The sequence below is a fragment of the Emticicia sp. C21 genome, from assembly GCF_003418935.1.
Lineage (GTDB): Bacteria > Bacteroidota > Bacteroidia > Cytophagales > Spirosomataceae > Emticicia.
The window spans coordinates 1-42017 of sequence record NZ_QVMT01000023.1; the positions used below are offsets into that span (position 1 = coordinate 1).

A 42017-nucleotide genomic window follows, 5' to 3' on the forward strand; every position below is an offset into this window, starting at 1 on the left:
ATATTCAGTATTATAACAAAGAAAGAATTAAACTTAATCTAAAAGGAATGAGCCCCATACAATACCGAGCGCATCATTCTAAAACTTAATAATAATTTTGTCCAAAATTTGGGGTGCAGTCCACATGGAGGGAACCTTTTTGAGCGATGGCGTACCCTATTACTTTATAATAGTTAAATTTAAAATTTAAACAAATTCAAAATATCCTTTACTTTGTAGTATAAAAAATCATCTCTAACTATGAAAAAACCAATTAGCATACTCACTACCACATTACTTATGGCACCGTTTTTTTTAATGGCTCAATTGAAGTATCCCACAACCCGAACAGTAGATCAAAAAGACAATTATCATGGCACCAGTGTGGCTGACCCTTATCGTTGGCTGGAAGATGACCGCTCGGCAGAGACAGCCGAATGGGTAAAGCAACAGAATCAAGTAACTTTCAGCTACTTAGATAAAATTCCTTACCGCGAAACACTGAAAAAAAGATTAGAGAAAATCTATAACTATGCTAAATACTCTGCCCCTAGTCGTAAGGGTGAATGGTATTATTTTTATAAAAATGATGGTTTGCAAAATCAGTCAGTATTGTATCGCCAAAAGGGCCTGAACGGCACACCTGAAGTAGTATTAGATCCGAATAAACTATCAAAAGATGCAACTACCCGTCTGGCGCAATTTCAATTGTCGAAAGACGGCAAATATGCGGCCTATGCCTTATCAAAAGGTGGGTCTGACTGGCAGGACATTTTTATCATGGATATGTCGACCAAACAGAACTTGTCAGACAAAATTGAATGGGTGAAAGTTTCGGGTATTGCCTGGCAGGGAGATGGGTTTTATTATAGCCGTTATCCAAAACCGGATGGGAGTGCTTTAGCAGCAAAAAATGAAAACCATCAGGTGTTTTTCCATAAATTAGGCACTTCGCAAGCCACTGATGCCCTTATATTTGAAGACAAAGCAAATCCACAGCGTTTCCATACAGTAGGTACTACCGAAGATGAGCAATTTGCGTTGTTAACTGTAAGCGACCGTGGTAAAGGCAAAGACGGTAATGCTTTATTTTATAAAGAAGCAGGTGCCAAAACATTCAAGCCAGTAGTAGCAGAAGTAACAGATTTCTCATTTGGTGTCATTGAAAACGTAGGCAAAACACTGTTGATACAGACCAATAAAGACGCTAAAAATGAGAAAATAGAGAGTTTTGATACTGCTAATGGTTCATGGAAATCAGTAGTTGCTGAACAACCGGAACCCCTGCAATCTTCAAATGTAGCAGGGGGCAAACTGTTTCTGACTTATCTGAAAGATGTGACTACCCGTGCTTATGTTTATGATGTAAAAGGTAAATTAGAAAATGAAATCAAATTGCCGGATTTAGGCACTGCCTCTGGTTTTGGTGGTAATGCTGATGATAAAGCGGTATTTTATACTTTTACCTCGTTCACTTCTCCGGCTACCATATTTAGCTATGATATAGCCAGTAAACAAAGCACGGTTTTCCGTGCACCGGAAGTTGATTTTAAAGCATCTGACTTTGAAACCAAACAAGTGTTTTATCCGAGTAAAGACGGTACTAAGATTCCGATGTTTATTGTATATAAAAAAGGGATCAATCTGAATGGACAAAACCCTACCTTATTATATGGTTATGGAGGTTTCAATAACAGTCTGAATCCTGTATTCAGTCCGTTATTGATTCCATTTCTGGAGCAAGGTGGGGTTTTTGCTCAAGCTAATTTAAGAGGTGGTAGTGAATATGGCGAGAAATGGCATGAGCAGGGAATGAAGCTAAAAAAACAGAATGTATTTGATGATTTTATTGCTGCAGGAGAATACCTGATAGCGCAGAAATATTGTGATAATGCACACTTAGCTATTCGTGGTGGCTCAAATGGGGGGCTTCTGGTAGGTGCGGTAATGAACCAGAGACCAGAATTAGCCAGAGTAGCAATTCCGCAAGTAGGAGTAATGGACATGCTTCGTTTTCAGAAATTTACTATTGGCTGGAACTGGATTGCTGACTATGGTTCAGCTGATAATGCTGATGAATTTAAAGCTTTATATGCTTATTCGCCATTGCATAATATTAAAGAAGGTGTAGATTATCCTGCTACCCTGATTACTACCGCTGACCATGATGATCGGGTAGTGCCAGCACATTCATTCAAATATGCGGCTATGCTACAAGCAAAAGCCGGAAAAAGCAGCACCAATCCTTTGTTAATCAGAATTGATACTAATTCGGGTCATGGTGCAAGTAATACTGCCAAATATATTGAACAAACCGCCGATATTTATGCCTTTATCTGGTGGAATATGGGCACGGTTCTGAATTTATAAATTCCTGAGAGCCTGAGAAGCATCTTCGCTTTTCAGGCTTTTTTTTACCATCTAAAAGCACCTAGAAACTATCCAGCAATTAATGAAAAAGCAATATCAGCTTTATTTAGCCTTGTTAATGATTGTGACTTGCATTGTGTATAGTAACCACTTTTACAATGTTTTTCATTTTGATGATTTCCACACAGTTGAAAACAACTTATACATTCGCAACCTGAAAAACATACCCTTGTTTTTCAAAGATGCCACCACATTTAGTACTTTACCATCCAATCAGGCTTATCGACCTATAGTTACAACCTCCCTGGCTATTGATTACTGGTTAGGTAATGGCTATAATCTCTTTTATTTCCACCTGCTTACTTTCATCTTTTATCTCATTCAGGGAATATTGATGTTGCTCTTTTTCAGAAAGATTTTTGACATTGCCTATGAGAACCACTGGAACAAGTATATAGCCTTGATAGCTGTTGCCTGGTATTTATTACATCCCGCAATGGCCGAGACTGTGAATTATGTCATTGCCCGTTCAGATACTCAGTCTACTTTTTTTGTCATACTGGCCTTCGTTTTATACACCTATTCAACCTTTTGCCGGAAGACTTTTCTTTATCTGCTTCCGATTGTTCTAGGAACATTAGCCAAGCCTACGGCAGTAATGTTTGCGCCTATCCTATTTTTCTATATCGTGTTTTTTGAGAAAGATATGAGTATTGGTGACTTTTTCAAAGGAAGCTATTTTAAACAGACCATCAATAGCGTTGTGCGGGTATTGCCTGCACTGATAGTCTGTGCTTTGCTTTATTGGTGGGTTGATAGATTTACTCCGAAAACCTGGCTTGCCGGAGGCAATTCACCCTGGTTATACCTGATTACTCAGCCTTTTGTCATTACTTATTATTTCGGCTCACTGTTTTTGCCCATTCATTTAAGCGCAGATACGGACTGGCAATTATTAACTAGCATTCGGGATATCCGGTTTTTTGCAGGTGCATTGTTTATTATCACAATGTTGATTATTGCGGTCTATTTTTCTAAAAAAGCTTCTACCCGGCCTATCAGTTTTGGTATTCTATGGTTCTTTCTGGCTTTAGTGCCATCTTCAAGTATTATCCCTTTAGGAGAAGTAATGAACGACCATCGGATGTTTTTCCCGTTTGTGGGGCTCGTTATGGCTGTGGTTTGGGGCATAGCTTTACTATTGTTGAGATATAAAGTCTTTTATGAAAAATATTCAACAGCTATTTTATCGGTGATAGTGATTATTTTAATAGGATATGGCATTGGAACTTATCAACGGAATGAGGTATGGAAAACAGAAGAGAGTTTATGGTATGATGTAACAGTGAAAAGTCCTAAGAATTATAGGGGATTAATGAACTATGGCCTGGCTAAAATGACCAAAGGGGAATATGCCATTGCCGAAAAATACTTTACTGATGCTTTGGCAGGGCTACCCAATTATGCTACTCTTCACATCAATTTAGCCGTATTGAAAGAAGCAATGGGAGATAAAACAACTGCGGAAAACTATTTTAAAAATGCATTAGCACTTAATAACACCAGCGCAGATTCGTATTTTTTCTATAGCAGATTTTTAGTGAATCAGTTCAGGTACGCTGAGGCTGCTCCGCTTTTAACAAAAGCTATTGAGATTTCACCGGCCTATTTATTGGCCAGAGAGTTGTTAATGAAAGTCTACGATAACCAGGAGGAGTATGACAAATTAGCACAATTAGCTGAAAGTACTTTGCAGATTGCACCTGATAATGCAGAAGCATTAAGGTTTAAGGAGTCTGCCTTGAAGAAGCAAAACAGGTTAAGCTCGGAGTTAGAACAGATAAAAAAGAACCCGAGCCCTGACAAATATATGGTTTTAAGCTTATCTTATTATCAGGCAGGCCAATACCAGAAAAGTATTGATATGGCTTTAGAAGCTATCAAACTGAAAGCAGATTATGCAGAAGCCTATAACAATATTGGCTCGGCATATAATGAGCTTAAACACTATGATAAAGCTATTCCATTTCTGAAAAAAGCTTTGGCTTTAAAACCTGATTTTTCATTAGCTAAAAATAACCTGATATTATCGGAAAATGGGATTAATGCTTTAAGCAACGCGCAAAAATTATCTGATGGACAACCCTCGGCTGAAAACTACCTGAGTTTAAGTCTGGCCTATTTCAATCAGAAAAAATACAAAGCATGTATAGAAGCCTGCAAAAAAGCATTGGCTTTGAAACCTGATTATGATTTGGCTTACAATAATCTATGCGCAGCGTATAATCAACTGGAAGATTGGGACAATGCAATTATTGCCGGAGAAAAAGGCTTGAAAATAAACCCCAATAATGCACTTTTAAAAGGTAATCTGGCAGAAGCCTATAGAAGAAAGAAAAACTGACAAACCGATGAATAACTTGCAATGTATAGTTTGTGGTAATAAACAAGATTTAAAGTTTGAATTACAACATAAAGTTTATCAGTGTGCTTCATGTGATTTATATACCTCTGATGCAACTTTTGATTTGTCTTTTCAATCAAGCCTGGAAGAAGATAGCCGGGAGATAGGATTGAAGAAGTTGAGGCTACAAAACTTTCAATCAATTATAAAGGCATTAGAAGAGAATTACTTTAAGGATAAAAAAAACATCAAAGGCCTTGAAATTGGCAGTGGCAATGGTTGGTGGCTGGAAGTGTGCAGAGATAATAAGATTGATTGCCTAGGTATAGAGCCCGAAAATACCTTTGCCGATTATTACCGGAAAAATGACTTGAATGTGGTAATGGGTTTTTATCCGAATCCAGCAACCGATTTAACAGAAGGATATGATTTTATTATTTTTAATGATGTATTTGAGCATATTTCTGATTTAAAAAGTCTGCTGCTGAGCATAAAAAAAGACCTCAAAAAGGACGGATTGCTGATTATTAATATACCTATGAGCAATGGCTTTTTCTATCGCACGGCTTCAATGCTCTATTATCTCAAAATTAAATCTTTCTTAGACAGGTTATGGCAGTTTAATTTCCATAGTCCGCATATCAATTATTTTAACCCGAAAAACCTGCCTGCATACCTGAATAAATATGATTTCAAACTGCTTCAGAATTTCAGGTTGGAGACTTTGGATTTTTCAAGTATCAGAGAACGGATTCTGGCAGATAATAAAATGAGTAAGGCGAAAGCTTATACAATAAGTAGTCTTTTATTGCTCATAAAACCCATCATTCAAAATTCAAGTGCCGATATAAGAGTATTCTTTTTTCGTCAGTAGTTTATTTTCGGATATAGGCAAAAAACATAGCTATACTTACTTTTATCATGTAATAAATACTTGAAAATGAGCGGATCGAAGATTGTCCTCCCTGTCGTTCTTTCATGATTACTGCTATTTCTTGAATTCGGAGCCTAGCTTTGGCGAAGGCGACCAATGATTCAGGTTCCGGATATTCATCAGGGTAGTTTTCGGCTGCTATACCGATAGCCTTTTTATCAAGCAGACGAAAGCCGGAAGTAATATCCAGAATGCGTTTGCCAGTAAACAGCTGATTAAGTCGATGGAAGTAGGCAATACCACTACGCCTCAAGAAAGAAGACTGAAAACCCTCTTTCAGGATAAATCTGGAGCCTATAGTAACATTTGCCTGTGTTTTTTCATGATGGACTAATAACTTAGGGAGTTCGGTTGGAGGGTGTTGCCCATCTCCATCCATCTGTACTGCTAAATCATAGTTATTGCGGTGGGCATATTTAAAGCCTGTCTGCACAGCGCCACCAATGCCTAAATTTACAGGTAGATTCAACACAACTACATTAAATGAGCGTACAACTGATAAAGTATTATCTGTAGAGCAGTCGTTCACAACTGCAATGGTTAAATTGTAGGGTAGTTTTAAATTCAATAATTCTGTGAGGAGCTTAGCAATAGATGCCTCTTCATTGAAGCAGGGAATAATGATTAATAGTTTTTTTTCATTGAGTGGCATAGTGAACAGAAATTAATAAGCCTTCGGTTGAATAGCCGCGCTTTTCATAAAGCCTTTGAGTAAGCTTTGATATTCTTCAATATGGGTTTGTTTCTGTGATTCTGTCCATTCTAATTGTTTACCCACCAAGTCAGCAACTACTGGTATGGTATCATAGGTTGCCTGCCAGTCGAGCAATTCCATGCGTATGCGTCTGGCAAAAAAATCACGGAGTGTGCAAGCCATTTCTTCTTTTACCGTATAAATTACTTCCGCTTCAATAAAAGGATGTTCCGGATGAAGCCTTTCTATAGAACCTTGCTTTAATACCTCCCTTGCTTGTGTTCCATATTTCTGCAACAGGTGCTGACAAATATCAGCGTCCAACTTGTATTCTTTTTGGATACTCTGCCAATCTTCAAAATGGTAGTTTTCTCCGCCTACCAGATAATGTTGGTCGGTAGTGCAAGGGGTATCAATACCTAATAATTTACAAGCGTCATCAATGGTATCTTTAGCCATTAAACGATAGGTTGTCCATTTACCTCCTAAAAGGCTCAATAAACTAGATCTATCATCATGCTCAACTTCATGGTCTCTTACTAGTTTTTTTGTTGCTTTAGAACCAGATGAAGCAATCAATGGACGCAAACCACCAAAACCTGATTTAATTGTAGAGCGCTCAGGTACTTTTGCCAGATAGGGGCGAAGCGTATCTAATAGAAAATCAATTTCCTGACTTTCCAGAATTGGCTCTTTTTTCAAATCTTTGTATTCGTCGTCTGTAGTTCCTACCATTACTTCTCCCTCAAACGGAATTACAAAAACCACACGGCCATCCTTCGTTTTAGGAATCAACATGGCATCTTTACTTTTAAGCACATCTGCAGGTAACATGATATGTACTCCTTTGCTCGGACGCAGACGTTTTTCTAAAGTCGAATTAGCTAATAGCCGGATGCCATCAGCAAATGGGCCCGTGCAATTAATGAAAAGCTTTGATTTTATTGTGAGTGAGGTATTCCCCAAAAAATCCTTTATATCTGCCGAAATAATCTTACCTGTTGCATCTTTTCCGAAACTTACTACTTTTGCATGATTTACTGTTGCTACACCTTGCTGGTCAGCACTGTGTGCCAGGCCTAAACAGTAACGGGCATCATCTAATTGCCCATCATAATACATTACTGAACTATGTAATTTTTGCGTAAGAGTCGGGATTCGCTCGAAGGTTTCTTTTTTGCTTAGCCATTTGGCTTTAGGCATGGTATCATTCTTGGCAAAGAAACCATAGATGGTAAGTCCGATAGTAAAATACATACCCTCAATCCAACTGAAAACAGGTGTAATGAGAGCCAGAGGATGAGCTAAATGAGGAGCATTTTTAATAACTATATGACGTTCTTCCAGACCATGTCTTACCTGACGTAACTGCCCGAAATCTAAATTCTTAAAAGCTTGTTCTAAATATCTTACACCTCCATGTATGAGCTTGGTAGATTTTGAAGAAGTTTCAGCGGCAAAATCATTTTTTTCAATGAGTGCTACTTTTAAACCGCGTAGAGCCGCATCTAATGCACAACCTGCTCCACTTGCACCGCCGCCTATGATACAAATATCAAATTCTTCATTTCGTATACGCTCGATATTCTTGGTTCGATTCATAATAGGTTTGGTGTGTTGTCTCCTGTACGGATATAAAAACGTTTACTTCTTATTTAAACAAATATCATACTTGTGATACCACCCAGCATAATAATTTTACAGATTCTGCTCAATAGTGTAAAATCTTTCTTTCTGTCTGCCCAATAGAGTTTATTCATCAGCCAGCTAAAGACAATAATCGAGCCACTGAAAATGATTATCAGATATCTGTTATGTAAGCTATAAGCCATAAAAAACAGAATGGATACGAAAATAATAATGAATATATACAATAGGATTTTTGTACGCCTGATACCCCAAATGATTGGGAGTGTACGGCAGCCATAACGGGCATCACCCCTGATGTCTTCCATATCTTTAATGATTTCTCTGATTAATGAGATAGAAAAAGCAAAGAGGGCATAGATATTTACATACATTTCGTTTTTCTTATAATATACTGCCAACACTATCAGAGAAAAAGACGTAAGAAAGGCCACCAGAAAATTACCGATAAATGCCTGTCTTTTAAATCTTTCAGAATAAAACCAAAGTGCAGATACCGCAAAAACATTGATTAGAAAAACTTTTAATCCCAAAAAAAAGCCGATGGCAATACCAATAAAATTCAATATCTGATGAATGAGAATTGCCCATCGACGTTTAATAAGTTTGCCTATAATAACCTCCCGTGGTTTATTGACCATATCGATTTTAATATCGAAATAATCATTGATAATATATCCTGCTGCGGCAATAGATACGGTAGCAAAAACCAACATAAATTGTTTATAGTCAAATATATATAGACGCCACTCTGATTTAGGACCAACCAGAAAAATCCGGGCCATGTATTGGGTCAATACAATAATGAGCAGGTTGTTCACACGAACCAGTCGAAAAAAGGCGCTTATCGTTTTCAGGGATTCTGTAGTGTTCATTTTCTCAAAAATACTAAAATTGTTTGAAAGAATTGGCATCCAATTAAAAAACACAAATTCTTAATGCGTGGATATGAGATTTTTTTCAAAAAAAATTGTTGTACTAGAAACAGGTATTTAAACCGCATCTATGAAAATTGGAATTGTATGTTATCCCACCTTTGGAGGGAGTGGGGTCGTTGCTACTGAACTAGGCAAAGCACTCGCAAAAAATGGTCATGAAGTACACTTTATCACTTATACGCAGCCAGCCAGGCTGGATTTTTTTAATGAAAACATTTTTTACCACGAAGTAAACATTGCCAGTTATCCACTCTTTCAATATCCGCCTTATGAATCTGCTTTAGCAGGAAAAATGGTTGATGTTGTGAAATATGAAGAATTAGATATTCTGCATGTGCACTATGCTATTCCGCACGCTACTTCGGCGTTTTTGGCTAAACAGATATTAAGATGCCAGGGCATCAATGTACCAGTTATTACTACCCTGCATGGAACAGATATTACCATAGTAGGAAAGGATGCAACTCTGTCGCCTGTGGTTACATTCAGCATCAATGAGTCAGATGGGGTAACTACCGTATCTGAAGATTTACGGAGAGAGACCTGTAATACTTTCAGGGTAAGAAAAGATATAGAGGTGATTCCTAACTTTGTTGATTTAGAGCGCTTCAAGAAGCAAAAGAAAGAGCACTTCAAACGTATCATATGTCCGAACGATGAAAAATTGTTAGTGCATACGTCTAACTTCCGTCGTGTAAAGCGTATTGATGATATTATTAAGGTATTTGCTAAACTGAAAACATCTATACCGAGTAAACTTTTATTAGTAGGCGATGGCCCTGAACGTGCAGCTATGGAGCAATTGAGCCGTGATTTAGGTTTGGGTGAAGACGTACGTTTTGTAGGTAAATTAGATGCCATAGAAGAAGTGCTATCGGTAGCAGATTTATTCCTGATGCCATCAGAAAAAGAAAGTTTTGGTTTAGCGGCTTTGGAAGCAATGGCTTGTGAAGTACCGGTTATTTCAACCAATACAGGTGGTTTGCCTGAATTGAATGTACATGGAGTTACAGGCTTTTTGAGTAATGTAGGAGATATCGAGGATATGGTCAAAAACGCGTTGTTTATTCTGCAAGATGAGAATCTGCCTACATTTAAGGCAAATGCTTTGGCTCATGCACAGGAGTTTGATATTTCTAATATAGTGCCTAAGTATGAAGCCTATTATGAAAGGATATTGAAAGAACAGGAAGTTGTTCATTAACATATAAAAAAACTCACATTGATTAATGTGAGTTTTTTTATACTATTTATATTAATCAAAGAGCCGCTACAGTTCTCTCTACAAACTTCGTTAAATCTCCGCCTGATAACATACCCTGTGCCAATAGTGCCAGGTCATACAATTGTTTAGCCAATTGTTTTTGCGCATCAGCGTCAGCCGTTTTAAGGATTTTGTCAATCAAGCTATGGTTAGTGTTTATTACCACGTTGTGTCCCATTGGCATCATACCAAACATATCGTTCTGACCACTTATACGAGACATATCTTTCCAACGACGCATAAACTCGGGCTGAATGATGGTTACAGGCATTTCATCTGTTGGAAGCGATTCCAACTGTACTGTGTTTGTTCCGACTAATCCTTTAAACAATTCTTCTACCTGTTTTTTCTCATCTTCACTCAACACACTTTCCATTGCCAGGCCTTTGTCAATCAATTTCTCGATGCTATCAGAGTCAACGCGTTTAAAAGTTACTTTCTCTAACTTCGATTCTAAAGCATTAATAAAGTGAGCATCTAAAGGCGAATCCATAATAAGCACATCATACCCACGTTTTTTGGCAGAAGTAATAAATGCATCCTGTTGATTCGCATCATTGGCATATAAGAATACCGCTTTATCTTCTTTGTCGCTTTGGTTTACTTGTACTTTCTCACGGTATTCGTCCAATGTAAAGTATTCATTATCTACATTTTTCAATAGAGTAAATTCTTTGGCTCTGTCGTAGAATTTATCATCTGAAACGATACCATATTTTACAAAAACACCTACACTTTCCCATTTCTCTTCAAACCCTTTTCTGTCCTGACGGAATAATTCCTGTAGTTTATCGGCTACTTTCTTAGTAATGTGCGAATTGATTTTCTTTACGTTGCTATCGGCCTGTAAATAACTACGGGACACGTTCAAAGGAATATCCGGTGAGTCGATTACCCCATGTAGCATTTGCAGGAATTCCGGTACAACGTCTTTTACATCATCCGTTATAAATACCTGACGGCTGTATAGTTGTACTTTTTCACGATTTAACTGGAAGTCTTTTTTTACTTTCGGGAAGTATAATACCCCTGTCAGATTAAAAGGATAATCAACATTCAGATGAATCCAGAATAGAGGTTCTTCACTGAATGGATAAAGCTCTTTGTAAAAGTTTTTATAATCTTCTTCTGTGAGTTCAGAAGGCGACTTTGTCCAGATTGGATTCGGATTATTGATTACTTTACCTTCAAATTCTATTTCAACTGGTAAGAATTTGGCATATTTCTCAAGAATCTGCTGAATTCTGAAATTTTCTAAAAACTCTTCTGAATCCGGAGCAATGTGAAGAATAATATCAGTACCGCGTTCTGCTTTTTCTACCTCACTAATTTCAAACTCGGTGCTACCATCACATATCCAACGGGCAGCAGGCTCATCACGGAAAGATTTAGTGATAATTTCTACATTCTGTGCCACCATAAAGGCCGAGTAGAAACCTAAACCAAACTGACCGATAATCTGGTTAGTATCTTGCGTATCTTTGTATTTTTCTAAGAATTCTTTCGCGCCAGAGAAGGCAATCTGATTGATATATTTCTTGATTTCTTCAGCACTCATACCAATCCCTTTATCAGAGATAGTAATTGTTTTTGCTTCTTTATCGACCGAAACTTTTACTGTCAAGTCGCCTAACTCTCCATTAAACTCACCCATAGAAGCTAATTTTTTTAGCTTTTGTGTGGCGTCGACAGCATTAGAAACCAACTCACGCAAGAAAATCTCGTGGTCGGAATAAAGAAACTTTTTAATGATTGGAAAAATGTTTTCGGTGTTAATCGAAATTGTACCTTTTTCAGCTACCATAAGTATATGTATATTTTATATTTTTTTAAAACAATGTTCTGCTTACCTCAATTAGCATTCCAAGAGGGGCAATATGCCTGAAAATCTGACATATTGGCAGAAATGCTTATAAATATAGAACGTATGTTTAAGCCAAAAATGGAAAGTCGATGTTTTTTGACAAAAAATACTTATTTGAGTGAATGCTTTTTTTTCGTATTTTCGTTAAGTCAGGAACGGTGGCATAATTTTGGGTGTTATCGTGTATATCAGAAGTCTATCTAAAGCATAGAGTACATATAAAAAATCAACTATGAATAAGCTTTTCTTTCAGCATATCTTTGATAAACACCAGCATACCGAACCGGTGCCACCTACCAAAGAGATTTCAGCATGGGCTTTGCGTATCGTTCGTTTGCTTTTTCCGGAGCAAACCAAAGAGTATTTTCATTCGGAAGAGGAAATAGAAATTCATTTCAAGAATCTTGAATTAGAATTAAGAAATATTCTGATTTCGACCTATCAATGCAAGGATTGTCAACCTGAAAGAAGAGCGCATGAGTTTTTTGAAAGAATACCTTATATATACGAAACTTTAAAAACGGATATTCAGGCAATTCTGACGGGCGACCCAGCCGCGAAAAGTGAATTTGAAGTTATAAGAGCCTATCCGGGTTTTTATGCTATTTCTTTCTATCGTCTGGCGCATGAGTTACACTTACTGGAAATCCCTTTATTACCTCGAATCCTGACTGAATATGCACATTCAAAAACAGGTATTGATATACATCCGGGTGCGCAGATAGATGAATACTTCTTTATCGACCACGGCACTGGTGTGGTAATTGGTGAAACAAGCATTATTGGCAAACATGTAAAATTGTATCAAGGGGTAACTTTAGGAGCCTTGAGTGTGGATAAATCAATGATGAATATCAAACGCCATCCTACAGTAGAAGACAATGTAGTGATATACTCTGGTGCAACCATTTTAGGTGGCAATACTATTATCGGTCAGCATTCGGTCATAGGTGGTAACGTATGGTTAACGAGGTCAGTGCCTGCTTACTCTACAGTCTATCATAAACCTGAAATTAAGGTAGTAGAGCGTGAGGCTGTTTAATTCATCCCCTTCTTATTAAATCACCAATTTTAAAGAAATAAAATAGTTTAGTTTGGCATGGCAACAATTATTGATCTGGTAGGTAATACCCCATTAGTAGAGTTAAAAAAACTGAATCCGAACCCAAATGTGCGGATTTATGGTAAATTGGAGGGGAATAATCCGGCTGGAAGTGTAAAAGACCGCCCTGCTTTAAATATGATTAGAAGTGCTGTAGAGCGTGGAGATATAAAGCCGGGTATGAAACTCATAGAGGCCACCAGTGGAAACACAGGCATTGCCTTAGCTATGATTGCCCGCTTGTTTGATTTAGAGATAGAATTGGTAATGCCATCTAATTCGACCCGTGAACGTACACTCACCATGGAAGCCTTTGGTGGAACAGTAGTTCTGCTTGAAAACATAGAAAAATGCCGCGACTACGCCGAGGCAAAGGCAGCTACCGGAGAATATTATTTGTTGAATCAGTTCGCTAATCCAGACAATTATCTGGCGCATTATAAAACTACAGGCCCTGAAATCTGGCGGGATACTGAGCAGCAGATTACACATTTTGTGAGTTCTATGGGCACTACAGGTACAATCATGGGTAATTCCATGTATCTGAAAGAAGTAAATCCTGATATTCAGATTGTTGGTTGCCAGCCTACCGAAAACTCTTCAATTCCGGGTATCAGAAGATGGCCTGAAGAATATTTACCAAAGATTTTTGACCCCAAGAGAGTGGATAGAGTAATGGATATTTCAGAAGCAGAAGCGACAGAAATGTCACGACAATTAGCAAAAACAGAGGGTATTTTTGCAGGGATGAGTAGTGGTGGCGCAGCGGCCGCAGCTATAAAACTGGCACAAGAGTTAGAAAGCGGCGTGATTGTATTTATCTGTTGCGATAGGGGAGACCGTTATTTGAGCAGTAATCTGTTTGGTTAATGCTTGTATTATTGTAGTTCAGAAAATAATATAAGATTTTGTATAAAAGCTAAGGGGTGTTTCGACACCCCTTAGCTTTTTCTTATTTACAAGCTACTTTAACCAATGTTTGTCCAATAGTAGCTTTGCCCGGATTTTTCATCACTAGTTTACCATTTTTATCTTCCAATTCACCACTCTTTACCAATAATTTATCACCTTCCAACACAAAAACTTTTTCTTCTAATTGGTTTGAGCCTTCAATCATATATTCATAATCGGCAACTATTTCATTTCCTTTCTTTTCTCCCAGCAACGTTCCTCTTGCCTGATCTTTTTCCCAAGGCAGCCAGTCCATTTTCCCGGTTACTTTATTCCCATCAATCGTAAGTGTGACGGTTGTTAAATCTTTGCCTACTTTTTCTTCAAAACATAGGGTTTCAGTAGCGGGGGCGGTAGCTGTGGCTACTGTGTCAGCATTAGCTGTGGTAGTTTCAGTGGTGGTTGTTTCAGCATTTTTTGATTTACATGCGCCCAAGGCAAAAATAAAACTACAATAGAGAACGATTTTTTTCATAAATATCAGAATGATTAAAAGTGAAGTATTAAGACAAATGTAATGAGAATTTGCCACTTATAAGCGATATAGTCCATTCGTCACGAAAAATACATAAAAAACTATGCCATGCGTCTTCAAAATCAAATGGCTATGTTTAGATAATTGATGACAACTACCGAGCAGAATAACGAAATTCAGCAAACCATCAGCGGCGAAAGACAGCGACTGTTAGGATTTATCCGACAGCGGGTACCCTCTTTGTCTGATGCTGAGGATGTGTTGCAGGAGGTGTTTTATGAACTGGTAGAAATGTATCGGTTAACTAAGCCCATTGATCAAACTGTTGGCTGGCTGTTTACAGTGGCCCGAAATAAAATCAACGACTTTTATCGGAGAAAGAAGACAGATGCTCTGGAAGAAATAATGCAGGGAGTAGGTGAAGATGAAGAAGGATTATCATTATTTGATATGCTCCCTGATTCATCTGCCCAAGACCCAATGTTGCAGGAAACTATTCTGGAGGCTCTTTCCGAAGCTTTAGAGGAATTGCCAAGCCATCAACGCTTTGTCTTTGAAATGCATGAACTGGAAGGTAAGTCATTCAAAGAGATTTCAGCTATGACAGGTGTAAAAGTCAGCGAACTGATTTCGGAGAAACGGCAGGCTGTTTTATTTCTGAGAGATAGACTTCGGTATTTGTATGACGATCTATTTCTGTGAAACAATTAACAATCTAAATATTAATCAATCAACTGTGTTTATTCACCTATTAAATAGATAAAAAAATGAGAATGGTAAAATTTTGGTTTGCTAAAGGTTTTGTTTTCATCTTGGCTTTTGTACTGCTAGGTGGGTTTGTAGTGATGAGTCTCTGGAATTGGCTCATACCAGATATATTTGGATTAGGCGTGATTACTTTCGCTCAGGCTCTGGGTCTTCTGATATTATCGAAAATCCTGTTTGGTGGTTTTCGTGGCGGACACTGGAGTGGCGGCCATTGGGGCGGTGCCCAATTCTGGAAACACAGGATGGCTGAACGCTGGGATAAAATGAACCCGGAAGAACGCAACGAATTCAAACAGAGAATGAGAAATCGTTGGGGGAAATGGGAAGAAAGAAGAGAAGAAAAAGAAGCAGAAGAATAAAAAAATTATTAACAACAGATCAGATGAAGAAGTAGGGAGACAAGTACTATACTTGTCTCCCTTGTTTGCGTTTATACTTTTAAGTAATCTATTATTTGGATAACAAAAAGTTTATCTTTTTGCATTTACACAATATTTCTATAACTTGCTTGACTACTCAATTATACCTAGCACCCTATAGATTATGAACAAAAGATCATTCCTAAAGACTTCTTCGGCTCTAGTAACAGGAACTATGATTTCACAATTAATGGCTTGTAAAGAAAGAGAAGCCCGAACCAACTGGGCCGGTAATCTAACCTATAGTACTGATAATGTATACACTCCCAAAACGGTAGGAGAGGTGCAGGAAATGGTAAAGAAATATGACAAACTTCGTGCGTTAGGCTCTAAGCACTCTTTTAATACCATAGCCGACAGCTTAGATAATCAAATATCTTCGGCGGGGCTGAATAAAATAGTGTCTTTAGATAAAGCAAATAGTACAGTTACGGTAGAAGGGGGGATAAAATATGGGGAATTGTGTAAGTATCTGGACGATAATGGCTTTGCTCTGCATAATCTGGCTTCTTTACCTCATATCTCTATTGCCGGAGCCTGTGCGACTGCTACGCATGGTTCAGGAGTTAAAAATGGCAATCTGGCGACTGCTGTATCTGCTATTGAGTTTGTAGATGCCAGCGGAAATGTCATAAATCTTTCAGAAGCTAAAGAAGGAGATGCTTTTCATGGGGCAGTAGTAAGTTTAGGTGCATTAGGAATTATAACTAAACTTACACTTAAACTACTACCTACCTTTAGCATGAAACAGGTAGTTTATAAGGATTTATCTATGGCTGAGTTGGAAAAGAATTTCGAGGCCATCATGTCAAGCGGTTATAGTGTAAGTTTATTCACCGATTGGAGTAATAAGAATGTGAATGAGGTATGGATAAAAAGTCGTTTTGAGGAAACTGATAATAATACGATTGCTCCCGAATTTTATGGAGCAAAGGCATACGCCAAGAACGTTCACCCGATAGAAGCACTTTCAGCAGAAAATTGTACAGAACAAATGGGAGTAAAAGGCCCCTGGTATGAGCGTATGCCTCACTTCCGTATGGGTTTTACACCAAGTAGTGGCAAAGAATTACAGGCTGAATATTTTGTTCCTTTAGAACATGGCTACAAAGCCATGATGGCCGTTGAAAAATTGCATGAGCAAATAACGCCTCATCTATTTATTACAGAAGTACGCACCATGGCTGCAGATGAATTATGGATGAGTCCGGGCTATAAACAGGCTTGTGCCATTATTCACTTTACCTGGAAACAGGAGAAAGATGCGGTCATGAAATTATTGCCGCTAATTGAGCAGCAATTGGCACCTTTCAATGCCCGTCCGCATTGGGCTAAATTATTTACTATTTCACCACAGGTATTACAATCGCGTATTGAAAAACTGGATGATTTCAAAGAACTGATAAAGCAATATGACCCAAATGGTAAATTCAGAAATGCATTTATCGGAAAGAATCTTTTTGGGAGTTAATAGTCTTTTAATATTAACCACGGGGTTTCACTAAGTTTTGCACGGAGTAACACAGAGTATAGTTCTAAACTTGGTGTTACTCGTGCTTAACTATGAATACTCCGTGGTTAGAAGAACTATAGCGAAACACTTATTATATCAATCGATTCCAGATAAACAATCATCAATTTAAGATTTTCAGAACCCATTTGCTGATAGAGTTTACCAAAATCTCTTATTTGTTTTATATCTCTTTCTTTCTGGAAAAAATCGTTGCTACGTCCAGGTTTGTAGTTGATGATATACACCATGTCGTCTTTGATCACTACACGGTCAGGGCGTTCTATATCTCCGTTAGGCAATAAGATTTCCCTTTCGTTTTCAATAATTAAGTCTTCATCAAATAGCGGTGTTAGCAGAGGTAAATTAATGATTGTCTCAATGGCATCTTTTATTTCTCCCCCTTCTTTTGGATTGATAACTCCCTCAAACTCCAACTCCCTTAAAGCATTGGGTATATCGTTCTGCGTACGGATTTTGGCAAATGCCGCCCGCACTTTGTTGTATTTATCCTTACTTTTTTCTAGGGTTTCTGTATCAAAGATTTTTTCTGATAGTCTTCTCAACCTTAGGCGATCGCTACGATCTTCGCTGATGATTCTTTTTAAATAGATTTTTTCTTCCTCAACAGGCTTGTTAGTTGCTTTTTTGATAAAACTCCCCTTATTAACTTCATATAGGTTCAATTCGGGAGCGAATAACCCCTCCATTGTTAGGAAATCTTTGATTAATTCCCCAACACCCTGCGCTTTATTATAATGGTTTTTCTGCGAAATCACAAACAACTTATCTGCCGCTCGGGTAAAAGCCACATAGACCATATTCAGATTTTCCAGGAAAGTAGCCTGCATTTCTTCATTATATTGCCCAACTAAATCTGTCATGCTCAACCTTTCACTAAACTTAATAGGAGAGGAGAGAAGCCTGGATAATCCGTCTTCTGATTTTGATGAAAGCTCTTCATAATCTAATACTTCTAAATCACTCCACATTTCGGCATAAGCCATGGGCCTTAACGACCAATGTGCATAAGGAATAATCACCACAGGATATTCTAGTCCTTTTGAGCGGTGAATAGTAGTAATTGTAATAGCATCTTGCTCGGCAGGAGATTTGACCGATAGACTTGGGCTATCTTTTTTCTCTTCCCAATAACTCAGAAAATCCTGCAAGTGGTTGCTTTCTTTGAGACTGTAATTGAGTACTACATCTAAAAACCGGAACAGATAGTTTTTCTGGTCGGTGCGGTTGAATAAATCAAACGCATCAATAATTTTCTCGGCTAACTCATAAATGCCTGATTTTATCATGATGATAGGATCGAGGCGATATCCATATCTGGCAAAAATCTGGTAAAATACGAATGGATCGCTAGCTTCTACGGCTTCAGCAATTTCTGTGTTCGCTTGGCTATCAGGTATACAATGAAGAATTGTCTGATAGAATAAATAAGCAGCCTCTGACTTCACCAGGCGATTATCAGGTTGATTAATAATCTGCATAAAAGCCACCAACAATCGCACTGTTGAGGAGTTTTTGAGCAATAAAGAATCCCGGGAAATAATTTGATAGCCTTCATTGGTCAGAAAATTGGCAACTAATGCAGATTCTTTATTCCGACGGCATAGAATAGCTATATCTCCCTGATTATATCCCTCTTCCAACACTTGTTTTATCAATTCAAGTGTACGGTTGAGCATAATGGTATTCTCTTTTTCGTATTCTAAAAACTCCAGTTGGATATGCCCTCCGGTAAGTGACTTAGCAGGTTTTTCTTGTCTGAAATCTTCATAGACATCAGGCAGAAAATGAAACTGGGGAGTGTATATCTGTAAGATGGCATGGAAAAAACGGTTGTTGAAATCAATGATTTCCTGTGCACTCCGATAATTAGTTGTAAGAGATTTGGGCGCCAGATAATGACCAATAGAAATAAACTGGTCTATTTGGTGCATCTGAACCAGAGGATTAGTTGCGAGGGCTCTTACATTGCCTTTAAACAAATGCACGATCAGTTCCATCTTGCCACCTCGCCAGCGATAGATAGCTTGTTTGGCATCACCTACAACCAGATTAAAATTATTGCCGGCCAACGAGTTTTCGATGAGTGGCAGCAGGTTATAAAACTGCATATCAGATGTATCCTGAAACTCATCAATCAGCAAATGCTTATATTTCTCACCAATACGCTCGTAAATAAAAGGTACTGGTTCCGACAAGATAATGTTCAGAATTTTGCGGTTAAATTCGGCAATGAAAACCTGATTTTTTTCTTTTAATACCTCATCAAATTCAGCTTTTATTTTCTTTAATAAAGCGAGTTTTCGCAGGTTAGGCCTGATAAGGTTATAAAGCGTATATTTTTTAAGGTGATTATCCTTAAATTCCTGCATCTCATAAAAAATGCTTCGTAATTCTTCTTTAATGCTATCAATACTTGCCTGAATAGGTGCGGCTGTACCTTTTGCACTATACCATTTGTCTTCTCTGATGGCTGCCCAGTGATAACTGTTGGGTGAAGAGTCTTTTTTATAATAATATTCGCTCTCAAAATCCTCACGCATATTATAAAAATAGGCGCCTATACCTTTGCCTTTCTGGGTAAAGTCGTCAATGATTAATTCTTCTGCTTCAATTAGTTCGGTTGCTTTTTTTGCCAGGCCTGTAATGGTGTCTTCAAACCATTTCAGATAGGTATGAATATTATTGGCTATTTCATTAAAATCTTTATCGCCAAGTCCATCAATTTTGATGAGTAGCGCGTAGTACTGGTCGTTAATGAGGTGATTGCCAAATTTAGCTAATTCTTCGGTTACAAAATTCCAGCTTTGTCCGTCGCCTACTTTTTCTTCGATAAAACTCTCTAAAATGCGTGTTATTTCCTGATACTCTTCGTCTCCTGCTTTCTCAATCAATCGCTCTGCGGCTTCGGTCATGACTCTATCAGTATCCAATACGATTTCGTAGTTGAAGGGCAAGCCCAGCTCCTCAGTAAAAGCATTCACTAATTGATTGACAAAGCTATCAATGGTCTTTACAGCAAAATCAGAATACTCTAAAATGATGTTTTTGAAGATGGTTGCTGCTTTTGTTTGAATAAGCTCTGCCGGTAGACTGGTTTCTTCTACAATCTTCTGAAACAGATCCCATGATTTTGACTTTTCGTTAAAATTGTCAGTATCAGAGATTTCTTTCAACGCTTGTAGGATACGCTCTTTCATTTCATTAGCTGCATCATTCGTAAACGTGATGGCTAGTATCTGCTTGAAATAAAATTGTTTATCGCTATTAAGAAATAATAATTTGAGGTATTCTTTAGTCAAAGTAAAGGTCTTGCCCGACCCCGCAGAAGAACTATATATATTAAAATGAGACATTCAAAAAGTAAAAGTTTAGGGAAATTATTGTTCCCGGGCAGGTTCTACAGATACAGTCATGTTCTGTAGTTCCATGGGCCCGAATTGGGTTGCCAAAGCTACATCGGCGGCATCGCGCCCATAAGCCAGCACTACTCTATTTCCTTTAGGTTCGGTTTGGGTGGCATCAAAAGTATACCATCGTCCGCCCAGATAAGCTTCGAACCAGGCGTGCAAGTCCATTGGTTTAAGTTGATGCAAATAACCCACTACAAAGCGGGCAGGTATAGTCATACTACGGCAAAGAGCAACACCCAGATGTGAAAAATCACGGCAAACACCGATTTTGCTTTGAGCCGTATCTTGAGCCGAAGTGGATGCATTACTATTCCCATATTCATAAATAATGTTTGCATTAATCCATTTTCTAATGGCTTCAACCTGTTCATATCCGGTCTCCACATGTGCTACTATTGAAGAAGCTAAATTTCCCAATTTATCAGACTCGCAGTAACGGCTAGGAAGTAAATAAATTAAAACATCATCAGGTAATTCTTGTACAGGTACAAAATTAGCACTAAAATCTACATCTATCTGGTCAGCTACTTCTACGATTGCCGAAGTTTTGATACTAAAATTTCCTTGTGGTGTAAATACCCGTTGACAAAGATTGCCGTATAAATCGGTGTACTCTGTTACAGGTACGTTTGGTTCTAACAGATATTCTTCTTTCGTTACCCATTGTCCGGCTCCGCTACGAGGACGAAGCATCAGGATAAGTGGTGTACTTTCTTCAATTTTATAATCAAGCTGGCAGCTGATAGCAAGTTTCATGGATTAATTTTATGGTTTAGTGGTTTTCTTTGATTCTTGTATAAAGATAGCAAAAAATACTGTGCCAAGCCTTGAAACTTATGTAATAATGATGTTACAAGTGCTTTTTTATCCAAACCAGCATATCATTAAAAACATTCTGTTTTTCAAATTCATTATGAATTTCATGATAAAGCCCTTTATAGGTTTTAAAAGTAGCATCGCCTGATAGTTGAGAAGCTAATTGTTTACTGGCCTCGTAGCTAGTCAGTTTGTCATCTGTACCGTGCATGATTAAAATGGGAACTGACGTCTGTTTAACATTTTTTAGTAGCCATTCACCCCATTCAATCAGGCCGATTCCTACTATGCCGGAAGCCTGATTATGTACCAAGGGGTCGGCCTTGTATTTTTCAATTACTTCGCGGTCATGTGAAAGATTTTCTAAATCTAATGAATTGGGTTGGGTAAATGAAGGGGCAATTACACGGGCTATTTTGCCAATAGCTAATAATAGTTTAGGCAATTCGAAACCCGGACGAACAGCGGGAGCAGTGGCGATAACGCCGTTAATAGTTGGTTTACGTCTGAATAAATAACTTAAAACCAAATTTCCGCCCATACTATGGCCGTATAAGAAAACGGGTTTGTTCGGAACAGTTTGTTTAGCCAGTTCAAGCAGGCGACTCATTTGTTCCATATAAGCTTCCATCGAATCGGCGTGCCCTCTTTTGCCTGTGGTTTGACCGTGTCCATAAGTGTCAACGGCTATCATAGCTATGCCTTGCGAAAGAAAGAACTCTGCTACGTGTCCATATCTGCCACTATGTTCTCCTAAGCCGTGCACTAAGGCGATAATACCTTTAGCATGATCATGCTCGGGTAACCATTTCTGAAAGAAAATTTTGCGTTGTTTATTATCAGTTTCAAAGAAAGATTCGTGAATCATGGATAGGGGTATTTATCGTGTCAAATGTATTTAAATTCTCTGAATAATGGAAGAATGGATGGAATTTGATTCAATGATTAAAATATCGTTTTCATTTAAAATCTGCTAAGGTTAAGTGTTTGGAAATCAATCAGAAACGATATATTTGTTTTCAAATCTATTCAAACCTTAAACAGCATGAAATACCTTTATTCTATTGTTTTTATCTTTCTGTTACACTATACTACTTTCTCTCAAACCTTAGGAGTAGGAACTCCCGAAAGTCAGGGCATGAGCACCCAAAGATTACAGCGGATTGATAAAGCAGTTAATGATTATATTGATAAATCTTACCTATCGGGGGTAGTAGTATTAGTAGCTCGTAATGGAAAAATAGTGTATCATAAGGGACTGGGATATGATGACATTGAAACCAAAAAGGCGATGGACAAAGATGCAGTTTTTCGTATTGCTTCTCAAACCAAAGCTATTACCAGTGTAGCTGTGATGATGTTGTATGAAGAAGGTAAGTTTTTATTAGATGACCCGATTTCTAAATATATCCCTTCGTTCAGAAATCCAACGGTATTAGATAAGTTCAACCCCAAGGATAGTAGTTATACGACTGTTCCGGCTAAGAGGGAAATTACTATCAGAGATTTGTTGACCCATACTTCTGGTATCAGTTATGCGGGTATTGGTACAAGAGAAGCGATTGCTATCTATGCCAAAAATAATATTCCGGGTGGAGTTGATACACCTTTTTATACACTGGAAGATGCGATTAATAGATTAGCGAAATTACCTTTAATCCATAATCCAGGGGAGAAGTTTACTTATGGATTAAATACTGATGTATTGGGGTATTTTGTCGAAGTAATGTCAGGCATGAGTTTCGATGCGTTTTTGCAGGAGCGCATTTTTAAGCCGATTGGTATGAAAGACACCTATTTTTATCTACCGGAGTCTAAATTTAGCCGATTAGCTGGTTTATATACCGAAGATAAGAACAAAAAAGTAATGAAAGTTACCGGCGACTACGGCAACTACTCTAAGAAAAAAGGTACTTATTTCTCGGGTGGGGGAGGATTGGTTTCGACCGTTACAGACTATGCCATGTTCCTGCAAATGTTGCTCAATGGAGGTAAATACAACGGGCAACAACTATTAAGCCCGGTTATCATAAATATGATGATTCATAACCAGATTGGCGATATTAAATTGGGTAATAAAAAGTTTGGTTTAGGTTTTGCCTTGACAACCGAAGCAGAAGCCGCCAGATTGACGCCTTCAGAAGGAACTTTTGATTGGGGTGGAGCCTATAGCACCGCTTATTGGGCTGACCCAAAAGAGGGGATTATTGGCATGATTATGACCCAGAAAATACCAAACAGCTATGCAGATATTGGAGAAAAATTCAAAGTAATGGTTTATCAGGCTATTACAAAACTTAATTAAAGTCAACTGGAAACGATATATTTGTTTTCAGAAGCGTTCAATAAAACAGTATCTATTCAAACCTTAAATATTATGAAATATTTTTATTCTCTTGTTTTAATCTTATTAGTAAATCATTTCTCTTTTTCTCAAACCCTGGTATCTGCTACCCCTGAAAGTCAGGGTATGAGTACGCAAAGATTGCAGCGGATTGATAAGGTAGTGAACGAGTACGTTGACAAATCATATACTGCGGGCGCAGTTGTTTTAGTTGTTCGTAATGGTAAAATAGTATACCACAAAGGCTTGGGCTATGATGATATATCAATTAAAAAGCCAATGCCGAAAGACATTATTTTTCGTATAGCCTCTCAAAGTAAAGCTATTACAAGCGTTGCTGTAATGATGTTATATGAAGAGGGTAAATTTCTATTGGACGACCCAATTTCTAAATATATTCCCTCATTCAAGAATCCGACGGTATTAGATAAATTCAATGAAAAAGATAGCACTTATACAACGATTCCTGCCAAAAGAGAAATCACGGTCAGAGATTTATTGACACACACTTCGGGTATCAGCTATGCAGGTATTGGTACTAAAGAAGCAGTAGCCATATATGCCAAAAATAAGATTCCAAGTGGTATTGGCACGCCGGATAATACCTTAGCCGATGCTATTAATAGATTAGGGAAAATGCCTTTGGTACACCAGCCAGGTGAAAAATGGACTTATGGTTTAAATACCGATGTGTTAGGTTATTTTGTAGAAGTAATTTCAGGTAAGAGTTTCGATGCCTTTTTGCATGAGCGTGTTTTTAAGCCTATCGGTATGAATGATACTTATTTCTATCTGCCTGAATCTAAATTTAATCGATTAGCTTCTTTAAACACCGAGGATAAAGATAAAAAAGTAATAAAAGTTACTGGTAACCAGGGCAATTATCCTACAAAGAAAGGTACTTACTTTTCGGGTGGGGCTGGGTTGGTTTCAACAGCTACAGATTATGCGATGTTTTTACAGATGTTGCTGAATGGAGGTAAGTACAACGGACAACAATTGTTAAGCCCGGTTACCGTAAATATGATGATACATAACCAGATTGGTGACTTGAGTCTTGGCAATAAAAAGTTTGGTTTAGGCTTTGGATTAACCACCACAGCAGAGGCGGCCAGAATTACACCATCAGAAGGGACTTTTGATTGGGGAGGGTACTATGGAACTACTTATTGGGTTGACCCGAAAGAAGGAATTATCGGTTTAATTATGACTCAGAAAGTGCCAAACAGCTATGGCGATCTGGGTGAAAAATTCAAAGTACTCGTATATCAGGCCGTTACAAAACTCAACTAATTGGATAAATAATATTTGATATTAGAATAGTGATTTTTTGCGTGCCAAAAATCACTATTCTAGAAAAAATACAATTATTTTTGCGAAATCCTTGGTAAATAGAAAGATTTGTATTAGTTTTGCATAAGTTTTAAGAAAGGCACATCCGTATGGGCCTCTGCAGTAATAAAAATTCGACACGAAGAGTTTCTCTTTCTTTCAAATTCCTTTCAGAGCAGGCAACGGGTGGTTCTCATCGTTCGCTTTATTATTTTTTCGGCATTCGGGGCAGTCACGGTTATGCGTGAGAACGGCAGTGTAGGTTCCGATTAACAAATATCTTATCCTTGATGGAAGTAGTAAAATTTTCCGAGCTCCCGCTTTCGGAGTATGTTCTTCGTGCGGTCGAAGAGCTAGGTTTTGAGTATGCAACGCCTATACAATCAGCCGCAATTCCAGTAGTGATGCGTGGTGGCGATGTAATCGGTCAGGCGCAAACAGGAACAGGCAAAACTGCAGCCTTTGGCATCCCGGCCATAGAAGCAGTTGACGAAACAGATAAAAGCACACAGGTGCTAATTATGTGTCCGACCCGCGAGTTGGCACTTCAGGTAAAAGAGCAAATCCAGAAATTAGCCAAGTACAAAAAAGGATTGAACGTAGCAGCCATCTATGGTGGTGAGTCATACGAACGTCAGTTTTTAGCGCTAAAGAAAGGTTCGCAGATTGTAGTGGGTACTCCTGGTCGTATCATGGACCACATGGAGCGCAAAACTTTAGTATTAAGTGACATTAAATTGGCTATCCTTGATGAAGCTGATGAAATGTTGAACATGGGTTTCCGCGAAGATATTGAGAAAATCTTATCTTTTGCTCCTACAGAAAGACAAACATTGTTGTTTTCAGCAACTATGTCGCCTGAGATTCTTTCAATTACCAAACGTTTTCAGAAAAACCCTGAAATCGTAAAAACATTGAAAAAAGAAGTATCAAATGCCAACATTGAGCAGTTTTTCTTTGCTGTACGTAAAGAAGCGAAAATGGAGGTGATGACTCGCTTAATAGATGTACATGATTTGAAATTGATGTTGGTGTTTGCAAACACTAAATCAAAAGTAGATGAAATCGTAAGTGATTTACAAGTTCGTGGCTATGCCGCAGAAGGTCTTCATGGCGATATGCGTCAGCAAGTGCGTACACAGGTAATGAGCAAATTCCGTGCAGGTGTAACCACTATTCTGGTGGCAACTGATGTAGCTGCCCGTGGTATCGACGTATCTGGTGTAGATGCAGTATTTAACTTTGATGTACCACAGGATTTAGAATATTACGTACACCGTATCGGCCGTACAGGTCGTGCAGGTAAAACAGGAAAAGCTTTCATGCTTATCTCTGGTCGTGATAAATACCGTCTGCGTGATATCGAGAACTATACTAAAGTAAAAATTGAACAAGGCAATATCCCTACATTCAATGAATTAGTAAAAACTCGTCACCGTAAATTCTTAGAACAAGTAAGATCGTCACTTCTTTCAGGTGTTGATAATTTCTACGAAGATATTATCGGTGAATTGAGCGAAGAAGGTTATTCTGATGCACAAATCATGGCTGCGCTGATTCAAATGCAGGTAGGCGCTGTGAAGAGCGAATTCTCTGATGCACAACTATCTGATAGCTACCGTGAGCCAAGATCTCAGGATTCAAGATTCGATAGAAGAGATTCAAGAAGCCAATATGGTAGCAGAGATGGTGGCCGTCGTGAGTATGGAAGTGGAAACAGAGACTCACGTGGTAGTAATGACCGTCGTTTCGAACCGAGAGAAAGACGTCAGGAAACTGGCGCCCGTGGCTCAGGAAGAACTGACATGGTACGTTTGTTTATCAGCTTAGGCCGTAAAGACAACGTTGCTCCTAACCATATTGTAGGTGCTATCACTTCAGAAGCCCGCATCGCAGGTCGTGCTATCGGACAAATTGATATTTATGACAAATTCAGTTTTGTAGAAGTACCTCAACAAGATGTGAAACGCGTATTGGATGGTATGCAAGGCAAAACCATCAATGCCCGCGAAGTAAATATGGAAATTGCGAAATAATTTTTCGTATTGAGATAAAATAAAAGCACGAGACTGTAAGGTTTCGTGCTTTTTTATTGAAATAAATCGAGAATCATTCCTCTTCATTCAAAATCCCTTCCCAGATTCTGCCAAAATCAAACTCATCTTTTGGCCACATATCTAAATTTACTTTGGGGGTATCTTTGGTTGTGCCATTTTGTAATACCCGTTTGCTTTGTAGAGTGCCAGTTAATAAGGCTCTTACATCGATATTGGCACGACCATAATGGTTTTTGGTAAATGGATCATCTAATCTTTTTAGAATCTCTTCTTCGTTGAGTTCTAAAGGTTTATTAGAGCCCACCAACATAAAGCCTCCAAATTCGTAAGTATAAGGAAATACACTCAAAAAACTATTCTGGATGCGCTCGGTTGCTCCCCAGGTAATAGCTAAACCGCCATCTTTCAATTTTGATCGTAAGAGTTTAAAGTATTCAACCGAATATAAATTCCCAGAATAAGATGATTTTGGCCGCAAGGCATCAGCCTCAATAATATCGTATTTTTTGTCATTTCTATGTAAAAAATAACGCCCATCCTGCAAAATCAGATTCACTCGTTTATCTGTCATAATATAATGAGCTGAACTATCTCCACTACGCCTCACAAATTCATACACTGCATCAGGCTGATTAACAATTACTTCAAAACAATCCAGATTTTTGGTGACTTCTCTACCTCCGGCATTATACAATGTACTCGCAGACCCTAAGCCGATGATACCAATATCTTCCGGGTTAGGATGTATCAAAGCCGGAATAGCCCCCAGAACAATATGCGTATTATCCTGATTGAAGGGAAACATACTTTGGCCTAAGCCATTGGTATAAACAAACGAGTCTTTGTCAAAAGTTTTAATAAATGAAACAGCTGTTTCATCTTCTCTGATAATGAAATCCTTTTCGCTGGTCATGCCTCCCAGCTTCATCCAGAATTTTTCGTTTGATGGCAACAGAACAACCGCCAGAATAAGCACAGCCGCCATACTGATACGCATAAGCAGAGTGTTGAACCGATGTTTATGCAGAATGAAAATATAGACTAAGCCAATAAGACTGATAAGCTTGATAGTGAGAGAAGTACCTAAATAATTAAACCCTACCAAGGTCACAAACCACGCCCCGGCGGTTGAGCCTACAATATTCATAAATTGTAACCAACCTACTTTACGGCCTACTTCTTCAAACTTATCCTGAATAATCAATTGCGATATAGTAAAGCTAAAACCCATAATAAAGGTCGGAACAGCCATCAGAAACATCGGAATGATGAACATGGTAGAAATGACTATATGAGTGGCAAAAGATGTCTCGTAGCTTTTAAAATAATCAAATAGAAAGGAAAGAGCAGATACATCTTTTATAGCCCATTGTAAGATAACAATAGAGCCAATGGTATAAACATATAAGAAGTATTGAGAATTGAGGAATAATCTTAACCGATTGCCAGTATAATTTTTAGCGAAACGAACCCCAAAATAAGTGCCTATAGCCATCATACCCAGATAAATGGCCAGAATGATAGAAAAAGTCAGGGCCACTGATTTCATCATGGTTTCAATCATCCGGAACCACATAATTTCGAAGCAGATAGCCATGAAACCGGAAGTAGTATATTGCAGAATCCAGTAGAGAAAATTACGGTTCCATGAAAATCCTGTTGCTTTGGAACCAGGAATAAATATGGGCTCTTCTTTGCTTTTGGTGGTTTGATTACGTTTGTTTTCCCTATAATAAATAATAATAGAAGTGACCGCACAGGCAAAATTAAAGAAAGCACCCAAACGTACGGCATTCTCAAAGCCCATCACACGAATAAGGACGAAAGAAGTCACAAAAGTACCTATGGCTGCCCCGAGCGTATTGGTGAAATACAATAAACTGATGTAATTAGCCTGATTTTCAGATGTTTTTTCTTCAAATGCCTTAGATAGCAATGGTAAAGATAGTCCCATCAGGAAAGTAGGAAAAAGCAATACCAGAAAAAGAATCAGATAAATCTGAAAGCTAGAACCTGCCTGTAAGGCATTAGATTGATACAACCAATCATAAATGATGCTTTTACTAAATAAAGCAAAAAGCCCAATGCCCGTTTCGGCTAATACAAATAGTAAAATAGGTCTATTTTTGCCTGCCCGGTCGGCTAACTGTCCACCCGCTAAATAGCCTAAGCCTAATCCTGCCATAAATGCAGAAACAATAAGGCTGATGCTGACAGAACTAATCCCGGTATAAAAAACCAACCATCGTTGCCAGATTACCTGATAGATAAGGGCTGCAAAACCGGAAAAGAAAAAAATGAATAATAGGAGAACGGAACGGAATTTGTTAGATTTCGTTTGAGAGGCCATGCGTAAAAGTTAGTAAAACCACAACCAACCAACTATCCCTGGCATAAAGCTGACTAAGGAAATAGAAAGTAGTAGTGATAGGTTATTCATAAAAGTTTTGGAATCCTAAAATTACATGCTTTTTTTATTAAAAAAATTAATTTTTTGTGAAGAATTATTATATTTGATTAATCTAACCCTTTAAATACTAACCCCTATGAAAACATGTAGTTTAATTGCTAACATTGTTATGCTACTTATTCTGATTCCTGCTGCATTCGGCGCTATTATGTCTCCTTTTGTATTTGATTCAGGCGCGAGTAGAAGAACATGGTTGATTTTTGGAACTCTTGTTGCTTTACCTGTCTTAATTATCTTATCACAAATTATTTCATGGATCGCGTATGTGCGCCACAATTACGACTTTGCTTTTAAAGTAAGTTTAGTGCCAGTGTTAGATATTTTAGTAATTATCGTTCTTTTTACGATTAGTAGTGATTTGAAGTAGAATTGTAAAAGAAATTAAAAAAGCCTGAAAACAACGCGAGTTTTCAGGCTTTTTTGATTATGAAATTGAGTGATTTATTATTTAAGAATTAATAATTGATGCTCAATATATTAATCTCCATCTAGCGTACAAATAATCACTCAACAACAATTCGCTCAATCACTCATTAGACTTCTATTCCTCAAAATAATACCCAAATATTATCCCCATTTCATCCTCAGTTGTCAATCCGAATCTCACAGTTTTGTCTGTAGTATTATTATAAGTGATTCTTGAAGTAAGTCCCTCGCCTTTTTTTAGGGAGATATAAGGGGTATAATTAATTTTTTCAGGATGTTCCCAATTGGTTGAGGTATAAACCACTTCACCATCTCTGCTACCGCCTTTTATGAGTATTTCAAACTTTTCACCTAATTTATGCGTATGAGAGAATAGCATAGCTATTTTTATATTCTTGTCGAATGTGAAGTTTTTGGAAATAACCGTTTTTTGTTTAGGTAGAATCGTGAGGTTATTATTGGCTAAATCAAGCACTTTTAGCGTGTTCTTTACATTAGCCTTATTGGTTGTGTAAAGATTGATATAAACTTCTCCGGGAATGGCGCTTGTACCTTTATTGTAGTAATGAGAGTTCATATCAAAAGTAGTATTCGGAGCTACTTCAACGGCTGTTCCTTCCGGAAAAGTATAATCCATATTGGCTTCGCTTCCACCAAAATTAAAGATATGATTACCCATTTGCTGAAACGTAAGAACATTCAGTGAGCCATCCGGATTACGTAAATCACGTACCTGATTCAAAGGAGCCAGATTATTCTTGTCTCTGAATCCATATAGAATAAAATGATGACTTCCCGGACGCATTCTTATCTGAATTCTATTTACATAGGCAGTTTCAATGTTCCCTAAAGGTTTTCTTACAAACAGCTCTCTTTCAAAATCAGGAGCTACATCAAACTTATCTAATTTCATCTGATAACCTGTTCCACTAGCAGGAGCGGCCAATACTTCAAATGGAGTTGTATTGCTTGGGGTGGTATCGTCTAATAGTTTGGCATCTGCCACAGCTCCTTTTTCGGGAGCTCCGGCTTCAATCCATCTTCTGATATACTCGATTTGTCCTGCATAGAGCGGTTCGCTTCCCAATGGCATGGTGCTACCATAATTTTTACCGCCATGATGGCTATTATCAACATTCAATTTATGGAAAAATAAGCTTTGTAAGGAGTTAAAAGCTTTTACTAATTTTAAACCGTCTGCTCTAGCCTGGTCATTTTTTGGGTCTATCTCATATAAATTATTATACGCTTTACCTTTCGTTAACACCAGACCATGTTGGGCAAAGGCACCATCGTTTTCAGAGAAATGACAGCCCTGTACAGCGCAAGACTTCGTCAATATTTTATCCTGTATTAAATCAAAGCTAGATACTTCAGAGTCAACCGTCTCTTGTTTACTGCAAGAGTTCATCAGCGAAAGACACAAAACCGTAGCGACAGAAAGGGTAGTAAAAATAGTATATCTCATACAATCAATAGTATCACTTTTTCTTAACGTAAATATCAGTGATAAATATGTGCTTTAATATAAAAACCTGATAAATAGTTTACTACAAACTACTTGCCATTTTTTTGATTAGACTTTTCACGCTGCCCGACATACAAGCCAACAATTACTAACGCAGTACCTAAAAAAGTATGATAGGTAATAGGTTCATCAAGCAGCAGATAGGAATAAATAAACCCGAAAATAGGGCAGAGGAATAAGAAGAACGAAGCTTTAACCGGGTCAACTTCCAGAAGATATAACCATAATTGCACGGCTAGAATTGAAACCGGAAATATCAACCAGAGTACAGATAGCGTAAAATTAAGGTCAAAATGATTGGGCTCTTTGTGCAAAATAAATGTAAGAGGCAACATCAGAATACCGCCTAAGAATACCTGCCAGCCATTAATGGCTGTGCGTGATAATTTCCAGTCAATTTTAGAATAGTAAATAGTACCCACCGAGTAAGAAAGCATACTGAGAAACATATAAAAAAGCCCTAGAGGAGTAGCAAAACTTTTTTGCAAAAGCGGATAGGTGGCAAGACCAACCCCTAATAGACCCAATAATACAGCCAGCCACTCAGCCCTCTTTACCTGTCGGCCCATCCAGAAAGCCGAAATAATACTAATAAACAACGGGTTAGTGGCTGTTGAAAGACTCCCAATACCTGCAGCTACTTCTTTAATACCCAATACAAAGAAACTCAGGTAAAGGGTAACATTTAATAAACCGAATATGGTTAGTTCCCACCACTCTTTGCCTTTGGGCAGACGATCTCTTTGAAACAAAAACGAAAAGGCAAGCATAATAATACCAGCCGATAAGAATCGTATCTGAAAAAGTACTAATGGTTCTACAGAACGAAGTCCGAATTTGGCAGCTGCCGAAGCCGAAGCCCATGACGCAGCAAATAAAATTCCCAGTAAGAGGAGTCTCAGGTTCAATGTTCAGGTATTATTTATGTATCAAATGTACGGCATTTTCAGTAGTCTGTCGTACCACTTCCTGAAAAGAGACCTGCTTTAATTCGGCTATTCTTTGGGCTACCAGCTCAATATAAGCAACCTCATTTCTTTTACCTCTATGCGGTACAGGCGCCAGATAAGGAGCATCAGTTTCGAGTACCATATGTTTTAAATCTATAAATGGAAGCACTTTATCCATGCCCCCATTTTTAAAGGTAGCAACCCCTCCGATGCCTAATAAAAAGTTAAGCCCTATCACTCTCTGTGCTTCTTCCAGATTACCAGAAAAACAATGGAAAATACCTCTTAAATCACTCCATCCAAATTGCTCAATTAACTCAATACATCTTACAATGGCATTTAACTGGCCATCTTTCGAGTTACGAGAGTGAATGCAAATAGGTAAATTATATTTTTGAGCAAGACGCAATTGTGCAATAAAGGCTTCCTCCTGCTGTGGCACAAAGTTTAAATCCCAATAGAAATCAATCCCAATCTCTCCAATCATCTGGAAAGGCCTTTGGGCGTTTCTACTGAGTAAGTTTTCAACAATATATAGCTCCTGTTCATAGTCTTCTTTGATATAACAAGGGTGAACTCCCATCATGGGAAGACAAACACCCGGATATTGATTTTCCAGTGCCAACATCCCATTAATGGTTTCAGAGTTGCAGTTGGGCATCCAGATTTGCTTTACGCCTGCCTCAAATGCGCGTTTGAGCATCAAGTCTCTATCTTCATCAAATTGGTCGTCGTAAATATGTGCGTGGGTTTCTATCATCTCAATAATCAATTTTTTTTGCAAAATTACACCGTTAAAATTTCAAACAATATTACTTTTGGAAATAAAACCACAGCTAATGCATCTTTCAGTAGTAATTCTCACTTTTAACAGTACCCGAACAATCAGGCAAGTATTAGCAGCAGTAGCAGGGTGGGCCGATGAAATAGTGGTAGTTGATAGTGGTAGTACCGACGAAACACTGGCTATTGCACAGGAGTTCGGCTGTAAGATTTACCACCGGAAACTGGATGGCTTTGGTAAACAAAAAAATTTTGCCGTAAATCAGGCCAAAAACGACTGGGTATTTGTAGTAGATTCTGACGAAGTAGTGACCGAAGCATTAAAGAAAGAGATAGATGCTCAACTGGCACAAAATACTGAATATAGGGGTTTTCTGGTGCCAAGGATACTCATATTTCTGGATAAAAAACTAAAATATGGCAGAGAATCAAAACTGCCGACTTTACGAATATTCAACCGGAAGTTCGGGAATTATAATGATAAGGATGTTCATGAAGAGGTGGTTTTAGACGGGAAAACACTCACGCTGAAAAGAGAAATGCTCCATTATAGTTTCTCTGATATAGCAGAGTTTTTCCAGAAGATGAACGATTATTCTTCCAGAAGTGCTGCAGAACTATATGTCAAAGGCAAACGTACTTCTATATTAAAAGTCATTACCAAGTTTCCCATCACTTTTTTTGTAGAGTATTTTATCAGACTTAATTTCCTTAATGGGTACCCAGGTTTTGTCTGGGCTTTTACTCAGGCAATTTATGCCAGTCTGAAATATATAAAACTCAGAGAATTACAAACCGCATCTACACTTCAATCTTAATTTAATAATTTAGTAATGACCCATATAGGACTCATATCAGACACACACGGATATTTGGATGAAACGGTTTTTGAACACTTCAAAGACTGTGACGAACTCTGGCATGCAGGTGACGTGGGTTCGGTAAAGATTATTGAGCAATTGCAGGCTTTCAAGCCTACTCGGTTTGTATTTGGCAATATTGATTCAAAAGAAATACAGTGGCAATTACCCGAGCATGAGTTTTTTACATTGGAGGGCTTCAATATCTGGATGACTCATATAGGTGGAGCTCCTCCTAATTATAATCCGGCAGTAAAGAAAAAATTTAAAGAGCAGATACCCGATATTTTCGTTTGCGGGCATTCGCATATACTACGTGTGATAAAGGATGAGAAAATGAATAATATGCTATATATGAATCCCGGCGCAGCAGGTAATGAGGGCTTTCATAAAGTAAAAACTTTATTGAAATTTACTTTGGATAATCGAAAAATGTCTAACTTAGGGGTGATAGAGCTAGGGAAACGAGGCGCGATTATTCGGGGTGCGTAACCCGTTGATTTTAAGAATAGCTATTATGAAAAGCATAGATAAACGTTATTTACTAATTTTTACTTTTTTGCTGCTACTGCCTTTTTCAATTTCTGCACAATTGGTACAGGGAAAAAGGATAGAGTTTGAGCGAAGTAGCACAATGGACGAAGACCACCAGTTGTTTTCGTTACAGGAAAATGGTGTTTTATTATTTCACTCAAGTGAAGACGTGTATCGTCGGAAAACCACGCTTGATTTCCACAAATATGATAGTACGCTTGCGGAACAATGGAAAGTAACATTTGTACCCGAAGAAGAATTTCTACTAAACAAGACTTATCAGAACGACCGCTATTTATTTGTACTTTTCAAGAAACGGGAAAGAACTGACATACGTGTATTGCGCTTAGATCTGGATTCTGGTGATAAAACCTATGTTGAGGGCGATTTACTGACTAATATGGACATAGAGCACTTTACAGTGCTGCAAAGCAAGGCTTTTATTGGCGGCAAATACAATGACCGTCCGGTAGTGGTCATGTTTAGTTTCTTCGATAAAACCTCTAAAGTATTGCCGGAAATTCATGCCAATCATTTAATGATTAGCGAAATGGATGTGAGTGTGCAGAATGAACTGGTCTATGTAATGCTGAAAAACGAGCGGAACTGCCAGTATATCATCAAAACTTATTCATATGACGGTAAGCCACTAAGCACAATGGGGTTGGGTGATAAACAAAGAACACCAATTTCGGGCAAAATACTGAATATGGATGATGGCTCCTCTTTATTATTGGGTAATTATGCAGAAGGCTGCTCGCCACTTTCTATCGGTATTTATATGCAGAATCTCTCTAATGATTCTAAAATCCAATACATCGATTTCTCAGATTTGCGAAACTTCTTCAGCTTTATGGCACCTAAGAAAGAAGAAAAAATAAAGGAGAAAATCAGACTTAAAAAGGAGAGAGGTAAAGAGGTAAAACTGCGAAACAGATTACTACTACACGATATTGTTTCCACGCCCGAAGGCTGGATATTAATTGCCGAAGTGTTTTATCCTGAATACAAAGCCCCTGCCAATAATGGTTTTAGCAATTGGCGTAGTTATCGGATAGGAGGCGATACCTATAATAATTTCCGCTATACACATGCCATCCTATGCGGGTTCGACCATAACGGCAAATTATTGTGGGACAACAGCATTTCCTTGAAAGATGTAGAGGGGAGCGAACTAAATCCTAAAGTGCAGATTACCCGTCAGGACGATTTACATATACTGGCCTACCCTGATGAGGACTTAATCAAAGCGGTAGTAGTAAAAAAAGACGAGAAAATAAAAGACCTGGAGAGCTTTGATTTAAAGGCCAATTCTGATGCTGAAAGAATTACAGATACTGATCGAACAAATCTCATAGCCTGGTTTGGGCATAGTTTTCTCGCTTATGGCTACCAGAGCATCAGAAAAGATCTTGCCAATAGAGAAGTTTTTTCTATCAGCAAACTGACTTACTCGTTAAAAAACGGAAAGCAATAGCTTAGTAAAATGCCACTGCTTTCATTTTTTTGACCAGCTTCTTACTCTTTTCTTTATCCATCAGGTACAAAGCTTTTGAGAGCCATTCAGAGCTTGTTCCATCTTTGCTGATAATGGTTACCTGATGTAATTCTGTGCCTCCGATACCTTTCTTTGGATCGATAATATGCGAGTATTTTCTGCCGTCTATTTCAACAAACTGATACATATCTCCTGAGGTAGATATCCCACAGTTTTTGAGATAATAATCTTTGTTAGTAATAATTACTTTCCACCCTTTTTCTTGTGGAGGCGCATTTGAAATGACAATATTTCCACCTGCTTCAATCATAGCTGATGTAATGCCATCTGCCTGCAATATTTTCATCATTTCATCTTCTGCATAGCCTTTGCCTATTCCTCCAAAATCAATGCGCATCCCCTGCTTTTTCAGCATGATAGCCTGATTCTTATTATCGATTACAATATTCTCCATACCTATTTTTGCCCTTGCCTCAGCAATTTGGGTATCAGAGGGGAGTTGTTTCTGGCGTTTCATGCGCCTCCATAATTGAGTCATAGGGCCAATGGTAATATCAAAATTACTTTCTGTCAAACGGGCACCTTTGATAGATTCTTGTGTGATTTTCCATAAATCATCGCTTACTTTTACATACTGCCCCGTACCAGAAGTACGACATAAACGGTTAATCTCGCTGTCTTCACGATAATCGCTTAAAATCATGTTTAAAGTATCTAAACGGATGAATGCTTTTTGAGTAGCAGCTAATGCTTTGGCAGAGTCAGGGGCATAAAATACAATCCTGAACATAGTGCCCATCTGAGGATGGGAAAATTCAAAACGGGTTTGTGCGTAGGTATGATGGCAAAAAAAGAGGAATAGGCCCAAAAGACTATTCCTCTTATTCAATAATTTTATTGACATTCGATTACTTAATCTCAAATAATGTATCAGCCAGATTAGTGTTAGCTTCAATTTTAGAAGCTGTTAAGGCCAATTGCATCATGCCTAAATCCTGGCTTAGTTTGTGTGCAAATTTTACACCGTTAATAGCTTTGTAATCAGTATAGTCAGAAGTAATCGTTTGCGCGCCCATTGGTGTTTCTGCGGTAATTACCTGGCGAACTTTTAAGCCTGTAGCTGCATCATAGAATTCAGTCATTTTAACCGATCCAATTGTTACGTCAAGTTTATACGCATCAGCATTGTTTACTTTTTCTTTACCTACATAAGTTAATTTAGCACCCATAGCAGTGTATTCTGCTTCCGGTACAATTACAGCCTGCATAGCAACTGCTTTTACTTTCTCAGGATCAGTAATATCTTCTGATCCTTGCATGCCGCTAGCGCGAACTTTAGTACCATCGCATACTTGTTTCTGTACTTCACCCATTCCGGTTACACTTACAGACTGTAAAAATTTATTAGGAGATTTTTTTTGAATAAGAATTTCTAAGTTGGCACCTTGTGCTTCACCGGTAAAAGTCATACTTAAATCTTTTATTTTTGCAATGGCATCTTTGCCACCAATTGCCGTAACGTAGTTGTTAATAACTTCTTCAGCAGTTTGCGCAAAAGATAGCGTGCTAATAAGCAATGCCGATACAAAAAGACTGATTTTTTTCATCGATTAATAAGTTAATGTTTAAAACTGCTGTAAAGGTGTAAAAGGATTTGAAAGTTTCCTAATATTTTTAGGATAATTGGCCTTATACAAGGAACTATGGTAGCATAAACGAAGATTCGTATTTAAATATTTCAGATAGGTCGAAATAGTTACTACTTTTGGAAATATGATTATCATTAAAGGCATACCTTTTAGAAAAATAAACGGAATTACACTGTTCCCGTTCATCATTGTGCGGCCTAAAAAGCCTAATGACATTTTATTAAACCATGAGCGGATTCATATCTGGCAGCAATTAGAATTGTTAGTTATACCTTTCTACGTATGGTATGTAGCCGAATGGATTTATCATTATGCCAGATGCGGGCAATGGTGGGTAGCGTACAGAAGAATCAGTTTTGAGAAAGAGGCTTATGCCAATGAGAAAGATTTCAGTTACCTGAAAAAAAGAAAACTTTGGGCTTTTTTGAAGTATAGGTAGAGGCATCCGGCAGATGCCTCTACCTGAGATATATTACTCGTTATTAAATACTTTTTTAAACTGCGTAAGCAGACCTGACCACGAATTATCTTCTTTTTGCTCAGAGATTACTTTTACCTTCGGGAACTCTTCTTTCACTTCTTTTTCCAATATGCGCTTGGCCAACTCAGGTAAAACCAAACCACCAAATGTGCCTGACGACATCATTAATAAATTAGTCTGAAACCAGTTTTGTTCTAACAAAAAGTCAACAATCTGTTCTCTTTCTGTAAATACTAATAAATTATCATCACCAAAAGCTTTTTTGATTTCTTCCGGTGAAATAGGAGGGAGGCGTTTCATTTCAAGCGTATGTGGAGAATAGAAAACTATTGCCGTATCAGCATCTTCCATTGTTCCCTCGTATTGCGGTAAAAAGTCTTTATTCAAGCTACTGAAAGTATGCAATTCATAACACGCAATCAGTCGACGGTTGTTATGAAGCATTTTAGTAGCATTGGTCGTCGCTTTTAGTTTAGATGGCGCATGCGCAAAATCTCTGAAAATGAGTGTATTGGTATTCTCACCTAATTTTTCCAATCTTTTTGAAGCTCCTTTAAAATGTTTGATCGCTTCGTAGAATTCTTCGTCAGTGATGCCCAGGCGGTCAAGAATAATCTTGGCACCATTAAGGTTTTTCATATTGTGCTCACCGAAAATCTCTAATGGTACTTCTGTTTTACCTACTTGCAAGATACATTTACCATTTTCAACTTTATAAGGATGCGCTTTATATGGGAATTTGCCTACATCCGGACGGTCTTTTTCACCAATTACTTTTACAATATCATCAGTTTCATCATAGATAATCGCACCTGCTTTAGGTAAACCATCGGCTAATTCTTCAAAAGTCTGAACGTAGCTGTCGAAAGTCTTGAAGATATTGAAGTGATCCCAGGCAATACCGCTGATCAAGCAAACATGTGGATGATAAAACAAGAATTTGGATTTCAAATGAACCTTTGATTCTGGGTATTCATCACCCTCAATAATTATCACTGGCGACTCATCATCAAGATTAACCATTACGTCAAAACCCTCAATCTGCGCACCTACCAGATAATCAAATTTACGGTTGTAAAACTTTAATACGTGCAGAATCATACTAGTGATACTTGTTTTGCCATGACTTCCGGCAATGACCACACGCAGTTTGTTAAGACTTTGCTCGTAGATATATTCAGGGAAAGAATAGACTTTTATGCCTAATTCCTGTGCTTTAGCTAGCTCAGGGTTATCAGCAAACGCATGCATGCCTAAGATAACCGCATTTAAGTCTTTTGTTATTTTTTCAGGAAACCAACCCAACTCAGCAGGTAAGATGCCTACTTCAGCCAGGCGGCTTTTTGAAGGGTCGTTTATTTCGTCGTCTGAACCGGTTACGATATATCCTTTTTTATGAAGTGCAAGCGCCAGGTTGTGCATCACAGCGCCCCCGATAGCAATAAAGTGAATTTTTTGGCTCATTTATAACAAGAATTTCACAAATCAACGCGTTTTTTAAAAGCTTATTCCGTTGAGTTTTGTATGATGATAGCAAAAAATGAATGAATATAAATTTATGAACCACAGTCACAAAAACTGTGTTATAAATATCGTTGCAAAGTTGTTAAATTTATGTCACATTTGCACAAATTTTCTCATAGAGATAGGCCGTATCATTCCAAAACTTTAAAAGTTTTTATGCATTTTACTTAGAGATGAAACGTTACATAGACCTTATTGAACAAACCTTTGAATTTCCGACCCGGGAATTCGGTGTTGACGAAGCACACACCCTTATGTTTAACAATGTTCCACTGATGGACATTATCAAACAATATGGTACGCCATTAAAAATCAGTTATCTGCCTAAAATTTCAGAACATGTCGAAAACGCCAAGTTGCTTTTCAGAAATGCCATGAAGAAATATAATTATAAAGGGAGCTACACGTACTGTTATTGTACAAAGTCATCACATTTTAGGTTTGTCATTGAAACAGCGCTGAATAGTAATGTTCACCTCGAAACCTCGTCTGCCTTTGATATGGATATTATCAGAGCTTTGTATGACGAGAACAAAATTAATCAGAATACCTACGTTATCTGTAACGGATACAAACGTCCGAAGTACTTAGAGGGTATTTCTGCCTTACATAACGAAGGTTTTGTAAATTGTATTCCGATTTTAGATAATCTGAAAGAGATTGATTACTACTTGCAAAACTCTACTGCTGAAACGGTAAACCTTGGCATCAGAATTGCAACAGATGAGGAGCCGAACTTTGCTTTTTATACTTCTCGTTTAGGTGTAAGATACAATGATATAAATGAGTTGTATAAAGAGAAAATAAAGCCAAATCCAAGATTTAAGCTGAAAATGCTTCATTTCTTTATCAATGCTGGTATCAAAGATAATGCGTATTACTGGTCAGAGTTAACTCGTTTCATGTTTAAATACTGCGAAATGAAGAAGATATGCCCAGACCTTGATTCGATTGATATTGGCGGCGGGTTACCGATTCAGACATCATTGGTATTCAACTATGATTATCAGGCAATGATTGATGAAATCATTGAGAATATTCAATGGATTTGTAATAAAAACAATGTGCCTGTGCCACATATATTTACTGAGTTTGGTAGCTATACAGTAGGAGAGAGTGGAGCGGTTATTTATAAGGTGATTGATAAAAAACAACAGAATGACCGTGAGTTGTGGTATATGATAGATGGCTCGTTCATTACTCAATTGCCAGATTCATGGGGAATTGGCCAGAAGTATATCATGATGCCTGTGAATAACTGGGATAGCCCTTATGAAAAGGTAAACCTGGGTGGCTTAACCTGTGATTCTCAGGATTTTTATAATACTGAGGCTCATTCAGAAGACTTGTATTTGCCAATATTTGATATTGAGAATGAAGACCAATATATCGGATTTTTCCATACTGGTGCTTATCAGGAGTCTTTAGGCGGATATGGTGGTATCCAACACTGTCTGATCCCAGCACCGCAGCACGTATTGGTTAATTTAGATGCCGATGGAAACATCACAACCGAACTTTTTGCCGAAGAGCAGGATAGCAATTCAATGATGGAGATTTTAGGGTATAAGGCGCAGGGAAAGAAAGAAACACATACAATACCCGGCAATGGTTCATCAAAAAAAAGCAAGAAAACGACAGAAGAAGCTTTGGTATAAAATAAACTGAGCAGTAGAACGTTTTAAGTAGAACCGAAAATTATATTTTAATGAAACCTAAGTTACTGATTCTTTCTCTTTTGGTGGTTGCCGCAATGAGTTCTTGCCGTAAACAACAATGTCCGGCGTATGGTAAAGTTTCACCAAAAAGCGTAGCAGAGAAGAAACATTGTTAGTCATATAGATGGTTCATAGTGTAATAAATGCACTATGAACCATTATTCTATTAATTAACTTAAGTTGCTACCTTAAATTCGGAAGAATTTGCAGATAGCAAAAGAGACAATAAAAGCAAAAACTTTAAATTGGAACCCGTTAAGTGTAACTGCATGAATTTTCTTAGCAAATTGAGCG

34 protein-coding genes are annotated in these 42017 nt (G+C 37.9%); 19 read left to right on the forward strand and 15 right to left on the reverse strand.

The features are described from left to right. Positions 1-2: 2 nt before the first annotated feature. The 4 genes from D0T08_RS28295 (at position 3) to D0T08_RS26810 (ending at position 5627) form a co-directional block, all read left to right on the forward strand. Positions 3-89, forward strand: a complete 87-nt coding sequence (locus tag D0T08_RS28295; protein WP_409012909.1) for an IS3 family transposase — start codon at positions 3-5, stop codon at positions 87-89. Positions 90-240: 151 nt separating this feature from the next. Next, positions 241-2349, forward strand: a complete 2109-nt coding sequence (locus D0T08_RS26800) for a prolyl oligopeptidase family protein (RefSeq protein WP_116985838.1) — start codon at positions 241-243, stop codon at positions 2347-2349. Between the two features lie 82 nt (positions 2350-2431). Further along, on the forward strand, positions 2432-4753 hold the full coding sequence (locus tag D0T08_RS26805) for a tetratricopeptide repeat protein (RefSeq protein WP_116985839.1): 2322 nt from the start codon (positions 2432-2434) through the stop codon (positions 4751-4753). A 7-nt stretch (positions 4754-4760) separates the two neighbouring features. After that, on the forward strand, positions 4761-5627 hold the full coding sequence (locus tag D0T08_RS26810) for a class I SAM-dependent methyltransferase (RefSeq protein WP_116985840.1): 867 nt from the start codon (positions 4761-4763) through the stop codon (positions 5625-5627). 1 nt (position 5628) lies between these two features. Here the strand turns inward: D0T08_RS26810 and D0T08_RS26815 are convergent, their stop codons facing one another. The 3 genes from D0T08_RS26815 to D0T08_RS26825 are packed head-to-tail and all read right to left on the reverse strand — an operon-like array spanning position 5629 to position 8903. Then, entirely contained in the window at positions 5629-6339 is a 711-nt protein-coding gene (locus tag D0T08_RS26815; protein ID WP_116985841.1) for a glycosyltransferase family 2 protein, read from the reverse strand. Positions 6340-6351: 12 nt separating this feature from the next. Next, complete coding sequence (locus tag D0T08_RS26820; RefSeq protein WP_116985842.1) at positions 6352-7983, reverse strand: glycerol-3-phosphate dehydrogenase/oxidase; 1632 nt, start codon at positions 7981-7983, stop codon at positions 6352-6354. A gap of 53 nt (positions 7984-8036) precedes the next feature. Next, positions 8037-8903 carry a geranylgeranylglycerol-phosphate geranylgeranyltransferase gene (locus D0T08_RS26825; RefSeq protein ID WP_116985868.1) on the reverse strand — a complete coding sequence of 289 codons (867 nt, stop codon included), beginning with the start codon at positions 8901-8903 and terminating at the stop codon, positions 8037-8039. Between the two features lie 130 nt (positions 8904-9033). On the opposite strand from D0T08_RS26825, the gene bshA reads away from it, so the two are divergent. After that, complete coding sequence (gene bshA, locus D0T08_RS26830; RefSeq protein WP_116985843.1) at positions 9034-10170, forward strand: N-acetyl-alpha-D-glucosaminyl L-malate synthase BshA; 1137 nt, start codon at positions 9034-9036, stop codon at positions 10168-10170. 55 nt (positions 10171-10225) lie between these two features. On the opposite strand, the gene htpG is transcribed toward bshA, so the two are convergent. After that, positions 10226-12034 carry a molecular chaperone HtpG gene (gene htpG / locus D0T08_RS26835; RefSeq protein ID WP_116985844.1) on the reverse strand — a complete coding sequence of 603 codons (1809 nt, stop codon included), beginning with the start codon at positions 12032-12034 and terminating at the stop codon, positions 10226-10228. Positions 12035-12326: 292 nt separating this feature from the next. Between htpG and epsC the strand changes: the two genes are divergently transcribed. Next, positions 12327-13136: a serine O-acetyltransferase EpsC gene (gene epsC, locus D0T08_RS26840; RefSeq protein WP_116985845.1), complete on the forward strand. Its 810-nt coding sequence runs from the start codon at positions 12327-12329 to the stop codon at positions 13134-13136. 57 nt (positions 13137-13193) lie between these two features. Continuing rightward, positions 13194-14066, forward strand: a complete 873-nt coding sequence (gene cysM / locus D0T08_RS26845) for a cysteine synthase CysM (protein WP_116985846.1) — start codon at positions 13194-13196, stop codon at positions 14064-14066. Between the two features lie 82 nt (positions 14067-14148). On the opposite strand, the gene D0T08_RS26850 is transcribed toward cysM, so the two are convergent. Then, a complete protein-coding gene (locus D0T08_RS26850) occupies positions 14149-14622 on the reverse strand; it encodes a hypothetical protein (RefSeq protein WP_116985847.1) in 474 nt (157 codons plus the stop codon). Positions 14623-14769: 147 nt separating this feature from the next. Between D0T08_RS26850 and D0T08_RS26855 the strand changes: the two genes are divergently transcribed. The 3 genes from D0T08_RS26855 to D0T08_RS26865 all read left to right on the forward strand — a co-directional run bounded on the left by D0T08_RS26855 (position 14770) and on the right by D0T08_RS26865 (position 17280). Beyond that, a complete protein-coding gene (locus tag D0T08_RS26855; RefSeq protein ID WP_116985848.1) occupies positions 14770-15324 on the forward strand; it encodes an RNA polymerase sigma factor in 555 nt (184 codons plus the stop codon). A gap of 71 nt (positions 15325-15395) precedes the next feature. Then, complete coding sequence (locus D0T08_RS26860; protein WP_199538235.1) at positions 15396-15749, forward strand: hypothetical protein; 354 nt, start codon at positions 15396-15398, stop codon at positions 15747-15749. Between the two features lie 184 nt (positions 15750-15933). Then, positions 15934-17280, forward strand: coding sequence for a D-arabinono-1,4-lactone oxidase (locus D0T08_RS26865; protein ID WP_116985850.1), 1347 nt, complete (start codon positions 15934-15936; stop codon positions 17278-17280). A 116-nt stretch (positions 17281-17396) separates the two neighbouring features. Here D0T08_RS26865 and D0T08_RS26870 read toward each other — a convergent pair whose 3' ends face one another. The 3 genes from D0T08_RS26870 to D0T08_RS26880 form a co-directional block, all read right to left on the reverse strand. Next, complete coding sequence (locus D0T08_RS26870) at positions 17397-20696, reverse strand: UvrD-helicase domain-containing protein (protein WP_116985851.1); 3300 nt, start codon at positions 20694-20696, stop codon at positions 17397-17399. A gap of 24 nt (positions 20697-20720) precedes the next feature. Next, positions 20721-21509, reverse strand: a complete 789-nt coding sequence (locus D0T08_RS26875) for a transglutaminase family protein (RefSeq protein ID WP_116985852.1) — start codon at positions 21507-21509, stop codon at positions 20721-20723. A 94-nt stretch (positions 21510-21603) separates the two neighbouring features. Beyond that, on the reverse strand, positions 21604-22437 hold the full coding sequence (locus D0T08_RS26880) for an alpha/beta hydrolase (protein ID WP_116985853.1): 834 nt from the start codon (positions 22435-22437) through the stop codon (positions 21604-21606). 177 nt (positions 22438-22614) lie between these two features. Between D0T08_RS26880 and D0T08_RS26885 the strand changes: the two genes are divergently transcribed. From D0T08_RS26885 to D0T08_RS26895, 3 genes are all read left to right on the forward strand, one after another. Next, positions 22615-23874 (forward strand): serine hydrolase, encoded by a 1260-nt coding sequence (locus D0T08_RS26885; RefSeq protein WP_116985854.1) that lies wholly within the window; start codon positions 22615-22617, stop codon positions 23872-23874. Positions 23875-23946: 72 nt separating this feature from the next. Then, positions 23947-25206, forward strand: a complete 1260-nt coding sequence (locus D0T08_RS26890; protein WP_116985869.1) for a serine hydrolase — start codon at positions 23947-23949, stop codon at positions 25204-25206. 329 nt (positions 25207-25535) lie between these two features. Then, positions 25536-27281 carry a DEAD/DEAH box helicase gene (locus tag D0T08_RS26895; RefSeq protein ID WP_116985855.1) on the forward strand — a complete coding sequence of 582 codons (1746 nt, stop codon included), beginning with the start codon at positions 25536-25538 and terminating at the stop codon, positions 27279-27281. A 73-nt stretch (positions 27282-27354) separates the two neighbouring features. Here the strand turns inward: D0T08_RS26895 and D0T08_RS26900 are convergent, their stop codons facing one another. Further along, a complete protein-coding gene (locus D0T08_RS26900) occupies positions 27355-29652 on the reverse strand; it encodes a fused MFS/spermidine synthase (RefSeq protein WP_116985856.1) in 2298 nt (765 codons plus the stop codon). 196 nt (positions 29653-29848) lie between these two features. On the opposite strand from D0T08_RS26900, the gene D0T08_RS26905 reads away from it, so the two are divergent. Next, positions 29849-30139 (forward strand): hypothetical protein, encoded by a 291-nt coding sequence (locus D0T08_RS26905; RefSeq protein ID WP_116985857.1) that lies wholly within the window; start codon positions 29849-29851, stop codon positions 30137-30139. A gap of 174 nt (positions 30140-30313) precedes the next feature. Here the strand turns inward: D0T08_RS26905 and D0T08_RS26910 are convergent, their stop codons facing one another. From D0T08_RS26910 to D0T08_RS26920, 3 genes are all read right to left on the reverse strand, one after another. Further along, positions 30314-31666, reverse strand: coding sequence for a hypothetical protein (locus D0T08_RS26910; RefSeq protein ID WP_116985858.1), 1353 nt, complete (start codon positions 31664-31666; stop codon positions 30314-30316). Between the two features lie 89 nt (positions 31667-31755). Then, the gene (locus tag D0T08_RS26915) at positions 31756-32634 is read right to left on the reverse strand and encodes a DMT family transporter (protein WP_116985859.1); all 879 of its coding nucleotides are present in this window, start codon (positions 32632-32634) and stop codon (positions 31756-31758) included. Positions 32635-32644: 10 nt separating this feature from the next. Continuing rightward, positions 32645-33436 carry a TatD family hydrolase gene (locus tag D0T08_RS26920; protein ID WP_116985860.1) on the reverse strand — a complete coding sequence of 264 codons (792 nt, stop codon included), beginning with the start codon at positions 33434-33436 and terminating at the stop codon, positions 32645-32647. Between the two features lie 79 nt (positions 33437-33515). Here D0T08_RS26920 and D0T08_RS26925 point away from each other — a divergent pair, with 79 nt between their 5' ends. From D0T08_RS26925 to D0T08_RS26935, 3 genes are read left to right on the forward strand one after another with little or no spacing between them, the layout of a single operon-like run. Then, positions 33516-34277 (forward strand): glycosyltransferase family 2 protein, encoded by a 762-nt coding sequence (locus D0T08_RS26925; protein ID WP_116985861.1) that lies wholly within the window; start codon positions 33516-33518, stop codon positions 34275-34277. 15 nt (positions 34278-34292) lie between these two features. Beyond that, positions 34293-34811 (forward strand): metallophosphoesterase, encoded by a 519-nt coding sequence (locus D0T08_RS26930; RefSeq protein WP_116985862.1) that lies wholly within the window; start codon positions 34293-34295, stop codon positions 34809-34811. A 25-nt stretch (positions 34812-34836) separates the two neighbouring features. Next, positions 34837-36330, forward strand: a complete 1494-nt coding sequence (locus D0T08_RS26935; RefSeq protein WP_116985863.1) for a hypothetical protein — start codon at positions 34837-34839, stop codon at positions 36328-36330. 1 nt (position 36331) lies between these two features. Here the strand turns inward: D0T08_RS26935 and D0T08_RS26940 are convergent, their stop codons facing one another. Together D0T08_RS26940 and D0T08_RS26945 are read right to left on the reverse strand one after the other, a co-directional pair. Beyond that, positions 36332-37255, reverse strand: a complete 924-nt coding sequence (locus D0T08_RS26940; RefSeq protein ID WP_116985864.1) for an FAD:protein FMN transferase — start codon at positions 37253-37255, stop codon at positions 36332-36334. A gap of 4 nt (positions 37256-37259) precedes the next feature. Beyond that, positions 37260-37958, reverse strand: coding sequence for a hypothetical protein (locus D0T08_RS26945; RefSeq protein WP_116985865.1), 699 nt, complete (start codon positions 37956-37958; stop codon positions 37260-37262). A 166-nt stretch (positions 37959-38124) separates the two neighbouring features. On the opposite strand from D0T08_RS26945, the gene D0T08_RS26950 reads away from it, so the two are divergent. Continuing rightward, on the forward strand, positions 38125-38439 hold the full coding sequence (locus D0T08_RS26950; RefSeq protein WP_116985866.1) for a hypothetical protein: 315 nt from the start codon (positions 38125-38127) through the stop codon (positions 38437-38439). A 33-nt stretch (positions 38440-38472) separates the two neighbouring features. Here D0T08_RS26950 and murC read toward each other — a convergent pair whose 3' ends face one another. Beyond that, positions 38473-39945, reverse strand: a complete 1473-nt coding sequence (gene murC, locus D0T08_RS26955) for a UDP-N-acetylmuramate--L-alanine ligase (protein ID WP_116985867.1) — start codon at positions 39943-39945, stop codon at positions 38473-38475. 233 nt (positions 39946-40178) lie between these two features. Between murC and D0T08_RS26960 the strand changes: the two genes are divergently transcribed. Then, positions 40179-41663: an arginine decarboxylase gene (locus tag D0T08_RS26960; RefSeq protein WP_229239066.1), complete on the forward strand. Its 1485-nt coding sequence runs from the start codon at positions 40179-40181 to the stop codon at positions 41661-41663. Positions 41664-42017 lie beyond the last annotated feature (354 nt).

Bases quoted from the DNA above. Each gene is read 5' to 3' on its own strand.
- cysM (WP_116985846.1), top strand. From the start codon at position 13,194: ATGGCAACAATTATTGATCTGGTAGGTAATACCCCATTAGTAGAGTTA.
- D0T08_RS26810 (WP_116985840.1), top strand. From the start codon at position 4,761: ATGAATAACTTGCAATGTATAGTTTGTGGTAATAAACAAGATTTAAAG.
- D0T08_RS26925 (WP_116985861.1), top strand. From the start codon at position 33,516: ATGCATCTTTCAGTAGTAATTCTCACTTTTAACAGTACCCGAACAATC.
- D0T08_RS26805 (WP_116985839.1), top strand. From the start codon at position 2,432: ATGAAAAAGCAATATCAGCTTTATTTAGCCTTGTTAATGATTGTGACT.
- D0T08_RS26850 (WP_116985847.1), bottom strand. From the start codon at position 14,622: ATGAAAAAAATCGTTCTCTATTGTAGTTTTATTTTTGCCTTGGGCGCA.
- D0T08_RS26945 (WP_116985865.1), bottom strand. From the start codon at position 37,958: ATGAAAAAAATCAGTCTTTTTGTATCGGCATTGCTTATTAGCACGCTA.
- D0T08_RS26910 (WP_116985858.1), bottom strand. From the start codon at position 31,666: ATGAGATATACTATTTTTACTACCCTTTCTGTCGCTACGGTTTTGTGT.
- D0T08_RS26820 (WP_116985842.1), bottom strand. From the start codon at position 7,983: ATGAATCGAACCAAGAATATCGAGCGTATACGAAATGAAGAATTTGAT.
- D0T08_RS26855 (WP_116985848.1), top strand. From the start codon at position 14,770: ATGACAACTACCGAGCAGAATAACGAAATTCAGCAAACCATCAGCGGC.
- D0T08_RS26865 (WP_116985850.1), top strand. From the start codon at position 15,934: ATGAACAAAAGATCATTCCTAAAGACTTCTTCGGCTCTAGTAACAGGA.
- D0T08_RS26930 (WP_116985862.1), top strand. From the start codon at position 34,293: ATGACCCATATAGGACTCATATCAGACACACACGGATATTTGGATGAA.
- D0T08_RS26940 (WP_116985864.1), bottom strand. From the start codon at position 37,255: ATGTCAATAAAATTATTGAATAAGAGGAATAGTCTTTTGGGCCTATTC.
- D0T08_RS26950 (WP_116985866.1), top strand. From the start codon at position 38,125: ATGATTATCATTAAAGGCATACCTTTTAGAAAAATAAACGGAATTACA.
- D0T08_RS26800 (WP_116985838.1), top strand. From the start codon at position 241: ATGAAAAAACCAATTAGCATACTCACTACCACATTACTTATGGCACCG.
- D0T08_RS26885 (WP_116985854.1), top strand. From the start codon at position 22,615: ATGAAATACCTTTATTCTATTGTTTTTATCTTTCTGTTACACTATACT.
- D0T08_RS26880 (WP_116985853.1), bottom strand. From the start codon at position 22,437: ATGATTCACGAATCTTTCTTTGAAACTGATAATAAACAACGCAAAATT.
- D0T08_RS26870 (WP_116985851.1), bottom strand. From the start codon at position 20,696: ATGTCTCATTTTAATATATATAGTTCTTCTGCGGGGTCGGGCAAGACC.
- murC (WP_116985867.1), bottom strand. From the start codon at position 39,945: ATGAGCCAAAAAATTCACTTTATTGCTATCGGGGGCGCTGTGATGCAC.
- D0T08_RS26890 (WP_116985869.1), top strand. From the start codon at position 23,947: ATGAAATATTTTTATTCTCTTGTTTTAATCTTATTAGTAAATCATTTC.
- htpG (WP_116985844.1), bottom strand. From the start codon at position 12,034: ATGGTAGCTGAAAAAGGTACAATTTCGATTAACACCGAAAACATTTTT.
- D0T08_RS26900 (WP_116985856.1), bottom strand. From the start codon at position 29,652: ATGGCCTCTCAAACGAAATCTAACAAATTCCGTTCCGTTCTCCTATTA.
- bshA (WP_116985843.1), top strand. From the start codon at position 9,034: ATGAAAATTGGAATTGTATGTTATCCCACCTTTGGAGGGAGTGGGGTC.
- D0T08_RS26860 (WP_199538235.1), top strand. From the start codon at position 15,396: ATGGTAAAATTTTGGTTTGCTAAAGGTTTTGTTTTCATCTTGGCTTTT.
- D0T08_RS26935 (WP_116985863.1), top strand. From the start codon at position 34,837: ATGAAAAGCATAGATAAACGTTATTTACTAATTTTTACTTTTTTGCTG.
- D0T08_RS26895 (WP_116985855.1), top strand. From the start codon at position 25,536: ATGGAAGTAGTAAAATTTTCCGAGCTCCCGCTTTCGGAGTATGTTCTT.
- D0T08_RS26920 (WP_116985860.1), bottom strand. From the start codon at position 33,436: ATGATAGAAACCCACGCACATATTTACGACGACCAATTTGATGAAGAT.
- D0T08_RS26825 (WP_116985868.1), bottom strand. From the start codon at position 8,903: ATGAACACTACAGAATCCCTGAAAACGATAAGCGCCTTTTTTCGACTG.
- D0T08_RS26905 (WP_116985857.1), top strand. From the start codon at position 29,849: ATGAAAACATGTAGTTTAATTGCTAACATTGTTATGCTACTTATTCTG.
- D0T08_RS26960 (WP_229239066.1), top strand. From the start codon at position 40,179: ATGAAACGTTACATAGACCTTATTGAACAAACCTTTGAATTTCCGACC.
- D0T08_RS26875 (WP_116985852.1), bottom strand. From the start codon at position 21,509: ATGAAACTTGCTATCAGCTGCCAGCTTGATTATAAAATTGAAGAAAGT.
- D0T08_RS26815 (WP_116985841.1), bottom strand. From the start codon at position 6,339: ATGCCACTCAATGAAAAAAAACTATTAATCATTATTCCCTGCTTCAAT.
- epsC (WP_116985845.1), top strand. From the start codon at position 12,327: ATGAATAAGCTTTTCTTTCAGCATATCTTTGATAAACACCAGCATACC.